General features: G+C 37.9%; 47 protein-coding genes (2 of these 47 cut by a window edge). 7 read left to right on the forward strand and 40 right to left on the reverse strand.

Features of this window, described 5'->3' with window-relative positions; all coding sequences use genetic code 11:
* From FC81_RS03980 to FC81_RS04060, 17 genes are all read right to left on the reverse strand, one after another.
* A protein-coding gene (locus tag FC81_RS03980; RefSeq protein ID WP_057743206.1) for a DUF2075 domain-containing protein crosses the window boundary here: on the reverse strand, positions 1–134 show its beginning. The gene continues 1,066 nt to the left of window position 1, outside the view; the window shows 134 of its 1,200 coding nt (coding positions 1–134); its start codon is at positions 132–134; its stop codon lies off the left edge, out of view.
* A gap of 260 nt (positions 135–394) precedes the next feature.
* Entirely contained in the window at positions 395–1,597 is a 1,203-nt protein-coding gene (locus tag FC81_RS03985) for a hypothetical protein (protein ID WP_057743207.1), read from the reverse strand.
* Between the two features lie 12 nt (positions 1,598–1,609).
* Positions 1,610–3,043 (reverse strand): oligosaccharide flippase family protein, encoded by a 1,434-nt coding sequence (locus FC81_RS03990; protein WP_057743209.1) that lies wholly within the window; start codon positions 3,041–3,043, stop codon positions 1,610–1,612.
* A 3-nt stretch (positions 3,044–3,046) separates the two neighbouring features.
* Positions 3,047–4,162: a UDP-galactopyranose mutase gene (glf, locus tag FC81_RS03995; RefSeq protein ID WP_057743210.1), complete on the reverse strand. Its 1,116-nt coding sequence runs from the start codon at positions 4,160–4,162 to the stop codon at positions 3,047–3,049.
* A 47-nt stretch (positions 4,163–4,209) separates the two neighbouring features.
* Positions 4,210–5,220, reverse strand: coding sequence for a glycosyltransferase (locus FC81_RS04000; protein WP_083478748.1), 1,011 nt, complete (start codon positions 5,218–5,220; stop codon positions 4,210–4,212).
* A 36-nt stretch (positions 5,221–5,256) separates the two neighbouring features.
* A complete protein-coding gene (locus FC81_RS04005; protein ID WP_235804630.1) occupies positions 5,257–6,027 on the reverse strand; it encodes a DUF4422 domain-containing protein in 771 nt (256 codons plus the stop codon).
* Positions 6,028–6,071: 44 nt separating this feature from the next.
* Positions 6,072–6,908, reverse strand: coding sequence for a dTDP-4-dehydrorhamnose reductase (rfbD, locus tag FC81_RS04010; RefSeq protein WP_057743214.1), 837 nt, complete (start codon positions 6,906–6,908; stop codon positions 6,072–6,074).
* Between the two features lie 19 nt (positions 6,909–6,927).
* On the reverse strand, positions 6,928–7,911 hold the full coding sequence (gene rfbB / locus FC81_RS04015) for a dTDP-glucose 4,6-dehydratase (protein ID WP_057743215.1): 984 nt from the start codon (positions 7,909–7,911) through the stop codon (positions 6,928–6,930).
* Between the two features lies 1 nt (position 7,912).
* Positions 7,913–8,482, reverse strand: a complete 570-nt coding sequence (gene rfbC / locus FC81_RS04020) for a dTDP-4-dehydrorhamnose 3,5-epimerase (RefSeq protein ID WP_057743217.1) — start codon at positions 8,480–8,482, stop codon at positions 7,913–7,915.
* A 27-nt stretch (positions 8,483–8,509) separates the two neighbouring features.
* On the reverse strand, positions 8,510–9,475 hold the full coding sequence (locus tag FC81_RS04025) for a glycosyltransferase family 2 protein (RefSeq protein ID WP_057743219.1): 966 nt from the start codon (positions 9,473–9,475) through the stop codon (positions 8,510–8,512).
* Positions 9,476–9,496: 21 nt separating this feature from the next.
* On the reverse strand, positions 9,497–10,363 hold the full coding sequence (rfbA, locus tag FC81_RS04030; protein WP_057743221.1) for a glucose-1-phosphate thymidylyltransferase RfbA: 867 nt from the start codon (positions 10,361–10,363) through the stop codon (positions 9,497–9,499).
* A gap of 43 nt (positions 10,364–10,406) precedes the next feature.
* The gene (locus FC81_RS04035) at positions 10,407–11,552 is read right to left on the reverse strand and encodes a glycosyltransferase (protein ID WP_057743223.1); all 1,146 of its coding nucleotides are present in this window, start codon (positions 11,550–11,552) and stop codon (positions 10,407–10,409) included.
* Positions 11,549–12,379 carry a LicD family protein gene (locus FC81_RS04040; RefSeq protein WP_057743224.1) on the reverse strand — a complete coding sequence of 277 codons (831 nt, stop codon included), beginning with the start codon at positions 12,377–12,379 and terminating at the stop codon, positions 11,549–11,551. The genes FC81_RS04035 and FC81_RS04040 overlap by 4 nt, the downstream gene beginning before the upstream one ends.
* The gene (locus FC81_RS04045) at positions 12,369–13,151 is read right to left on the reverse strand and encodes a DUF4422 domain-containing protein (RefSeq protein WP_083478749.1); all 783 of its coding nucleotides are present in this window, start codon (positions 13,149–13,151) and stop codon (positions 12,369–12,371) included. Before FC81_RS04045 ends, FC81_RS04040 begins: the two co-directional genes overlap by 11 nt.
* 36 nt (positions 13,152–13,187) lie before the next feature.
* Positions 13,188–13,835: a sugar transferase gene (locus FC81_RS04050; protein WP_057743226.1), complete on the reverse strand. Its 648-nt coding sequence runs from the start codon at positions 13,833–13,835 to the stop codon at positions 13,188–13,190.
* Positions 13,836–14,110: 275 nt separating this feature from the next.
* Positions 14,111–14,983, reverse strand: coding sequence for a homoserine kinase (gene thrB, locus FC81_RS04055; RefSeq protein WP_057743228.1), 873 nt, complete (start codon positions 14,981–14,983; stop codon positions 14,111–14,113).
* 21 nt (positions 14,984–15,004) lie between these two features.
* A complete protein-coding gene (locus tag FC81_RS04060; RefSeq protein ID WP_057743230.1) occupies positions 15,005–16,288 on the reverse strand; it encodes a homoserine dehydrogenase in 1,284 nt (427 codons plus the stop codon).
* A 234-nt stretch (positions 16,289–16,522) separates the two neighbouring features.
* Between FC81_RS04060 and thrC the strand changes: the two genes are divergently transcribed.
* Positions 16,523–18,019: a threonine synthase gene (gene thrC, locus FC81_RS04065; protein ID WP_057743233.1), complete on the forward strand. Its 1,497-nt coding sequence runs from the start codon at positions 16,523–16,525 to the stop codon at positions 18,017–18,019.
* 118 nt (positions 18,020–18,137) lie between these two features.
* On the opposite strand, the gene FC81_RS04070 is transcribed toward thrC, so the two are convergent.
* Positions 18,138–19,658, reverse strand: coding sequence for a glycosyltransferase family protein (locus FC81_RS04070; RefSeq protein ID WP_057743235.1), 1,521 nt, complete (start codon positions 19,656–19,658; stop codon positions 18,138–18,140).
* A gap of 299 nt (positions 19,659–19,957) precedes the next feature.
* Between FC81_RS04070 and FC81_RS04075 the strand changes: the two genes are divergently transcribed.
* Positions 19,958–20,410: an Lrp/AsnC family transcriptional regulator gene (locus tag FC81_RS04075; protein WP_057743236.1), complete on the forward strand. Its 453-nt coding sequence runs from the start codon at positions 19,958–19,960 to the stop codon at positions 20,408–20,410.
* A gap of 177 nt (positions 20,411–20,587) precedes the next feature.
* On the opposite strand, the gene FC81_RS04080 is transcribed toward FC81_RS04075, so the two are convergent.
* From FC81_RS04080 to FC81_RS04110, 7 genes are all read right to left on the reverse strand, one after another.
* A complete protein-coding gene (locus FC81_RS04080) occupies positions 20,588–22,360 on the reverse strand; it encodes a hypothetical protein (protein ID WP_057743238.1) in 1,773 nt (590 codons plus the stop codon).
* A 100-nt stretch (positions 22,361–22,460) separates the two neighbouring features.
* Positions 22,461–24,146, reverse strand: coding sequence for a hypothetical protein (locus FC81_RS04085; protein ID WP_057743240.1), 1,686 nt, complete (start codon positions 24,144–24,146; stop codon positions 22,461–22,463).
* Between the two features lie 187 nt (positions 24,147–24,333).
* Entirely contained in the window at positions 24,334–26,295 is a 1,962-nt protein-coding gene (locus FC81_RS04090; protein ID WP_057743242.1) for a PTS fructose transporter subunit IIABC, read from the reverse strand.
* 17 nt (positions 26,296–26,312) lie between these two features.
* The gene (pfkB, locus tag FC81_RS04095; protein ID WP_057743243.1) at positions 26,313–27,230 is read right to left on the reverse strand and encodes a 1-phosphofructokinase; all 918 of its coding nucleotides are present in this window, start codon (positions 27,228–27,230) and stop codon (positions 26,313–26,315) included.
* Positions 27,227–27,982, reverse strand: a complete 756-nt coding sequence (locus FC81_RS04100; protein WP_057743245.1) for a DeoR/GlpR family DNA-binding transcription regulator — start codon at positions 27,980–27,982, stop codon at positions 27,227–27,229. Before FC81_RS04100 ends, pfkB begins: the two co-directional genes overlap by 4 nt.
* 477 nt (positions 27,983–28,459) lie before the next feature.
* A complete protein-coding gene (locus FC81_RS04105) occupies positions 28,460–29,803 on the reverse strand; it encodes a PFL family protein (protein WP_057743247.1) in 1,344 nt (447 codons plus the stop codon).
* Between the two features lie 10 nt (positions 29,804–29,813).
* Entirely contained in the window at positions 29,814–30,083 is a 270-nt protein-coding gene (locus tag FC81_RS04110; RefSeq protein WP_057743248.1) for an ACT domain-containing protein, read from the reverse strand.
* 339 nt (positions 30,084–30,422) lie between these two features.
* Here FC81_RS04110 and FC81_RS04115 point away from each other — a divergent pair, with 339 nt between their 5' ends.
* Positions 30,423–31,778 carry an MFS transporter gene (locus FC81_RS04115; protein WP_057743249.1) on the forward strand — a complete coding sequence of 452 codons (1,356 nt, stop codon included), beginning with the start codon at positions 30,423–30,425 and terminating at the stop codon, positions 31,776–31,778.
* A gap of 160 nt (positions 31,779–31,938) precedes the next feature.
* Here FC81_RS04115 and FC81_RS04120 read toward each other — a convergent pair whose 3' ends face one another.
* The 9 genes from FC81_RS04120 to FC81_RS04160 form a co-directional block, all read right to left on the reverse strand.
* Complete coding sequence (locus tag FC81_RS04120) at positions 31,939–32,712, reverse strand: epoxyqueuosine reductase QueH (protein WP_057743251.1); 774 nt, start codon at positions 32,710–32,712, stop codon at positions 31,939–31,941.
* Between the two features lie 95 nt (positions 32,713–32,807).
* A complete protein-coding gene (locus tag FC81_RS04125; protein WP_057743360.1) occupies positions 32,808–33,824 on the reverse strand; it encodes a lipoate--protein ligase in 1,017 nt (338 codons plus the stop codon).
* A 41-nt stretch (positions 33,825–33,865) separates the two neighbouring features.
* Positions 33,866–34,999, reverse strand: a complete 1,134-nt coding sequence (locus tag FC81_RS04130) for an SGNH/GDSL hydrolase family protein (protein WP_057743253.1) — start codon at positions 34,997–34,999, stop codon at positions 33,866–33,868.
* A gap of 96 nt (positions 35,000–35,095) precedes the next feature.
* Positions 35,096–36,109, reverse strand: coding sequence for a lipoate--protein ligase (locus FC81_RS04135; protein WP_057743256.1), 1,014 nt, complete (start codon positions 36,107–36,109; stop codon positions 35,096–35,098).
* A 17-nt stretch (positions 36,110–36,126) separates the two neighbouring features.
* Entirely contained in the window at positions 36,127–37,533 is a 1,407-nt protein-coding gene (gene lpdA / locus FC81_RS04140) for a dihydrolipoyl dehydrogenase (protein ID WP_057743258.1), read from the reverse strand.
* A gap of 6 nt (positions 37,534–37,539) precedes the next feature.
* The gene (locus tag FC81_RS04145; RefSeq protein ID WP_057743260.1) at positions 37,540–38,898 is read right to left on the reverse strand and encodes a 2-oxo acid dehydrogenase subunit E2; all 1,359 of its coding nucleotides are present in this window, start codon (positions 38,896–38,898) and stop codon (positions 37,540–37,542) included.
* 11 nt (positions 38,899–38,909) lie between these two features.
* The gene (locus FC81_RS04150; protein WP_057743263.1) at positions 38,910–39,887 is read right to left on the reverse strand and encodes an alpha-ketoacid dehydrogenase subunit beta; all 978 of its coding nucleotides are present in this window, start codon (positions 39,885–39,887) and stop codon (positions 38,910–38,912) included.
* Between the two features lie 2 nt (positions 39,888–39,889).
* Complete coding sequence (pdhA, locus tag FC81_RS04155) at positions 39,890–40,993, reverse strand: pyruvate dehydrogenase (acetyl-transferring) E1 component subunit alpha (RefSeq protein WP_057743266.1); 1,104 nt, start codon at positions 40,991–40,993, stop codon at positions 39,890–39,892.
* A gap of 365 nt (positions 40,994–41,358) precedes the next feature.
* Positions 41,359–42,291 carry a glycosyltransferase family 2 protein gene (locus FC81_RS04160; RefSeq protein ID WP_057743268.1) on the reverse strand — a complete coding sequence of 311 codons (933 nt, stop codon included), beginning with the start codon at positions 42,289–42,291 and terminating at the stop codon, positions 41,359–41,361.
* 188 nt (positions 42,292–42,479) lie between these two features.
* Here FC81_RS04160 and FC81_RS04165 point away from each other — a divergent pair, with 188 nt between their 5' ends.
* Positions 42,480–42,710: a hypothetical protein gene (locus FC81_RS04165; RefSeq protein WP_057743271.1), complete on the forward strand. Its 231-nt coding sequence runs from the start codon at positions 42,480–42,482 to the stop codon at positions 42,708–42,710.
* 68 nt (positions 42,711–42,778) lie between these two features.
* Here the strand turns inward: FC81_RS04165 and mnmG are convergent, their stop codons facing one another.
* Both mnmG and mnmE read right to left on the reverse strand, forming a co-directional pair.
* Positions 42,779–44,683, reverse strand: a complete 1,905-nt coding sequence (mnmG, locus tag FC81_RS04170; RefSeq protein ID WP_057743274.1) for a tRNA uridine-5-carboxymethylaminomethyl(34) synthesis enzyme MnmG — start codon at positions 44,681–44,683, stop codon at positions 42,779–42,781.
* 39 nt (positions 44,684–44,722) lie between these two features.
* Positions 44,723–46,111 (reverse strand): tRNA uridine-5-carboxymethylaminomethyl(34) synthesis GTPase MnmE, encoded by a 1,389-nt coding sequence (gene mnmE, locus FC81_RS04175; RefSeq protein ID WP_057743277.1) that lies wholly within the window; start codon positions 46,109–46,111, stop codon positions 44,723–44,725.
* Between the two features lie 986 nt (positions 46,112–47,097).
* Here mnmE and FC81_RS04180 point away from each other — a divergent pair.
* From FC81_RS04180 to FC81_RS04190, 3 genes are read left to right on the forward strand one after another with little or no spacing between them, the layout of a single operon-like run.
* The gene (locus tag FC81_RS04180; RefSeq protein ID WP_057743362.1) at positions 47,098–48,135 is read left to right on the forward strand and encodes a branched-chain amino acid aminotransferase; all 1,038 of its coding nucleotides are present in this window, start codon (positions 47,098–47,100) and stop codon (positions 48,133–48,135) included.
* A gap of 30 nt (positions 48,136–48,165) precedes the next feature.
* Positions 48,166–49,248: a PTS sugar transporter subunit IIC gene (locus FC81_RS04185; protein WP_057743280.1), complete on the forward strand. Its 1,083-nt coding sequence runs from the start codon at positions 48,166–48,168 to the stop codon at positions 49,246–49,248.
* A 44-nt stretch (positions 49,249–49,292) separates the two neighbouring features.
* Complete coding sequence (locus tag FC81_RS04190) at positions 49,293–50,210, forward strand: L-lactate dehydrogenase (RefSeq protein ID WP_057743283.1); 918 nt, start codon at positions 49,293–49,295, stop codon at positions 50,208–50,210.
* 303 nt (positions 50,211–50,513) lie between these two features.
* On the opposite strand, the gene FC81_RS04195 is transcribed toward FC81_RS04190, so the two are convergent.
* The 4 genes from FC81_RS04195 to FC81_RS04210 all read right to left on the reverse strand — a co-directional run.
* Positions 50,514–51,938 carry a glutamate synthase subunit beta gene (locus tag FC81_RS04195; RefSeq protein ID WP_057743285.1) on the reverse strand — a complete coding sequence of 475 codons (1,425 nt, stop codon included), beginning with the start codon at positions 51,936–51,938 and terminating at the stop codon, positions 50,514–50,516.
* 16 nt (positions 51,939–51,954) lie between these two features.
* Entirely contained in the window at positions 51,955–56,424 is a 4,470-nt protein-coding gene (gene gltB, locus FC81_RS04200) for a glutamate synthase large subunit (RefSeq protein WP_057743287.1), read from the reverse strand.
* A gap of 301 nt (positions 56,425–56,725) precedes the next feature.
* On the reverse strand, positions 56,726–57,058 hold the full coding sequence (locus tag FC81_RS04205; protein ID WP_057743289.1) for an ArsR/SmtB family transcription factor: 333 nt from the start codon (positions 57,056–57,058) through the stop codon (positions 56,726–56,728).
* A gap of 101 nt (positions 57,059–57,159) precedes the next feature.
* Positions 57,160–57,671 carry the 3' portion of a cadmium resistance transporter gene (locus FC81_RS04210; RefSeq protein WP_057743292.1) on the reverse strand. It continues 52 nt past the right edge of the window, so 512 of the gene's 564 nt are visible here — the last part of the coding sequence; its start codon lies off the right edge, out of view; it ends in the stop codon at positions 57,160–57,162.

A 57,671-nucleotide genomic window follows, 5' to 3' on the forward strand; every position in this document is an offset into this window, starting at 1 on the left:
ATAAAGACTCCTCGTTCCTGTCTCACGAGAAGTTTTTGACAAAAGTTGAGGATCCTATCTTCCAAGTCCTGTTGTTCAGTTGTTGGAGTTACTGCCAACAACTTGCTAAGTGCTTCGTTGGCCAGCCTATTCATTTTCTCACTCCAATCTCTTAAACCTTTTTTCCATAATGTCAGCCTTAACTCTTTTTAAAGACTTTCTTCATAAATTCTTCAAACTTTAGTATTAGACTGTTCTTGTAACATAAATATTTAACCACCCTCATTTACTCCCCCTAATATAGTAAATGAATAACCTTTATCGTTAATGAATAACGAAATTCCCGCCTAGCTTAATTGCCTAGGCGGAATTTTTTTATATATCCTTTTTATTAACAATTATTAAATAGCACTTATTATTTTACTACCTTCAGATCAGTTTCAGATTCCTTATACTTATCAGAGATTTGTGCAAAAAGTCCCACAAAAATAATGTTAAATGATATTTCCCACATGTGCTGATCAATAACTGAGCTTAGGATCACTAATAATAGTGCAATCTCTAATATGAAATATTTCTTTGAAATAAACTTATACGACAGAAACATTATCAAAATCATTGTGAACAAAAAAGCCCAAATACCATGCATCATCAAAACACGGATAAATGAAGAATCTATAAAGAAATAATCATACGGGCCATGATGTAAACCACCATTTCCCATTTGAGGAACAAATTGTCCCAGCAAAGGAACATTATAACGCTTGAAAGCCATGTTACCATAAACTAGTCTTTGAGATAAGATCTTATTAATAATTTTAAAAATAGGGTTAGATGGGACAAATAGATATGCTAACACTATATTAAACATAATAAAAGCAACTATCATAATATTCATTATTTTTGCACTAACATAGCTAATAAACCTAACCACGTATTTGTAGAAAATAGCAACTAAGATCACTAACAACATCAACACTGTATCCAATCTCGTATCTGTCAGAACATACATTGCAACGGTCACCGCACCTAAGGAAATATACTCAGGCAAGCTTAATTTGAACTTTTTAAAAACTGTATAAAAGAGCATTAAATAGAAAACCCGTGCAGCAAAATCAGTTGGGTAGACTGCACCCAACGCATATCTTACGATTGGTGTTCCATGACGTCCAAAAGTAATATTATAAACTAGTCCTACTTGTGATGCTATGATGGTTAAAATCAGAGCTGCCCCAATCAAGATTAGATAGGTCTTAAGAATTTTTGAAAATTTAATCCCCTTGGCACCCAGAATAAGAATACCGTAATAATAAATGTCATAATCATAAGATACTCGACACGTAAATTCTATCAAAATTCCTAGTAGCAAAAAAATTGTTAAATCCTTTAACTCCCAGCTATCAAATAATAATATTTTTATGACCACAAAGATAGCTGAAACTTTCATAAAGTCGTACAGTACAGGTGAACTCAAATATTGCGTGAACATCGTACCTCGAAGATAATTAACTAATGCATACACTATAAAACCTATAAAATACAATTTTTCCGCTGGATTACTGATCTTCTTGTTAAAATAGTCTCGTATCTTATTTCGTTTGGCAACTATGCCCATCATAATTTTCTAACCTCACCTATGTTGTGACCTAAAATCACTAATAATTTTTTTAATCTTATCCAAGATAGTTGGACGTAATAGTAACAATACTCCCCCATATATAACTACTCCAAGCAGGATCTGCCAAATCAATGAGACAACATAAAAATGAACAGTGTTATTTATTTTAAAAACTATCGCAAACATAACTAATCCTGCTAGAAGATATTTAGGAATATTCACAAACAACTCCCTCAATCTAACAACTTTTCTTATCTTCCATATCTGGTATGAAGTAACAGAAAGCTCCGAAAGAATTGTCGCTGCCATCGCACCATATAAACCTCCAAAATAGATAAATGGTACATTACAAATAATATTTATAACTGCTCCCAAGATAACAGAGCTCGAGTACGCTTTAATTTTATTAGTGGGTAAGAGAAACTGCTGTCCGATAACATTGCTCCATGCTATAAATATAATAATAATAGATTCGAGTAGTATTGCTCGTCCAACTGGGATAAATTCAGTTCCATAAAAAAACGGTCCTAACTTAATAGATATCCCCGCCAACCCACATGCCATAGGAATTGAGATAAAGGATACAAAGTCAAAAGACTCCACTAAATAGTGTTTTACTCGCTTACTATCTCCTTTTGAGAAAGCATTGGTTACATGTGGCAACATCACTGTCCCTGTGGCCGTTGCTAACGACAATATCAATTTAACGATCGTATCTGCTCTATCATAAAAACCAGATGAAGAGACTGGTCCCAGAAGCCCCAACATACTCTTATTTAGAATAAGATATACTTGAACTGCCACTTGAGGTACAAAAAAAGTAATTGATGGTCTAAAATGACGCCAAATATTTAACTCTGAAAAATCAACTTTAACCAACGTTTTTCGCAAATATGGCCATAAAGTTACATTACCTAAAAGAATTGAGCCTGCAAGAATCAAGATATAAATCCATAAGTCGCTCCGTTCCTTAACGAATATAAAAATTAAAATAATCGATAAAACTTTGACAAACGTATTACGCAAAACAGTTTTCTTAAAATCTTCTATTCCCATATAAAGCCAAGAAATATCTACTCCTGCAGCAATTATGTATAACGACTGAATAAGCATATAAAATTGGTACCTATGAAGCACCATTAAAATTCCAAGGAAAAGGATATACGTCGCACTGATAGTAATTGTTTTCAACAATTGAATTTCCCAAAAGGTTTTACTCATTTTATACTTATCATCACGTATAGCAGCAATTTCACGGTTGCCATACAGCGCAATTCCGATACTTCCAAATAGAACAAAATATTGAATATTCGCATTTGTAGTCGCATTAATACCTATGTTAGTAGCACCCAATACACGCGTAACATATGGTGCCGTTACTAAAGGCAACAGCATTGCCAATAGCTGATAGCCTGCATTGTAGAAGTAATTCTTGAAAATCTTCATTTATTATTCCTCAAATTCATTTTTAACAGTTGTTAAAGCTGCACTAATCACTTGATCCATATTGTAATAGCGATATTGTCCCAAACGGCCACCAAAAATAACTTTTTTAGCTTCTTTGTCAGCCAGTAATCTATATTGTTTATAAAGTGTATTATTCTCTGAATTGTTAACTGGGTAATACGGTTCATCACCACGATGCCATGTCTTAGGATATTCACGTGTAATAACAGTCTTGCCTTTATCTCCCTTGCCAAAATCAAAATGTTTATGTTCGATAATTCGTGTAAAGGGAGTCTCAGCATCAGTATAGTTAACAACTGCATTACCTTGATAGTTATCCTTATCCAATTCTTCTGTCTTAAATTCCAAACTACGATATTCTAGTTCACCCAGTTGATAATCAAAGTATTCATCAATCATACCAGTAAAGACTACTCGATCATATTGCTTTAAATATTCAGCACGATTAGCAAAGAAATCAACACCTGTCTCAACCGAGATCAAGTCATTTGCTAACATTTTTTCAACAATTTGAGTATACCCACCAATTGGAATACCTTGATACGAGTCATTAAAATAATTATTATCATACGTTAACCTAACCGGTAAACGTCGAATAATAAATGCCGGCAAGTCTTTAGTTGAATGTCCCCATTGCTTTTCAGTATAACCTTTAATCAATTTTTCGTAAATATCTGTCCCTACTAGAGAAATAGCCTGTTCTTCTAGGTTTTCTGGCTTTTTACCCTTCAAAACAGCTCGTTGTTCATTAATTTTGGCCTGTGCTTCTTCAGGTGTAACTACTCCCCATAACTTGTTGAACGTGTTCATATTAAACGGTAGATTATAAATCTCCCCTTTATAATTAGCTATGGGGCTATTTGTATAACGATTGAATTCGGCAAAATGATTTACATAATCCCAGATATTCTTGTTTGAAGTATGAAAAATATGTGCTCCATATTGATGAACTTGAATGCCATCAATATCTTTAGTATAGATGTTTCCGGCGATATGATTGCGCTTTTCAATAATCTTAACTTTATGACCTCTCTTAGCAGCTTCGTGTGCAAATGTTGCTCCAAAGAGACCTGCACCTACAACTAAATAACTTTTCATTTTTATCCTCCACTCTTACATTAACCATCTAGTTATAATACCTTAATTTAATCTTTAGTTATTTTCTCTATAGCCTGCTTAATATAATAACCTGAACGCATTTTTTTGCCAACTTTAATTGCATTATTCTTCATAATGTTAAAATCTGCCTCTGAAATTCCTGCTAATACCGTATCTAATCTGCTAAGATCAGTAATAGCAATTCCAACTTTGTTTTTTACTACAAAATCTGCTATCGCTGCTTTTTTCCACACAATAACAGGAATCCCCGAACTTAAATATAATGATGTCTTGTGTGGTGCATTATAGCGCAAATACTCCCCAAACGTTCCATCACAATTTTCAAGATTAGTTCCATCCCATACTAAGCCATAATTTTGTTTCAAATACTTTGGAAGTTCATCAGGAGTATACTGTCCACCATATTGGATACATTCTGGTAGATGTAAGTTATTATTTGGTCCAAAGACCCAAAAAGCATTTTTAACAACTAATTTTTCAAGGAACTTAGCTTTAGCTAAGTTTCCTGCAAAACATACCGAACGATCATAGGTTCTAGTAAGCTGAAAGGGCTGTGGGTTGTCATAATCAAAAATACGTAGTTCTGACTTTTTTGTCGTAACTCCCTTAGCTTCAAGCCAACCTTCCATTGCCTTATTATGAACAATTAAACCCGTAATTTCAGGCATATTAAAAATACGCAGTTCTTTTTCAATAAAATAATCATCATCATTAAATAACCTTAACGACTCAATATCATGAATTACCATAATAAGCTTGGCCCCGGTATATTTTTTAATAGCCTTGATTATCTTCTCGGTTAAAAATAAAGAATAGATAGGATATTGAAAAACTATCACATCCATACTCTGCCCTTTAAATAATTTTGGAAGCCTCTTGAAAATATAAATAATTTTTTCAAGTTTATTTTTCGGCAAACTTGTCTTAAGAATCTGATAGCCATTTTGACTTAAAAAGTTAATTATATCACACTGTGCTTTGGGTCCGGCATCATTATCTGTTCTCTCAATCGTTGACATCACGAAATACTTAGTCATTTTATCTCCTAGTCCAACACTTCACATACGTTCCGCTTACTTAAAAATTTTCTTTTTTATAAAACCTCTGTTCATCTCGGCGGTATTAAATATATTCAAATATTTAATCTTGAAACGTTTCTGCTGATGTTCTATCCAAACATTCAGCAGACGTTCTGAGAGGAAACCATATATTCTACTTTGATATTCATCATAGTTACTAATATCAATACTTTTTTCAACTTTAAACAGTATTGTAAACAACCATTTACTATATTCATTAATGTATTCTTTACGCGTATAGAACATATTACAAATAATAAGCTGATGCCCATTCATAACTTTATCAAAATCACCAAGATATTCTGGATACAGCTCGCCGAGTACTTTCCTAGTTGTCTCTAAATCACTTGTAGTCCCATGAGATGCTGCAAACTGCTGCAACACCGTTCGCTTTTTAAAAAACTTTGTTTCTGGTGTTGGTAAGATCCAGTCATAATCTTCTAGGTACTTATTTAATCTTGGAACAGAGATCGGCCTGAGTTTCCCCAGAAGTAATGTTGCCGCAACCTCACCCAAAAAGCCTAACGGATATCCACTAAAATATCTTCTATAGTGTGATAATCCTACTATGTCATCTTGACCGTGTTTCCAAATCCAGTATAAACCAGTTAATTCACAGAAATTCTTATTTTTTGAAGAAATATTATCTCCCTTATCGTCACTTAGATAACCGTTAAGCTTATCTTTGCTCACTGCCCCTACTAATAACGGAACATAGTTTTCTGGCAGATAATAATCGAACTTCTTATGTGTTATTACATACATCGTCAAAAAAATCACCACAATTATTATTTGAGTTTTTCACATCATTACAATTTATCAACCATAAACGATGCTAAGGCTGTTTTCCAATTAACAAAAGATGAGAAACCCGTTTCCTTTGATAATTTCAACACGCTTCGTTTAGGTCTATAGGCTACTGTAGGATATTCCGCAGATGTTACAGGTTTAACTTTGACATCTGTATCTTTCAGTATTTCACATGCAAATTCATACCATGAACAATAACCATCGTTACAACAATGGTAAATACCATAATTAACTTTATCATCCACTAAATAAGTAATAAATTCTGCTAACGTTCTTGTCCAAGTTGGACGCCCGATCTGATCATTGACAACCGTTAAATTATCATGTGTCTGGGCAAGCTTTAACATGGTGTACACGAAATTATGCCCATATTTTCCAAAAACCCATGATGTTCGAACAATGTAATACTTATTACAGTATTTTTGAACTACCTGTTCACCTAAAAGTTTTGTTCTTCCATACTCATTCTGTGGGTTTGTTGGATCACTGGGTAAATATTCACCGGCTTTTTCCCCATCAAAAACATAATCTGTACTAATATAGATAAGTTTTGCATGATACTTTTGGCAGGCCTTCGCAATAATTTTAGTACCCGCTACATTAACTGCATAGTTTCGTTCCTTACCTTCATTCTCAGCCTTATCAACTGCCGTATAAGCTGCACAATGATAAACAATATCAGGTTTGTTACTAGCAAAACGTGCTTCAACAGCTGCCTCGTCAGTAATATCTAAATCATGGGAACCATACGCACAAAAGCTTTGTCCACACTCAGTTAACAAATTTGTTAGCTCTTGCCCAAGTTGACCTTTAGCTCCAGTTATTAAAATCGACATCTATATAAAATCCTCCGATCTATTTTAAAACTGCACGAGCCTTCAATGGACGCCACCAATCCTCATTATGTAGATACCAGTTAACTGTTTCCTTAATTCCAGTATCAAATGTATATTTTGGTTTCCATCCTAGCTGTGTTTCAATCTTAGTTGGATCAATAGCATAACGCCGATCATGTCCTAAACGATCTTTAACATATTCAATTGAATCTTCATTCAACCCTAATTGTTCAACTATTAAATGCACAATCTCATTATTAGTCTGTTCATTATGACCACCAACATTATAAATTTCACCCTTGATACCCTTATGCAAAACTAGATCAATTGCTTGACAATGATCTGACACATGCAACCAATCACGGATATTCTTACCATCACCATAAATCGGTAGCTTTTTGCCATCCATTCCATTAGATGTCATCAATGGAATTAACTTTTCAGGGAATTGGTAGGGTCCATAATTATTTGAACACCGTGTAATATTGACATTTAACCCATATGTTTCATAATACGCCCGTACTAGTAAATCAGCTGAAGCTTTACTTGCCGAATACGGTGAATTAGGTGCCAACGGTGTTGTCTCTGCAAAATAGCCTTCTTTTCCCAGTGTTCCGTAAACCTCATCAGTTGAAACTTGTAGGTATTTACGAATATTTAACTTTTTAGCAGCATCTAACAACGCTAAGGTTCCTTGCACATTAGTTTCAACAAAGACTTCTGGGTGTAAAATAGACCGATCAACATGGCTTTCAGCGGCAAAATTAACAATTGTATCAATCTTATATTCTTGGATAAGGTGCTTTAATAATTCACGATTAGTAATATTTCCCTGCACAAATGTATACCGTGGATCTTCCTCCACATCTTCAAGACTATGAATATTACCAGCATAAGTTAAAAGATCTAAATTGACTACGACACACTTGGGATACTTAGCTAAAAAATAATGGATAAAGTTGCTTCCAATAAAACCTGCTCCACCGGTTACGAGTAAATTCATTTTACTTATCCTCCTCATAGACAAAATTCAAGTCAGCATCTTTAAGCTGCGGATGTTTTGTATCTTTATCGGATAAAATTAAATGATTCAATGGCATCGGCCACTGAATTCCAATATCGGGATCGTCATAGGCAATTCCACCATCTGCTTCTGGTGCATAGTAGCCATCTACTTTGTAAGCAACATTAACATTTGGTGTTAAAGTTACAAATCCATGTGCAAAACCCTTAGGAACAAGTAACTGTCGGTGATTATATTCACTAAGCAAATAGCCTTCCCACTTACCGTATGTAGGTGAGCCTTTTCGAACATCAACTAATACATCATAGATGACACCCGTAACCGCACGCAACAATTTAGTCTGCGCGTAAGGTGCCCTTTGATAATGCATCCCTCGTAATACCCCTGGTTCAACGGATAAAGATTGATTATCTTGAATAAAGTCAACATCAATACCAGCTTCATGAAACTTATTTTGAGTATAGGTTTCTGTGAAAAAGCCACGATGATCTCCAAAAACATCTGTTTCAATAATTTTAACATCTTTTAGTTTAGTATCAATAATCTTCATAACTGTACTCCCCTCTAATAAGTATCTTTACTTAGTAATAAGCACAATGTACATTACCCATTTTACTTCTTTATTTCGACTCTGTGGCTTCAAACTTCTAATCAACGTTAGCCCTGCAACTGGACCGCCCGTTATTCCTTTATACAATACACCAAGTTCTTTTTCCTTATCTACTGTAAGTAGCTTAGCGTAGTATTCCTGAAAATAATGTACCTGTTGAGCAGTCATCGAACCATGCCTAAGTTCTTTTCGGTAGTATCGCATATTTTTCTTAATACCTCTTAGGATCCTGCCCACCTTTGATCCTGAACCAGAATCTGCTAACCCCGTATTAGCTCCAACAACATTTCCTTCATGTTGGCGATACAGAATCGTTACTTGTGGTAGGTATTCTACTATCCCAAAACAACTTGCTATCAAGCCAAACCACCAGTCATGCATGCCTACTTCCTCTGCATTAACATTACCAATCATCTGTTTAAGTGTATCGTTAATCATCATCGTGCAACCAGTGATACTGTTATTTATTGCTAAACTAGATAGATCAGTATAATCTTTAAAAGAAGCGGGCGGTGTTCTAAGTTCATTCAATTTACTATCCACAATACGATAATTTGTGTGTACCAAAACAGGAATATCGTTTGAACCTTTTCTTTCAGCGGACTTCATTAATTTCAAAGTCGCTGAAACCTTTTGTGGTAACCAAAAATCATCTTGATCACTAAACATATAATATTTTGCATTCACAACTCGTGTCAGCTCTAAAAAAGATTTTTTTGCACCTAAATTAGTATTATTATTTTCTACAATGTGAATATTAGTGTACTTTTTTTCATAGTCTCTCAAAATACTAATAGTATCATCGCTAGACACATCGTCCCGTATATATAAATCCCATTCTTTATAATCTTGAGCTAAAATGGAGTTAATTTGGTCTTTTAGATACTTTAAACCGTTATAGGTTGACATTAATATAGCAACTTCAGCTTTCACCGCAAAACTTCCTCCTTGCTATTACCTCTTAGCGATATCTAAAAGATATTTTCCATAATTATTTTTCTTCATTGGCTGGGCTAGTTCCCATAATTTATCTGCAGTAATATACCCCATTCGAAAAGCAATTTCTTCAAGACAAGCAACTTTTAAATTCTGCCTTTTTTGAATTGTTGCAATAAAACTTGAAGCTTCAAGCATTGAATCATGTGTTCCCGTATCTAACCAAGCATATCCTCTTCCCATAAGCTGAACATCGAGGTTTCCCTGTTCCAGATATACCTTATTAACGTCAGTTATCTCCAACTCACCACGCGGCGACGGCTTAAGATCTTTTGCAATATCGATAACCCTATTGTCATAGAAATAAAGACCTGTAACAGCATAATTACTTTTAGGTGCGGCTGGTTTCTCTTCAATTGATAAGGCATGCATGTTCTCATCAAAATCAACCACCCCAAAGCGTTCAGGATCATTAACATGATAACCAAAAACAGTGGCTCCTTCACTTTTTTTAGCAGTTTTTTGCAGCATCTGTGAAAGACCACTTCCATAATAAATATTATCTCCAAGAATCAAACATACAGTATCATTACCAATAAAATCTGCTCCAATGATAAATGCTTCAGCTAATCCATTCGGTTCATCTTGAACAGCATAAGACAAATTAACTCCAAAGTCGGCCCCTGTCCCCAGAAGTTCCTTAAAACGAGGAGTATCTCGTGGAGTCGAGATAATTAATATATCCCTTATTCCTGCTAACATCAGTGTAGACAAAGGATAATAAATCATTGGTTTATCATAAACAGGTATAAGTTGCTTAGATATTCCTCTAGTTATAGGATACAGTCTTGTCCCGCTTCCACCAGCTAAAATGATTCCCTTCATAAAGCTTCACTCCTTTTAAGATATAATCCGACAAACCACCACATTAATTCTCATATATTTTTCTCAGAGATGCAACTGTCGTCTCTTTATCGAACCCTTTGGTTCTCAGAATCTTAATATTTTTTTGGCTATTTATTTCTTTTGAACTTTTATGAGCTAACAAACCATCGAAAGATAACATTTTTTCTGCCCACTTGTTTGCTGATATCTTAGTTGAAATCGGCATTTTATGTGCTGTAGGTGCCAGAAAGGATTCCGGCGATTGATTCTCAGATATTAAACATTCTGTGCCGTTAGCTAGATTCTCTACCAACGATAATGATAATCCTTCATACAGGGATGGAAATGCAAAAATATCAAAAGCATTCTGAATCTCTGCTACATTATCAATATATCCTAAGAAGCGGACATTGTTTTGTAACCCCAAACTTGCTACCATCTGCTGAATTCTTTCAAAATGTTCTCCGTTTCCAACAAGGATCAAAATAGAATGTGGATATTTATCATGAAAAATTTTAAATGTTTTTATTAGGAACGGATGATTTTTTTGACGTGCAAAACGACCACAGTGCCCTATCACGACACTACTTTCTGGTATTTTTAATTTTTTTCTAACAAGGAGGCTTTTTTCCCTATTATATTTAAAAGAGTCAAGTTCCACTCCGTTAATAATAATTTTAAATGTTGATCTTTGTTGGACCTTATGACTATAAAAAAAATCAGCAGCATTTTGGGAACAAGCCAGATAATCCGTGGCTAACATGCCGGTTATACACATTCCCAACCTGTGTGCTGTTGTTTTTAATAACGAATATTGCCCCCTTTGGTCCGAATGTGCATGAATAATTATTCGTTTGAAACCTACTATCTTAGCCAAGACGAGGGGGATAAAATTATGCAACGAATCTAAATGCATATGAATGGTAGTGCTCCGCTGACAAGCATCTTTTAAAGCTTGCTTCAAGCCATTAATATGCTTTAATAAGCCCAGTTTAAGTTGGACGACCTGAATATAGTCGCCAAGTTCCGCAAGCTCAGTTGCTGGAGCAGAGTTAGCAATATTAATAAATTCAAATTTAAATCCGTCTTTTTTTAAAGAAGCATAATTATTTTTTACAAAAGTCGTGATCCCATTATTTGTATTGAAACTTCCCAACACAATAATCGTTTTACTCTCACTGTTTCTCATCGTACAACCTCTGTAAAATGTTTATTCTTCATTTGTTCAGAAGGTGGCTCCATATAGTTAGATCCATATAATTGTGAAAGGATTACATCGTAATCTCGAGCGCCACGCAAACTAAGGTTCTCAAATGTATAATCCCGGGTGTCATCATAAAGGCGCTTTGGGAACATCTCACGTAGTTTATATGCACCCATGAAGTTAACTACATACTCAGAAGACTCATACGGATATTTTTGAAGTGCTTGATCTAACTTATTTAAACATTTTCTAGTATTCAACCATTTTTCTGGTTGAATAATTTTGCCAACTTTGATTAAAGACTTTTCTATAAACGAACGTTCTGTATAGTTTACGCTAACTTTATTAAACTCTGAATACTTGAGCATCAGCCGCAAGCGCAATAAGTTAAAACTGTGCACCTTCCGCGCAAAGTTATTGTTAGGCATCCCATCGAGAGCAAAGATATCCATCCAAGAGCTTCTTTCTTCTGCATCAACGGCTGAGCGATCAATAATCCTTGTCTTGGGGTTTTCTAAGCGAGCAACGTATTCAGATGTATCTGAGTTCTTAAAAGTCTTAAAGGGAAAACTATCTATTTTATTATCATTTCTTGCAATTAAAGAACACATCTTCTCATAATCAGCCCTTGGCATTCCAACATCAATATCGTCATCCCATGGAATAAAGCCTTGATGTCTGACAGCACCTAAAAAAGTACCCCCCATTAAAAAGTACTCTAAATTATTTAAATCGCAGAACCGACTAAAACTTTCAACTAATTTCAATTCTGAAGAGTGCAGCAATTTTCTATCATCAAAATCAATTTTCAAGTTTTTTACCTCCAAACTTTCTAAAAAGAAAAGCAGCGATTTTTTTCATCCAGTGCTGTTTTTCCATAAACATTACAGGCAGTTCAACATAATCAATCTTGTTTTTTTCAACCCATACATCAACTAAAATCTCACTAACAAAACCTAAAATACGTTTTTCATAGTCCGAATAATCTGAAATATCTACCCTTTTTTCAACTTCAGTTAGAACGGAGAATAGCCATGTAGTGTATTCATCAAAAATTGGTGCGCGTGCAACTAGCATATTAAACATATGTACTTCTTTTCTATTAACTACTTCATCAAAGACTGATACATACTCGGGATACTGCTCAACTAGTACCGCACGTGCAGCTTCAAGGCCTTCGATATGGTGTGCATGTTTATAATGTGACCACGAGGTCTCGATATAGTAATTACGTTTCCGTGGAAGTATCATCTCATGTTTAGTAATCAGGTCCTTAAGTGTCTCTCTGTTCATTATATCATTAAATTTAGCTTGTTTACTTTTAAAAAAATTAGTCTTCCCATTTGAAAAAAAACGTCGATAATGAACTAACCCTTTTACATCAACGTTTCTGTTTTTCCATCCCCAGTATTGTGCTGTAAGTTCACAATAGTTCTTATTTTTTGAAGAAATATTTTCGCCCGTATTATCACGGTGAAACCCCTTAAAGTTTTCTTCGTTACTACCTACTTGTACTGGCACATAGATACTATCCTTAGGCATTTTAGCTAATTTGTGACTTACTACGTATACTTCAGCGTTCAAAAAATTCACTTCCTTAATTTATTAATCCATTATATGTTAAAATGCACCATTTCCCTTGAAGATGGCTTTAATATTCTTAAATAAAATTTTTACATCAAAAAATAAGGACGCATGATCCACGTAGTATAACTCGTAATTACATCTTTCCGGATATTCAATATTACTTCTGCCAGAAGCTTGCCAGTATCCCATAGCTCCAGGAGTCACTGATAAAAACTTATCTACCCTATCACCGTATTCGCTTAACTCTTCTTCAATAATTGGCCTTGGTCCAATTAAAGACATATCTCCTTTGAAAATATTAATAAACTGTGGCAGCTCATCAATGGAAGATTTACGTAAAAAGCGCCCTAACTTAGTTATCCGTGGATCAATATCTGCTGGAAGCTTATAACTGTTATCAACATACAGTTTGTAAAGTCCCCTGTCATTTTTTAATTTCTCTTCTGCACCGACTACCATTGATCTGAATTTATAAATATAAAACTTGCGTCCATTCTTACCAACTCTTTGTTGCTTATAAAAAAGAGGACCCTTATTCTGACCAACATGGCAGACAATAAACATTATTATAAATATAGGTATCATAAAAATCAAAGCTACAACAGATATTATAATGTCTGCTAGTCGTTTAATACCCAAATATACAGAACTTGGACCTTTCTTTTTGATATTTTGAGCCATTATATTTCTCCTCTAAATGCTACCCTCCGTAGATCTAACTGTTACATACAATATGTTACCAATCTTCCCCAATTTTGTAGGATAAGCATATAATAAAAAAACCTATGAATACACATTTTCTATTTTACTAATAAAAACATTAATGTAAAGCACAAAGATAAACCCTTAATTATAAAATAACCTTTTTTAACAAAAAAACGTGTGAACTGCTTTCAGTCACACATCTTTTCTAAAATATTCTCTTATATAACTCTGACTATTAAATAACCGTTAGTTTACTTTTTAACAGTAACACCTTGCCGATCAACTTCTAAATTAACCAATTTACCTGATAGGCCAGTTTGTTTCACTGCATCTGTAAATGCATCGAGCTTTTGTTCTGAAATAATAGTCATCACTGTTGGACCAGCACCACTTAAATAAGTAGCAACTGCATGATGCAAGTGTCCGATTTTTCGGAGCTGCGCTAAATGGGGAACAAGTTTCTGACGATAGCGCTCATGGTAGAGATCAGCCTCCATCAACTGGCCTGCTTGTTCTAGTTGATTGGTCATTAAAGCCGCGACTAACGTATTACCAATGCTCCCTGCATGTGTTGCTTCCATAAATGGCAACTGTTTTGGCAAAACATTGCGGCTCTCCGTCGTTAATAATTCCTGTTCAGGGATATAAGCCACTAACCGCGTTTCTGGAAAGTATCCCTTAATACTTATGTTTTTGCCATCTACAAAAGACGAAACGACAAAATCCCCTAAAATAGCTGGTGCGACATTGTCAGGATGGCCTTCCAATTCAGCTGCCTGCTGAACTTTTTCAGTCTTTGTTAAACTCACTTTGCCTAATTGAACCGCAAGCTCAATGCCTGCAACAATTGCTGAAGAGCTACTACCTAATCCACGTGCCAGTGGAATATCTGATTCAACCTTAATTCTGTGTGCCGGTAAAGATGGACAGAGTCTTAAAGCAGTTTTAATAATCATATTAGTCTCATTATGTGGAATACCCTTCCCCATATCATGCTCTACGATCCAGTTTGAATTCTCTTCAAGAACTGTTACTGTCAAATATAGTGTGATTGCAATCCCTAATGAATCAAATCCTGGACCCAAGTTAGCACTAGTTGCAGGAACCCTAATTTGTACCTTCATCTTACGAATTCATCTCCATTATCACGCTGACAGCAGTTTATACGAAGCGATAACATCAATTCCATCTAGTTCCTTAATTGCTGCAAGGATCGCTTTTAACTGTGCTTCCGACATCTGATGAGTCGTCATCACTACCCGTGCGTAATTATCATCCAATTCGGTCTGTAAAATCAAATGGAAACTAGCCTTAACACTTGTCATTACTTCTGTAATCTTCAACATCTGACCCGGTTGGTCTTTAACTCGTAGTGAAATATAGTAAGGATACACTACTTCGCTAGGTAATGCCTGTTTTCCTTCGCGTGAAAAATCATTGAAGCGGCTGCCTGTTGTTCCTAAGACAATATCCTTCGTCACTGCAATAATGTCGCTTAAAACACTATTAGCTGTGGGTAGCTCGCCTGCACCTGGTCCATAAAACATCGTCTCGCCAACTGCCGCTCCAGTAACAAGGACTGCATTGTTTTCATTCTGAACAGCTGCTAAAGGTTGGTCCTCTGGAATCAACACCGGTCCAACCGAAACCTTGATGCGATCGTTAATCAATTTAGCGATCCCCACTAACTTAATATTATAACCTAATTCCTTAGCTTGCTTAATATCCTCTAGGTCGACCCCACTGATCCCCTTTATTTCAATATCATCAAGCGCAACGTTCATTCCAAAAGCAAAGCGAGTCAAAATAATCATCTTATACGCCGCATCGATACCTTCCACATCGTTAGTTGGATCAGCTTCAGCAAAACCTAGCTCTTGTGCTGATTGCAATGCTTCTTGATATTCAACATGATTTTGGCTCATTTGCGTCATGATATAATTGGTTGTTCCGTTAACAATTCCCTTAACCTCAACTATTCGGTCGGCTGCAAAGGAGTTGACGATCGTTCTTAAAATTGGAATTCCACCAGCAACACTTGCTTCATAAAATAAGTCACAATTATTTTTACCTGCCAGTTCAGCTAGTTCTGAACCATAAGTTGCAATCAGATCCTTGTTAGCAGTAATCACATGTTTACCTGCTTTCAGTAAACGTTCAATGTATTCTTTAGCTGTCGTTACTGTTCCCATCACTTCAACAACAATCTGAATCTCTTCATCGTTAAGCAAAGCATCAATTTGATCAGTTACATTCACACCCGTCAAATCAATATTCCGTTTCTTTTTAAGATCATGAACGACCACTGTCTTAATAACCAATTTTCGTCCAGTAATGCTAGATATTTTATTTTGATGGTCGTGCAAAATCCTTACCACACCACTGCCGACAGTTCCAAGGCCTAAAACCCCAATGTTAATGACTTGCATGTCGCATCCTCCAATTCCTATATTGAAACCATTCTATCATATAAATCTAATTTTTAAACCATAAAATGGAAATAGTTTAATTTTTACAAAAACTTAGTATTAGTATTTTTTTACTCAAAAAACAACCTTATTCAGATCAGGATTATCTGTTATCCTTCCTAGAATTATGTTATCCTTTTTATAAAATACGCAGCTTAATGAGAGAAGTATCAAGAGCCTAAGGAGGAAACCCTTATGAACATCCTTTACAAGAGTACACGTGACAAAAATGGGCAGACAGTAACTGCATCCCAAGCAATTCTACAAGGGCTTAGCCCTGATGGTGGCTTGTATGTTCCTGATGCCATCCCCAAATTCAAATTACCTTTATCTTCATTAAAGCAGCTGTCTTATCAAGAATTAGCCTATCATATTTTACAACCTTTTTTCAGTGACTTTAGTGAACAAGAGCTTAAAAAATGTCTCGCTAACGCTTATGACTCAACCTTTACCACTCCACAAATCGCACCGCTAACTTATCATGCGGGCAATGCTTATCTTGAACTATTTCATGGTCCAACGATTGCATTTAAAGATGTTGCTCTACAATTACTGCCGCAGCTTATGACTACCGCAGCCCGCAAAAATAAGCTGCAAGAAGAAATCGTTATCCTAACAGCTACTTCTGGCGATACCGGTAAAGCCGCGATGGCTGGTTTTGCTGATGTTCCTAATACGAAAATAATTGTTTTCTACCCCAAAGACGGCGTTAGTCCTATTCAAGAACGACAGATGCTGACCCAGCAGGGAGATAATACTTTTGTTGTTGGGATCAAAGGTAACTTTGATGATGCACAAACAAAAGTTAAGCAGATCTTCAGCGACTCTGATCTTAACACTGCTCTCAAACAAGCTGGCTACCGTTTTTCATCTGCAAATTCAATTAATATCGGACGACTCTTCCCACAAATCGTTTATTATTTCTATGCTTACGGTCAGCTGCTTGCTGCTGGAAAAATAAAAGAAGGTGAGACAGTTAATTTTAGTGTTCCGACTGGTAACTTTGGCAATATTCTTGCAGGTTATTTTGCCAAAAAGATGGGCTTGCCTATCAATAAACTACTTTGTGCTTCCAACCGTAATAATGTCTTAACTGATTTTTTCAATGAAGGAATTTATAATAAAAACCGCCCCTTCTATGTTACTTCATCACCTTCAATGGATATCTTAGTCTCTAGTAATCTTGAACGCTTATTATTCTATATTAGCGGCGAAGATCCGGTTAAAACGGCGTCCTTAATGGCTAAGCTAACTAGTACAGGCAAGTATCAAATTGACTCTATGATGCGTTCACAGTTAACTGATTTTTATGCAGCCTCTGCAACTGAAAAGCAAACGGAACAAGAGATTAAACGACTCTTCACAACTGATCAAACTACAATTGATCCTCATACCGCTGTTGCTTCTTATGTTGCCCAAAAATACCATCATGAGGAACGTATAGATCAGCGACAAACAATTATTGTTTCAACAGCAAGCCCATATAAGTTCCCCCACTTCGTTTTAAGTGCTCTGCAACTTAAGTATGATTCTCAAAAACCTTTTGGTGTAATTAATGCCTTGCATTCCAACACCAAAATACCCTTACCACAAGCTATTGAAGAACTTATGCATCTCCCACTTAAGCACCACTGCGAAGTTGCCCCCGCAGAAATGAAGAATGCTGTTAAAGAAATTCTAAACCTATTTTAACTATTATTTAAAGGTATAAACTGAAGACAGTACACAAAAGTACTGAGCCAGAGTATAATTTGGCCCAGTACTTTTTAAGTATCATTACATGCTCTAGAATAAGTCAACTAGCTCATTTTTATCTTAAAGCAATTATTATCCCCTTTAGTCTCTGCACAGCATTCTCAAATACTAACGTAGCTAATATTAAATAAACCGGTAAAAATTGAATTAAATATCTACTACGCCCACCTTCAAAAATAAGTAAGAATAAAAAGCCACCCAGTATACTTAAGCGTAGCATTTGAGCATACTTTGTTTTATAGTCATATCCCAAGACGATTATCATTAATAAAACTGACCAGCTTAACTGTGCAAACCAGTAGAAATCGCCTAAATGTTTACCTGTTGGATATATAAATGACTGCAAAAAACCTCGGTTTCCCTTTTCAACTGGAGCTGTTATAAATCCACCTTCTACATTCCAACCAAAGGTTCCGTCAGAAGTATTATTAAAGTTTTTAAAGAGAAGAAACTTAATATATCCAAGCGGTCCTAGTTGGCGTAAACGTGTTTTTATAACTTTCTTTGAGTACTCTTTCTTTGCATCTGGACCCTTAAGCGAACGGGTTTTAGCAACGTTTTCCCGGTTATAACTGCCATTACCAAGCATGCCCATACTAATAAAATGAATCGGTGGTAGAGCCTTCCCTTTTGAAATACGTACATAGTCTTGTTCCTCAGTAAAATGATTAAACGCGTTAATACTTATACCAGCAAATAATAAAACACTGCAAATTGGAATAACGCCTCTCAGTATTATCCGCCTAAAGTTTATTTTTCTCTCTATCATTACAGTACTTGCATATAGTCCATAAACTACTGCAATAGCAATAAGAGGGATAATCGCAGAGGGTTTCATAAGATATGTACCTGCTGCACTAAATCCTAAAAAAATTGAAGCAACAACTACGACCGATATCCTATTTTTAAAATAAACTATACATGAAAATGCCAATAAACAGGCTGAAACAAAAGGCAAAACCATTGTATCTGAATAAGGGACTATGATCATCGGAAAAAGCAATAGAAAAATTCCGTGGAGATAGATAGCCAAGTCGACTTTTTTCTTATTTATAACTTTTATCGTTAGAATGTTCAAGAGAACTGCAATGTCTGTACATATCAATGAAAGATAACCTGTATTCAACCAAGTTAACTTCATATTAAAAAAATTTAGTAAATATTTCTGGAAGAAAAGTAAAAAAAGGTTATTCGGATAAATCTCAAGATAGGAAACATCTCCGCTAGGATCCTTCAAAAAATTATGAATAATACCTGCATCAAAACCAATCTTTGTGTGTGTCTGTTTCAAAAAGATCAACTGCCATATAAAAACTAACAGTAGGAATAGAGGTGCTGTTATATAAGCGTATTTAATAAAAATCGTACTTAATTTCTGGTAAGCCCAAGGTAATTTAAAAACTATTATAATTAGTAGAACTGCCAGTAACAGCAAGGCAATAGTTATTGCCGAAACATTTTCAATAAAAAAATGGTTATTTTGGATTGCCCCAATTAGAGTTATCCCTACCCAAATAGTAAAAATCGTGATCAAAAGTCGGTTAAATAATGAAAAAAATTGATTTCTAGTTATCATTTCTATACTCCATTTTTATTCTTATTTTTAGTTATGCTTTGTAAAGTACGCAAGATTTTATTGTCAATAACTCTATATTCTGGACTGCCCTACATTATAAAGATGGACTTATGTTAATAAATAGTTACCATATTTGAATTGTAACATATCGTTGACTGCCCCTTGATTATCCATCACAAAATCAACTTTTTCATTAATTTACCTAACTTCTCTTATTATTCTCTCTTATGGTGCAGTTTTACCTTGTTAGTTAACTATGTTATATTATATTACATAAAGATATACTTGGAGGAATTAAGATGGATGAAATTGATTTGAAAATTGTCTCGACTTTACAAAAAGACGCACGTATCTCTCTCAAGAAACTAGCAGATATCTGTTTTATTTCTGCGCCAGCCGTTTCAACCAGATTAGCCCATCTCCGAGAACGAGGCATAATAACCGGTTATCATACTGCTATTAACTATAAAGTCCTAAGTTTTCCTATTAAAGCTTATGTCAGTCTACGTTTATCCCCCAAAGATAAAGAGGATTTTTATCCTTATATAAAATCAGTTGGGAATGTCGTTTCCTGTGACTGTGTTACAGGCAGCTACTCACAAATTATCGTTTGTTATTTCAAAAGCACCAAATCACTCGATAACTTTATCAATGATATCCAACGCTTTGGAGAAACTAAAACACAAATCGTTTTCTCAACTAGTATTGAGCAACGTCCATTAGAATTAAATCCAGGAAAGAACTATTTTTAGTTATCGTAAATACTCTACAGTTACTAATTGAATAACCATTTATAAAAGGATTATTGGCAAGCTATTACTTAGTCATAATTCTTTTTTTAGGTCTTACACTCTATCTAATAAAAAAAACTTCGTCAAAATTTACTTTTAACTCAGTTTTCTCATTTTATAATATTAATTTTAACAGTATCAATGCCTTTTCCTCTGGTCGACATCTTCCCATCCAGGTTCTTCTATGTCTAACAACCTCGTCGTATTTTTTATAACCAAAAAAGTCACTAAAGTAATCCAACTAAGTCCGGCTAATACAACAGAGCAATAATATAATTTACTTTGATTGTAACCTACAGTAATCGTATGGTTCCCCTTCGGTAAGTTAATCTGAACGGTCCCCCGCTTACTAATATTAAAAGTATATCTTTTACTATTAACATATACATATGTTCGTGCATAAGCTACTGCGGGGACATCAACTACAGCATGTTTAACTAACTTAACCTTATAAGTCAATGCATTTGGACTAGATATAGGCGCTACTTTTTGCGCTCTTCCATTGACCATCATTAGATTATTAATAATAGAACCTGAACTCTTTTGAGCTTTTTCTGGATAGTAATCTGTTTCTCCATAAATTGCTAAATAACTAAATTGATATTTATAATTATCCTTATCTAATTGAGCTGGTTGTGGAATGTTTTGCAATGTCACCGCTGCAGGTTTCAAATATGTATTCTGATTAAACTTTGAAACCAATTGACTAGAATCCGCAGTAGCGCTGAAATAACTAAACATACTTATAGTCGCAACACCTAGTATAAAAATAATTGGTGCACCCTTACGGAGTCTCCTAAAAACTTTAGTTTGATAGATTTGATAAATACCGTCGGATGCAACAATTGCCAAAAATAAATTAGCGTAACTAAGATATCGCCAAGGTAGCTGAATAACTGCTAAAGGCGATTCTCTAAAACTACCCCAAGGGAAAACCGATGTGGATATTATAGTTAAAAACACACCTAGAATGTAAGAAAAAAGACCTATAGGCTTGTTCTTAACCCAATACCACCCCAAAAAAAGTGTTGCGAGGAGAAGAAGTCCTATACTTGAATTTTTAGCAACATTTGATATAGAGCTTTGGAACAAGGTAAATCCGTCTATTGTAACATTAACACCTGGCTTTGCTGATGTTACATTATGATTAATAAAATCAGTTATAAACGGAATAACAACTGGCATAATCATCAAAAAGATTAAGCTAGCGCTCATAAGAATATAAAAAAATCTTTTTCTTAATAAATTATGTCCTAAAAATAACCCAGTTAATACGCAAATTATTAGCACCTCAATAGTCATAACAACACTAAGAACATGACTATATATTAATAATGACATACCCACACTGAAAATATACCATTTTTTCCCATTTCTAAAAAATAGTTCATAGAAACCTAGAAATACAAGCGGCAAAAATGTAACTGCAATAAACTCTCCAAATACAAAATTACCAAGATATAATCGATACGCTGCTAAAACATAAATAAATGCAAAAACTATACTGCGTATTTTACTTTTAGAAAAACTCAGCATACAAAAATAGCTTATTAAATAAGTAGCAAAGGTTATTAACCCATACCAAATATAGAAAGCACTAACCGGATTAAAATAAAACCTTAATAAAGCCCACGGATATAAAAAAACCGTCGGATAAAACAAAAAAGACCCTACTCCAGTTTTTTGAAAAGTTGCCGTTGCAATAAAAGTAAACCATTTCCCATGCTGCAAATTTCGGTATATTTCTTCAACACGTGAAACATGAAATAACCAATCTGAAAAAGCCGAAAGACGCTGAGTCTCAAAAAAAGGCTTAACCATAATAATAGTTGCTGTTAAAAAAAGAATAATTACTAGTAACGATTGCACTATTTTTATATATTTATTTTTACTAATTATATTTTGTTTCATATTAACGTCAACTCATCCTCACAAAAACAAATTTGTAGTGCTAATATAGATATATTTTCTACTTACTTTACCTAGTCTTTATTAATTGTACTATTAAAAACTAGAATCTTTGCTTTCTACTTTTAATAAATATTCCATAAACAATTAAAGTACCCCATGTTAGCAGACTTATTATAATCCCTAATTTATCTAGTTTTGAAAAGATATATTTAACAGTTACCGGCCCTTTAACAGCAGATATTACTTTTACAGTCCCACGAGTACTCTTTTTTGCTACGATCTGTTTTCCGTTTCTATATACTTGTAAATTCTTATAATAAAATATAGGCAAATCAATACTTGATGCTCGTTTTATAATACTATCATTAAAAGTCAGCGTATTGGGAGCAGAAAAAATCTTTTTTATCTGTACCTTTTTACCATTAATGATCGCAATATGATTCTTAACATCATTTAAACTAGGAAGTCCTTTGGCTGGTGTATATTGATCTAAATATAAATTCTGTTCTTCTGCCAACTTAGTAGTTGTATCTGGAGTGTAAATGTGTGTGTTAGCCGTCTTTCCTTGTGTAAACTTATACATACTTGCCAAATAAGGCAATGCTCCTAACAGTAGAAAAGTAAGTAGAACTATTATTGATCGTTTTCTAACATCACCCGCCACTCCTCCGTAATTATCTGCTACCAATAAAATTATTTTTGATGCAACTATAGATAATAAAAAAGTCGGGATAATCAAAAGCCTGAACGGAAACTGAATGATATTCAGAGCTGAGTTCTGAACAAGATTCCAGGGAAATAGATTAGAAGTTACTAAAAAAGAACCGACACCTACTAAATAAATTAATCGATACTTTACGTCGAATTTATTAAACACGACTACGCCCAGTAAGACAGAGCATATTAGTAGAAACCCAATATTATAATGATTTCCATCCAACACACGGTTTAAATTATTAGAAAACGAAGCAGAAAGCATATTATTAAAATCATCTGGTACAAGAGGTTGCGGTGATGGCTGCTTAAATTTCTGAAAAAGTTCCTGTTCAAGGAAAGGCAAGATGAAAATAGATGAACCTAAAAAAGCAACTATGCCTGAAAAAGCCAATGTTAACGTCCGCTTTAATCGATTATCGACCCAATATAAGCTAATGATCCACACAAACAGTAAAAAAGTTACAATAATTATGGCACTTAAAACATGCGACAGTACTACCATCATTCCGCCAACAGCTAAAAAGGGCCAATCTCTTCTATCTCCATACATAATAGCGTAAAAGCCATAAAAACATAGTGGCACAAATGACATTGCTAGATATTCACCTAAAGCGAATCTAGTAAAAGCATCAGTCACATGATACGCTGAAAAGACATAGATCCCTGCCATGATAGCCGCTTGAAGGCGACTATTACTGAAGCGTTTACCCACAATATAAGTGATCCACAAAGTTACAAATGTGTAAAAGAAGAAACCTGCATATATCGCTGTTACCTGGTTACTTATTAAAACACGAAAAACTCCAAAGGGCAGTAAAGTTACCCAGGGATAGAATAGATTGACCGGATAGCCAATCTGTTTAAATGTATATGTATTAATAGCTGGGAATAAGTTTCCGTGCTGAATATTCTGTGCAAGCTCATTGATCCGTAATACATGATAATATAAATCATCGCCATTATATATTATTCCCTGCCGACTTAATGGGAAAATAAAAATAAAACTTAATAATATAAAAAAGATACCAATAAGGCCCGTATTCCGATAACGTGACCATAATATTTTCATAGTGTAACCCCCAATAATAAATCCATCCTTACAAATAATTAGATTTTTTAACATACAATTATAGCAATAACATTTCTATTATAGATTAAGAAAACCGTTTTGTCATATTAAAATACAGTAAAAAAAATCCCGCAATCACAGCCAAACATAGCTGCCAATTGCGGGACTTAGTTAATTATTTATTCACTTATTTACTAGTTGTCTTTTCTTTTTTCCATAAACCTAAGATAACCCCAGCAATAACTGTTCCGATAACAACCGCGAGAATATAACCTAAGGGGTTGTTTGCTAATGGTGTTACCCAGAAACCACCATGAGGTGCAGGAACCGAAACATGTAAGAATTGTGTTAAGCCACCGGCAATTGCGGCCCCAATAACACCAGAAGTAATTACACGTAATGGATCAGCTGTTGCAAATGGAATAGCACCTTCAGTAATGAATGAGAAACCTAAGACCCAGTTTGTAATCCCAGCTTTACGTTCATCATCCGTGAACTTCTTAGGCCAGATAGCTGTTGCAAGCGCAATTGCGAATGGTGGAACCATCCCACCAGCCATAACTGCAGCCATCAAATCACCATTTTTAGTTGCTGTAAATGCACCAACTGCGAAAACATAAGCAGCTTTATTGAAAGGACCACCCATATCGATCGACATCATACCACCTAAGATAATACCTAAGACAACTGCATTACCTGTTCCCATATGTTGCAAGAAAGTTGTAACAACTTCATTGATAACAGAGAAGATCGGGTTAACGATGAAGAACATTAAGAGCGCCATAATCAATAAACCGAAGATTGGGTAAAGTAGCATTGGTTTCATACCTTCAAGTGATTTTGGAAGGTGTGAGAAAAGTTTCCGTAAGAGGATCGTAACATAACCAGCTAAGAAACCAGCTGCGATACCGCCTAAGAAACCGGCAGAACTTTGTGCATGTGTCATCACGTTAGCCGTGTAGGCACCACCAAATGAACCACTATAAACAGTTGCCATGAACCCACCAACAAAACCAGGCATTAACGCTGGACGATCACCAATTGATTCAGCGATAAAACCGGCTAATACAGGAATCATGAATGCGAAAGCCATACTACCAGCATTATTTAAGAAAATAAATTCAATTGACTTTGGCCCGCCAAAATATTGTTCAATGACGAAAGACAAAGCCATTAAAATACCACCACCAACAACGAATGGTAACATGTGTGAAATACCATTCATTAGGTCTTTGTAGATACGGCTACCGACTGAACCACTTGCAGTTTCTCCTTCATCTTCTGAACTGCTTTGGGAAGCGTGATAAATTGGAGCATTACCACTTTGAGCTTCAGTAATAAGTTCTTCTGACTTTTTAATACCATCAACTACAGGACGGTTAACTAGTGGCTTGCCATCAAAACGATTCATCGCAACTTTTTTATCAGCTGCAACAATAACACCAGCTGCACGTTTAATCTCATCAGCTGTTAAAAGATGTTTAACACCTTCAGAGCCGTTTGTTTCAACTTTAATGTCGACACCCATTGCTTCAGCTTGCTTGATCAATGCTTCTTCAGCCATGTAAGTATGTGCGATCCCAGTTGGACAAGCAGTTACCGCAACAACGAAAGGACGATCGCTCTTATCGGCAGCAGAAGTCTTAGCCTTTGCAGCAGCTGCTTTTTCCTTAGCTGCTTCTTTAGCTTCTTTCTCAGCTTCAGCATCAGCAAATAATTGCTGTACTTCATCAGGTGTCTGCGCTTTCTTCAACTTAGCAACTAAATCTGGGTTGATCAATAAACCTGATAAGGCTGCTAAAGCTTGTAAATGCGTATCATTAGCACCTTCAGGAGCAGCAATCATGAAGAAGAGATGAACAGGATTACCATCTAATGCATCATAATTAACACCGCCATTACTCTTAGCAAACAAGACAGTTGCTCGTTGCACTGCTTTGTTCTTAGCATGTGGCATTGCAATTCCATCGCCGATCCCTGTCGTTGATTGTTCCTCACGTGCGATAATTGCTTTTTTGTAAAAGTCTTCATCATTGATAACGCCGTTAACGTAGTATTTATGAACCATCTCATCAATAGCTTCTTTTTTAGTTGAAGCCTTGAGGTCCATGATCATAACGTCTTTTAATAACAAATCACGAATATCCACTAAAAACACTTCCTCATTTATTTAGAATATTTTTCAATTTTAATTGCAGGCAAGATCTCATCGATCTTAGCCCGATCAGCCAAGTCTTCTGAAAATGCAGTTGCACTCCCACAAGCAAGACCGTAACGGAAACTCTCAACTGGATCTTTAGTTGCTGCGAAGGTTCCAACAAACCCACCAATCATTGAGTCTCCAGCTCCAACAGAGTTAATAACTGTTCCCTTAGGTGCTGCACTATAATAAACTTCGTCAGGTGTAATCAGTAAACCACCGTCCCCAGCCATTGAGATCAGCACATGTTGTGCACCTAATGTCAGTAATTTCTTACCATAAGTGACGATATCATCAAGCCCATTAAGTTCAACTCCGAATAAATCAGCCAATTCATGATGGTTAGGCTTAACAACTAATGGATTTTCTTTCAAAGTCTTCATCAAACTTTCACCAGTTGTGTCAATCACAAATTGTGCACCTTTCGAACGAATTAATTTAATTAAGTCAAAATAAAAGTCTTGGCTTAAGCTGGGAACTAAACTTCCTGATAAAATAACTGCATCGTCGCTCGTTAAGTTGTCTAACTGTTTTTTGAAAGCTGCAACTTCTTCGGCTGTTACTTGCGGTCCTTTACCATTAATTTCAGATTCATTTTGTGCCTTGATCTTGACATTGATTCTCGTATCATCAGCCACATGCGTGAAACTAGTTTTAAGGTCTTTTTCCTTAAGTGTGTCTTCAACAAATTTGCCTGTAAAGCCCCCTAAAAAGCCTAGTGCAATATTGTCTTGTCCAAGCTCCTTTAAAATACGTGAAACATTGATTCCCTTACCACCAGGTAATTTAGCATCATGGTCCATTCGATTTACTTCACCTAATGTAAGCTTTTCTAATTGGACGATATAATCGATCGAAGGATTAACCGTTACCGTATAAATCATATTGAAACCTCCTGCATTATTGTTTGACTACTGTATTGATCGAGAACTGTTTTGGGTAACTTATTTGTAATAATAATTGCTTTAGCAAGTTCAGCCACTTTGACGAATGAAACTTGATCAACCTTAGATTCATCAGCTAAAACATAGCTTCTTTCACTCTGATCAATTGCAGTCTTTTTAACTGCTGCTTCATCCGGGTCAGGAGTTGTATAACCAAATTGCGGATGAACCCCATTCATACCCAAGAAAGCTTTATTAAAGCGATAATGATGTAATGAATTAACTGTTTCAAGTCCCACAATCGCTTTTGTTGTAGCTTTCAACTCACCACCAACCAGAATCGTGCGGATATTTCGATCCGCCAGAGCTGATGCGTGCATTACGCCATTTGTAACGGCAGTTAAATGCTGTCCAGAATGTAAAAACTGGATCATCGCAAGCGTTGAAGTCCCTGCATCTAGATAAATAACATCTTCATCTTGAATCTGTTCAGCAGCAAACCTCGCAATCGTTGTTTTCTGTTGGACATTTCGCAAAGACTTCCCAGTCATATCAAGTTCACGCTGCAACGAATGTTTAACTTTCGCTCCCCCGTGAACTCGAATTAATAAACCTTTTTCTTCTAATAATTGCAAATCACGCCGTACGGACGACTCAGAACACTTTACTTCCTTACAAATATCCTGCAACTTAACAACATTACTTGTTTTAAGCATGGATAAGATCACTTGTTGCCGTTCCTCTGCAAGCACTTACATTACCCCCAGAAAATATATTACCACCTAATAAACTAAAAAGCAATCACAAAAACGCAAAAAAATTCATTTTTAGCCATATAATTAAGTATATTTGACTGTTTCTGAAAGGTCAGTTCTCAAAGTGGCCATTATTTTTTATAAAACTTTTATTTTGATTTTCTTTTAATGTACAAAAATAGGACTGAGCCAAAAGTTATTTTGGATCTCAATCCTTTATTAAACTTATCTTGCGTACCTTAGCATATTACATTAGCTATATATCTCCACTAAATTATATACTACAGATGAGTACAACTCATTATCCTTTGAAAACTATAGTTAACGCTCAAAAACAGCCATTTATTAATATTTTTTACCACTATTTTTAATAAAAAAACCAGTAAAAAGATTTTTTTTAGATTATTATACTTATTTATAAGTAAAAATCGTTTGTCTTTAAGTTTTCATGCTCAAAACTATTATGCTGTCCCTCTAATTCTTAAAACTATGGATTGGGGCTGGAATCAAGCCGCCCCGCTGAATCATTGCTGCAGATGAGGCTGCATTGACCGCCATTACTGGTGCATGGCCAAGTAAGCCTCCAAATTCAACCGTATCACCAACATCTTTACCTTGAATTGGCAGAACTCTGACTGCGGTTGTTTTATTGTTGATCATTCCAATCGCAGCTTCGTCAGCGATCATTGCTGCAATTGTTTCTGCTGGTGTCTTGCCTGGAACAGCGATCATATCAAGACCGACTGAACAAACAGCCGTCATGGCCTCGAGCTTCTCGATATTCAATGAACCGCTATTCACGCCTGCGATCATTCCCGCATCTTCAGAAACCGGAATGAAAGCTCCCGAAAGTCCGCCAACTTGACTACAAGCCATGATGCCGCCTTTTTTAACTGCATCATTTAATAATGCCAGCGCTGCCGTTGTTCCATGTGTTCCCACTTGTTCTAGACCGATCTCTTCTAATATTTGTGCAACTGAATCACCGACCGCTGGAGTTGGTGCAAGTGATAAATCGACAATTCCAAAAGGTACACCAAGTCGCTCAGCCGCAATCGTTCCAACTAACTGGCCCATTCTAGTTACCTTAAAGGCTGTCTTCTTAATCGTCTCCGCAACAACATCGATTGGCTCACCTTTAACTTCTTCAAGTGCATGTTTAACAACACCTGGTCCACTGACACCAACATTGATGACAGTATCGCGTTCACCTACACCATGGAATGCTCCTGCCATAAAAGGATTATCTTCCACAGCGTTGCAAAAGACGACCATCTTAGTATTGGTCATAAATGATCGTTCTGAAGCCTGCTTGATAATTTTTCCCATCTCAGCAACAGCATCCATATTGATCCCACTTCGTGTTGAACCAATGTTGACCGACGCGCAGACCAGATCAGTTTCAGCCAAGACGCGCGGCAATGAACGAATAAGTTTTAAATCACCTGTTTGGTAACCCTTTTGAACTAGTGCTGAGAATCCGCCGATAAAGTTAACTCCTAAGTTTTTAGCTGCTTTATCCAACGTTTTTGCATATTTAAAATAGTCTTTGTCGCTTGAGGCCGCTGCAATAATCGCGATTGGAGTAACTGAGATGCGTTTATTAATAATTGGAATCCCATACTCCACTTCAATTTGGCGTCCAACTTCAACTAAATGCTTAGCCTTAGTCGTTATCTTCTGATAAATTTTTTCACAAGCCACTGTACTATCACTATCAATACAATCTAATAAAGAGATCCCCATTGTAATTGTCCGGACATCCAGGTTTTCATCAGAAATCATATGGATCGTTTCTTTGATTTTCTCTGTTTCCATTTAGTCCCTCCTACAGCTGATGCATTGCATCATATATTTCTTCACGTCTAATTTTGATTTCAACCCCCAGTTGTTTCCCCAATTCATCTAGCTGGCGTGTTAAAGTCGTAAACTCAGTCTGTTCCTCTTGAATCTCAACCATCATCATCATTGTAAAATAACCGTTCATAATCGTTTGTGATACATCTGAAATATTAATTTTCTTTTCTGCAAGGAAATGGCTTACTCCTGCAATAATCCCAACTTGATCTTTGCCGATCGTTGTCAAAATAGCTTTCACGTGGGTCACCTCATTTTTAATTTTTTACGCTCGCAACTTATGTTAAAGTATAGCTGTTCCCGAACAAAACCGCAATTACGTCTAAGGCCTTTATTTAAAATTTAAATATTATAAAACCTATTATAACAAGAAGAGAACTTCTTTTATACTATTAATTTTTCTTTCTTTATATCCGTATATTAAGTTCATATTTTAAAAGTATTTAGCCAATTAACCGAATTATATTATTAATCACCTCATCAGCTTAGAGTAATGCTTGAATTTAGTGTGGAATACATATAACATGAATAGGCATTGATACTTATTTATTTCTACCTACGTTAATGAAAGGAACTGAACATGCCTTCAGAGATGAGCACTCATAAAAGAACTATTGTTACAGCCTTAGTTTTGATTTCAACCTTTTTCAACTTGGCTAGTCAAACAATGATGGTCACAGCCTTACCTGTTATCCAACACACCTTACACGTTTCATTAACCAGCGCACAATGGCTAACAACTGGATATATGCTACTAATCGGGATCGTTACACCGTTATCGTCTAACCTTTATGATAAATACACTAACCGGCAAGTTTTCTTAACCACAACTGCGGTCTTTATTCTAGGAACTCTCCTAGGGAGTTTCGCAACTAATTTTGGAATGTTATTAACAGCACGGTTATTACAAGCCTGTGCTGGCGGTATTTTGATGTCGTTTCAAATGACCACGATGGTAACCATCTATCCAGCTGAAAAACGTGGCACTGTTTTAGGAATGTCTGGTTTAGTAATTGCTTCGGGGCCAGCGATTGGTCCAACCATCGCCGGACTGATTCTAAATTACTTTGACTGGCATTACCTGTTTACTCTGATCCTTCCCTTTATTATCTTAATCTGGCTTATTGCCTACTTTGTTTTTCCTAATTATTCTAAAAGACGAGCTGTTAGAATTGATTTACTTTCCGTTCTACTTTCACTGGCTGGTTCAAGTCTGACCTTGGCTAGCTTGACCGTTTTTCAGCAATCTTTTATGTTTGGTCTAATAATGTTAATTGCAGGGCTTGGATTCCTAACGATTTTTACACGTCGGCAATTTAGCCTTACCGAACCAATGCTGCGAGTCAGCCTACTAAAATTAAGATCTTTTAGAATGCTAACCTTTATCGGTGTTTTTGCATTTATGGTTCTGATCGGTACTGAGCAGATCATCCCTATTTTTGTTGAAAATATTGCTGGGTTAAGTAGTATGCATGCGGGTTTAATTCTTCTACCTGGTGCTGTCGCTAATGCTCTTTTTGCTGCTTTAGCTGGACGTTACTATGATACTCACGGCCCTAAGGTGCTTATCAGTACTGGTATTTTTTTGATGTTATTGGCAACTATTCCCTTCATAACTATCAGTGTCCAAACTCCCATTTGGCTGATTACTTGTGCCTATATGCTTCGGATGATTGGTAACGCACTCGTCTTCTCACCTGCCATGTCCGAAGCTTTTAAAGATGTTGCCTTACCTCATATCAGTCATGCTACGGCTCTGAACAATACTTTCAGACAAGTTGCCGCATCTGTCTCTGTCACACTTATGATTGTCATAGCTGATAGCCCATCATCTTTTGTGACTGGGACACGCCTTGCAATCTGGTTTACTGTTTTGATTTTAATTATAATGGGCACACTATTTCATTCTTACTTGAAATATCCGGCTAAGAAATAACTATCCGCCCGTAATTAGACGGTCTAAAAAAGACTATTCCCAGTTAATTTTTGTATCCCCCAGATCAGCTTAATTATTGCTGTGGGTACATACAATTGGGCATAGTCTATTATTTTTAAGTTATTCGTTGATTCTTGTCTTTGCCAATTACATGGAAAGCTCAATCATCTTGCTGTTTCGTATGATAAGTGAACTTAATATCTGGAAACTCTTTTCCAGCATCCTTTCCTTGCATAAAAGTTTTAGCTTCCTGACGAATTTGCGATAAATCAATCCCTTGAGCTTTCGCCGCAAAAAGGCAGCCACAATAACATTGACGATAAACATCGTATTCCTTGCACATCTCGACAGAACGCCGGTAACCATTATTCTTCTTAAAATCACTAGGCAGATATTTCGTTGTGTAAAAGTTCTGAACATCTATCCCCACTCGGTTAACTACCTGTGAATTTTTATGTGGACTAATTGTTAATGCACTGCCAAAATAATCAAAACCTAATTCAACTGCTTTAGCTGCTACTAAATCTAAGCGATAATTGAAACAAGCTTCACATCGTTCCCCGCCCTCGGGTTCTTTCTCAAGTCCTCTAACGGCTTCAAAATATTGTTGTGGTTCGTAGGGAGCAGCAATAAACTGAACATTATTATTAGTTTTTTGATTAAAATCAGTGATAAATTTTTGCTGGACATATTCACGTCGTTGGTATTCAGCACGCGGATGAATATTGGAATTAGCATAATAAATAGTAACATCCGCGTATTTCGTTAAATATTCTAGTGTATATGTACTGCAGGGAGCGCAGCAGCTGTGCAGTAAAATCCGTGGCCGTATTTTTTGATCTTGCCAATTTTTGATCATCTTCTGCAATATTTTATCATAATTAATCTTCTGACTCTGGTTCATTCGATCTAGGATTTCATGTAGATCAATCATTCTTTCACCTTCATACTAGAAAAACACCTTTTTGCAAACTAGTATAGCATATTCGACTAATATTCACTTAGTCTTATACGCATTTGCCTAAAGCCCTAATCATCAAACAAGAGCTCGACTAATTGATCCAGCCTTATTCCTTGAAAGTAGTTGTCAACCAACTGTGTTGTCAATACAGACTTAATGTCCTCTTTTTTAAAAGGTATTCCTATTAAAAGCTTTTCCAGGTCAGTAACATCAGCTGTTCCAAAGTAGTCACCTAGAAATCTAATTTTCTTGATCTGGCCGTTGGCAACTAGAATTCGTGCATCAATCGTCCCGTTTGTAAAATGCCGTCTCCGCTGAAGTGTAAATTGTGGTGACTGTCCGTATACCCAATCCCAATTACGATAATACTTCTGCTCCAACTCTGCAATTTCAGCCTGATCTTCAATAGTTAATTGATAACTATTTTTCTTAGCCATTGCCATTGAATCAACATTCAAAACACTTTGAATAATAAAATCACGAAACTCTTCTGTCGTAATATTACGGTATTTTTCCGCTAAGTAAGGACGAAGATTAGTAACCCGACCACGTACCGACTTAATTCCTTTCGATTGAATCTTATCTTGTGGAACACTTAAAGCTTGGGCAACCTCCTGCATATCGACATCCAACATTAATGTCCCATGGGAGAAAGTCCTGCCTGCTTTCGTATACATCGCATTACCGGAGAATTTTTTACCCGCGACCACAATGTCATTTCGGCCTGTTACTTTCGCTTCAGTCACCCCTAATTTATGCAGGGCGGTCACAATTGGGGCAACCATCGTTTTAAAATCTCCGAAACGCCGACGGTCAGCAGGGACAATAAAACTAAAACTCAGATTTCCCAGATCATCATACATCGCGCCACCGCCCGATAAACGGCGGGTAACCACGATCTGCTTTGCTTGGCAATATGCCTGATCTATCTCCTCAAGTGTATTTTGATTACGTCCGATAATAATACAGGGACGTTGAATATAAAATAAAACTAACGGTAATTCAATGTTCTTTTTAGTCATTAAGTATTGCTCTGTTGCTAAATTAGTTCTAATATCATATGTCTTCATTGCTAAGTAATTCATCATTACACATTCTTTCCACCAAAGACTACTTTTTAAGCTTATTAAAATATTTTTTCTTCCTGTATTCGGTCCCAAATAGCAGTTGCAATTTTTTGACCACCTCGCTTATTTAAGTGAAGATGATCGCCAAAATCATAGCGCGATTGTAAGCGTTGCTTATCATCTTCAACGAGCTGGCTGCTGTCAAACGTTTCTGGTAAGCGGCGTAAATAACGGTTGATTTCTTGCCGCTTATTTAACGTTTGCGTATAAATATTACTATGTGGTACAGACCCATGTCCTAAACTAAACGGTAGCAGTGTTCCTAACAGTAACCGACTGTGATTCCTTTGCAAAACCTTTTTAAGTTGTATAATTCCATCCGCAAAATCATTTATATCTATCTGCTGTTGTAAAGCTTCTTTACTAACCAAAGGCATTATCAAGTCATTAGACCCAATAAATGCAATCGTCAGTACTGGCATTAGCTTTTGAGCCTCTGTTGCCGCTCTTCGTAGCAAGCTTGGCCCAAAAGTCTGATAAAGAGGTTCATCTTGTGGTGCATCATGCAGAAGTCTCCCCCCTGAGATCCCCGTGTTGGCAAAAACTATTTTCCCCGGTCTTTTTTGATAAACGATTTCTGCCAAACTAGTTGATATTTGCCCCATCTCAACCAAGGAATCACCCGTTATATTTACAACTGCTGGCTGAGAATCTGTTAGGACCTCGATTTCATTTAAACAAAACCAACCGCGGCGTGCATCCATTGAATGATGCAGATGTGGTGTACTAGCATATCGGCGAACAAAATTAGCGTTAGTTAACGTCGTATCATAAGTGCAACAGAAATCAGCATATGTTTGAACAGACTTGCTGCTGAGCTTGAGATAAAGTTTCATCCCCGCTTTCACTTGTAAATGCACTGGATCACTTTTGAGGGTTGTTCCCTTAATAACCGTAGCCTGCTCTATCCCCGCAAAAGTTACTTTCTGTTTCACGTGAAACTTTTCATCTGTAGCAGCTTCAACCTTCTGGAAAATAAGATCTTTTTCACCATACAAATTAGATAGACCTAAGCGGATACCATCTCCATTTAAATTAAGCGTAGCTTGAACAACTTCCGTTAGCTCCGGAAAAGTAAATGGCAGTGCCCGATAGTCATCACAATTATGGTACCAACCTAGTTTCCATTCCAATGTTTTTTCCTCCATCCGACCAGCTATTTTTTAAAATAAAAAGACTGGTTTTTTCTCCAGTCCTTTATTTATTACTTTTTAATTATTATTGCGTATCTAATCTGCTAACAAATCAATAATGTCCTGTCGCGGAATACCTTGAAAGTACTGATTTAAGTCAACATCTTTCAAAGCTTCTTCTATTTTGTCTTTTTCAAATAAACAACCAAGTAATTTTTCACTTAGTTCAGTAACTATGTGCGTTCCAAAAAAGTCCCCAAAGAAAGTAATGTTTTTGATCTTCCCTTTTTCGACTAAAATCCGGGCATCAACTGTTCCATTAGTAAAATGCTGTCTTTTCTTGACCGTGAATTCAGGAGATTGACCATAGACCCAATCCCAGTTAGCATAGATCTTATCCTCAAGTTGGGTAATTTGTTTCTCGTCCTCTTCAGTCAGCTTATATTCAAACTGCTTGATCTCCTGTGGGTTAGCTATCTCCAATACATTTTGGATAAGTAAATCACGAAACTCTTCAGTTGTAATATTTTTATATTTCGCAGACAAGTATGGTCGCAGGTTGGTTACCCGACTGCGAACAGATTTGATCCCCTTTGATTTAATCTTATCCAGCGGAACATTCAATGTTTTAGTAACCTCATCGGTATCAACATCCAGCATCAACGTTCCATGCGAGAAGGTCTTCCCCCCACGTGTGTACATTGCATTACCGGAAAATTTCTTACCATCGACGACAATATCATTTCGTCCCGTTACTTCAGCCCCTGTTACACCCATTTTATGCAATGCATCTACAATAGGTGCAACCATTGTTTTGAAGTCACCAAATTCACGACTACCGGCATCGACAATAAAACTAAAACAGAGATTCCCTAAGTCCTGGTACATTGCCCCACCGCCTGATAGGCGTCGTGTTACCGTAACGTCATTCTCCCGGCAGTATTTTTGGTTGATCTCCTCTATTGTATTCTGATTACGACCAACGATTACACATGGCTTTTCAATATAAAAAAGCATTAACGGTAACTCTAATTGATCATTATTCATCAAATATTGTTCTGTTGCTAAGTTTCTCCTAATATCAGCTGTTGGCATCACTACATACTGCATACTCCTACACTTCCTCGTCAAATATTAATGGGTAGACCCAAACCTAAATCAGCAACATCCATGATAGCTTCACTAACACTTGGATGCGGGTGAATCGTCAAAGCAACATCTTCAATAGTTGCTCCACTTTCAATTGCTAATGTCAGTTCTGTAATCATGTCGCTAGCATTAGGTCCAACGATTTGTGCGCCAACGATTGCTTGACTCTGTTTTTCAAAAACGATTCGAACAAAACCATCTGTACTATTCATTGAGATCGCACGCCCATTCGCGGCAAATGGGAACTGTGCTTTTTTAACATCCAATCCCTGGGCTTTAGCTTCCTTTACAGTCAACCCAGTGGTTGCAATTTCACTATCTGTATAGCAGACAGCTGGCATTGCATGATAGTCAACTGTTGCCTTCGAACCAGAAATGGCTTCAGCAGCGATCTTCCCCTCATAGCTGGCTTTGTGCGCAAGTGCAGCTCCGGCAACAACATCACCAACTGCGTAAATACTAGGTACACTAGTCCGACCTTGTGCATCAACATCAATCAAACCACGTTTATCAATTTTTATACCAAGATGTTCTAAGCCCATGTCGGCCGTATTGGCACGTCGTCCAACACAAACAACACAGTAATCTGCTTGCAACTGCTTTTCCTTACCATCAACTTCAAATGTAACTGTCACACCTTGGTCGCTTTGTTCAGCCTTTTTGGCCATTGCCTTGGTATAGATATCTACATGCTGTGAACTAAAATGGTGTTCAACTACTGAAACAAGATCGCGCTCATAGTTCGCCAATATTCCATCAGCACCTTCTAGAATTGAAACATGCGCACCCAAGTTAGCATAAGCAGATGCCAGCTCACAACCTATATAACCACCGCCAACAACGATTAATTCTTTAGGAACTTCTTGCAGAGCTAATGCTCCAGTTGAATCGAGGACTCTTCCTGCAAATTTGAAATTAGGGATCTCAATCGGATGGCTGCCAGTCGCAACGATCAAATTCTTAAAAGTATACGTTTGTGCGTGGTCATCATTAATAACGCGCAAGCTGTGTTCATCTTTTAGAAAAGCACTGCCCCAGACAACATCAATATGGTGTTTCTTAAATAAGCTAGCTACCCCGCCTGTCAGCTTATCGACTACACCTTCCTTTTTCCACTTTTGTGTTTGTTTAAAATCTAAGGTCGCTGCAGTAACTCGCAGACCCATATCTTGCGAACCCATTGCTGCTTGATACCGGTGAGCTGCTTCAATAAGGGCTTTGGATGGAATACACCCAACGTTCAGACATACTCCACCAATAAACTCACGTTCAATAACAGTAACCTTTTGACCCTTTTCAGCGGCTCTGATGGCCGCTACATAACCACCAGGTCCTGCACCAACAACAACTGTCTCTAATTCAATTTCAAAATCTCCTACTACCATGCGGCGTCATCCTTCCATTAATAAAAGTTCTGGATTACTTAATAATTCGTTTAAGCGATTGAGTGCCCGTTGAGCAGTTGCCCCATCAATCACACGATGATCAAAGGATAACGATAGTTTCATAACATATGCTGCTTTAACTTCATCATCCACAACAAGCGGTTCTTTTTGAATCCGACCGACACCCAAAATAGCAACCTCAGGCCAATTAATAATTGGTGTGAAGAAACCCCCCCCAATTGAACCAATGTTTGTAATCGACATACTACTATGCTTCATATCGTCTCCGCTTAACTTACCATCCTTAGCTTTTTGTGTATTCTTACTAATTTGACGTGCAATTGCAAACAAACTCTTTTCATCAGCATGTTTAACATTAGGAACAAGCAAACCACGGTCCGTGTCTGTTGCGATCCCTACATTAATATAGTTACGATAGATGATCTCTTGATTATCCATATCAACCTTAGCATTAAAGATTGGGTATTCACGCAAAATCACTGCCAATGCCTTGACGATGTAGGCCATAAAGGTTAAGTGAACATCCTTTTCAGCCGCCATTCCTTTGTATTTCTTACGATGATCCCACAATTTATCAACTACCACATCGTCAAAGACGATAACGTGTGGAATCTCACTCTTACTGCGAACCATTGCTTTAGCAGTTGCCTTACGAATCCCTGACATTTTTTCTCTTGTTTCAGGCCATTCATCACCAGCCACAACTGGCGCAGTCTGTTCGCTTGAATGTTTTCCCGCAGCTACTGGAGTAGTAGTTGCTGGCCCGTTTTTAAGGAAGGCTTCAACATCAGCGCGAATTACGTGTCCATGTTTACCAGTCCCCTTAACTTGCTTTAAATCAACACCTTGCTGCCGGGCATATACCCTCACTGCCGGCATTGCTAGCACTGGTAAACTGCGATCAGCTGTTGCTGGAGCTGCTGCAGTATTTTCCGAGGCTGCTGGCTCTGGTGCAGCTTTTTGCTCAGTTGCTGCTTCATCAGTCCTTTTGGGTGCTGTCGTAGAAGCCGGAGCTGCCGGGGTCTGTTCTGTTGTTTTCTCCGGAGCTGCTTGACTATTCTCTGGCGCCGCTTGTTCCGCCTGTGCTCCTGCAGGAAGGTCTCCTTCTACTTCAAACTCAACTAATCCTTGACCAACTTCTGCAGTTTCACCCTCATTAACTAAAATTTGTTTAATTGTTCCTGAAACTGGTGCTGGAATTTCTTCAACTGATTTATCATTTTCAATTTCTAGTAAGTCATCGTCTTCTTTTAAGGTATCACCGGGCTTAACATACCATTTAGCAACCGTTCCTTCGGAGATTCCTTCACCAATATCAGGTAATTTGAATTGGTATACACTCATGTTTTTGCCTCCTAAAAGTTCATGTTTTCTTTAACCTTATCAATAATATTTTGTTTATTTGGAAGCCAGTCGCTCTCGGCTTCACTGAAAGGATATGGTGTGTTTGGCGCAGCGACCCGACCAACAGGGGCCTCAAGATAAAGAATCCCTTCTTCTGCAATCAACGCTGCTACTTGTGCGCCAATGCCAGCTTGCTTTTGAGCCTCCTGAACAATTACTGCTCGACCTGTTTTCTTAACTGAGGTCAAAATTGTTTCTTCATCTAAAGGTGAGACTGTTCGTAGATCGACAACTTCTGCCTTAATACCGTCCTTAGCAAGTTCCTCTGCAGCCTTCAGGCTTTCGCGCACCATTGCTCCATAGGTAATGATGCTGATATCTGTTCCCTCTAAAGCAACTTTAGCCTTATCAAGTGGCACAGTATAGGCTTCATCAGGCACCTCTTCTTTAAAGGACCGATACAGTTTCATATGTTCCAAGAAAACAACTGGATCTTCGGAACGGATAGCAGAGATCAGTAATCCCTTTGCGTCGTACGGATTACTTGGAATTACCACCCGTAAACCAGGCATCTGTGCAACTAAGCCTTCCAGACTATCTGCATGCAGTTCTGGTGTATGTACCCCACCACCAAAAGGTGCGCGGAAAGTTACTGGCATTTTACGTGTTCCACCTGAACGAAAATGCATTCGTGAAATATGCCCTGCGATCTCATCCATTGCTTCATAAACAAATCCAAAGAACTGAATTTCCGGAACAGCATGAAAACCTTGCAGTGCCAGACCAGCAGCCAGCCCACCAATTCCAGATTCAGCTAATGGCGTATCAAATACCCGGTCGTTACCGTACTTATCATGAAGTCCCTCTGTTGCACGAAAAACTCCACCATTTTTTCCAACATCTTCCCCAAAAACTAAGACTTTTTCATCTCGTGCTAATTCTTCATCCAAGGCATCTGTAATGGCCTTAATCATTGTCATTTTAGCCATAGCTATTTGGCCTCCTTTGTTTCATAGTACTTAGCTGCTGCTTGAATGCTAGCAGGCATCTCACTAAAGGTGTTAGCTAAGTACTCACTAATTTTTTGTTTTGGCATGTTTTCAACTTTAGCTATTGCTTCATTGATTTCTGCTTTAACCTCTTCAACGTACTGCTCTTCTTTTTCTTCTGACCATATCCCTTTCGCTGTCAGGAATTTGCGCATTCTAACAAGCGGATCTTTCTTAAGCCAGAAATCATCTGATTCTTTAGTCCGATAACGTTTTGGATCATCACCTGACAGAGTGTGCGGTCCATAACGATAAGTCAACGTCTCAATTAAAACTGGTCCGTTACCGTTTAGCGCAAATTCACGTGCAGCACGTGTAACTTCATATACTGCCAATGCATCCATCCCATCAACTTGAACACCAGGGATCCCAGCCGCGACAGCTTTCTGTGCTAAAGTCTCAGCAGCCGTCTGTTTTTCACGCGGAACTGAAATAGCAAATCCATTATTTTGCACAACAAAAACAGCTGGTGCTTGAAATGCTCCTGCAAAATTGATTCCTTCATAAAAATCGCCTTGTGACGTTCCACCATCACCTGTGTACGTATAGGCTACATTCTTTTGACCCTTGAGTTTGAAACCAAGAGCAACACCTGCGGCTTGAACATATTGTGCGCCAATAATAATTTGCGGTGGCAAAGCGTTAAAATCCGCTGGATACTTATTCCCCTCTACATGGCCACGTGACCAGAGAAAAGCTTTATAAAGCGGTAACCCGTGTTGCACTAACTGGGGTACATCACGGTATGCTGGGAGAATAAAATCTTCTTTTTCCATAGCAAAGTTAGATGCGATCTGACTCGCCTCTTCACCCGCAGTCGGGGCATAAAAACCTAACCTTCCTTGACGATTTAATTTAGTTGAACGTGTATCTAATGTCCGAGACCAGATCATTTGTTTAAAAAGCGCCACTAGTTCATCATCGCTCAAATCTGGTTGCCATTTAGGATCAATTGTTTTACCTTCTTCTGATAGTAGTTTAACAGTTTTAAATTCATTACATTGTTCTTTTTTTAACTGTTCAAAATCAAATAATTTTTTGGACATTTTTGAAGCCTCCTTAGTAAAAATTCACTTTATAACTAACTATTAGATAACACATCCTTCTTGTTAATAAAAGTAATTAGAATTTTGTATTCCTAATCAGCGTTATGTGAACCGCTTACAATAAGATTGTAACCCCTTTTAGTTCAAAATTAAACATTGTTGTTTTTTTAACATGCACTCTCCTTGGTTTTTAACTGTTTTATTTACTTTCATGTTAGTAATTTTATTTTTTTTATTATCCTTGTGATAAATAAAACAATATTTTACACAACTAAAAAAGCTGTACCCAAAATTAATTTTAGGTACAGCCACGCTTACTATTATAACGGTAGTCTGTTATGCTCTATTTAAATTTTGTTTACTAACTATTTCTTTTCCCGAACGATATAAACTGGGCGGTGTTTGGCTTCAAGATAGATATTAGCAATATATTTACCAACGATCCCTAAACAGAATAGCTGCATTCCACCCACCAGTAAGATGATCGTAACTAGCGAAGCCCAGCCATCTACACTTCCACCGTAGAATAGTTTACGCATTATAATGAAGATCATCGCAACACCTGAGCCCGCAAAGGAGAAAAAACCTACAAATGAGGCAATCGATAATGGTGTATCCGAGAAATTAACGATCCCATCCAAGGAATAGCCAAATAATTTCCAAAATGACCATGAAGTATTACCAGCTACCCGATCACGATTTTGATATTCCAAATACTTAGTCTTAAAACCCACCCAACTAAAAAGTCCTTTAGAAAAGCGGTTATACTCACTTAATTTTAAAATAGCATCCACTACTTGCCGTGTCATTAAACGATAGTCTCGCACGCCATCAAGAATAGGCGTATTCGAAATCTTATTGATAATTTTATAAAACATATTGGAGAAGAACGAGCGTATCGGCGGTTCACCACTCCGGTCCATCCGGCGGGTCCCTACAACATCGTAACCCTCATCCTCAATTCCCGCTAACATTTCAGCCAACTGTTCTGGCGGATCCTGCAGATCCACATCCATGACAGACACATAGTCACCCGTTGCGTAAGTCAGACCTGCATATAAAGCTGACTCCTTCCCAAAATTTCTTGAAAAAGAAACATAATGAACATGCTGAGGATCTCGTTGCTGTAATGCCTTTAGCTCTTTTAAGGTAGCATCTTTTGATCCATCATCAATAAAAATATATTCAAGCTCGTTCCCTCTAAGCTGTCCCTTAACTTTTTCAAGTGCTTTATAGAAAAGCGGTACTGTCTCCTGCTCATTGTAGCAGGGTACAACAAGTGAAATTAATTTATTCATTTAACAAATGTCCCCTCGCTAGTCTAAGTCCAATGATAGCTATTTTTCGACTCTAATTGCTTCTTTGATTATACAGCCTTTTATACCATTTATTAACCCAAATAAGTTTTTTTATTGTCATTTATAAATACAAAGAAATTTTAAGAAGGTATAATATAGTATAAAACGGTCAGATAGGAAGATGTCCCTTGGAGAAAATTAAAACTAAACTGCAGCTAGCATTTGCATTATTAAGTATCTTTTTTATTCCCTTACTCATCGCAACAATTTGGGCTATTTCAACTGCAAATAAATGGATCATCCTAGGGATTCTTTTGCTGGATTTCTTTTATCTAACGATCGAATCAACATTCTTTTTTGTTTTACTTTTTAATCGTTTTAAAAAGAAACCCGCAGAAAAATCAAATGAATCCAAATAAAAAACACATTGCTTAGCTGTCCATTTTTAAGAACTTATCCCGTGACAGGCAAAACAGTGTGTTTTTTATTAGATTTTAGCAATTCGTCCTTGTTCAATATAGATAGCCAAAATAGAAAGATCGGCTGGGTTAACACCACTGATTCGGCTAGCTTGTGCCAATGTTGCTGGCTGGATCTTCTTAAGTTTTTGCTGAGCCTCAGTTGCTAAGCCTTCGATCGCATCATAATCGATTCGTTCCGGTATCTTCTTAGCTTCCATTCGTTTTAACTTTTCAATTTTCTGGTATGCTTTCTTAATATACCCTGCATATTTAATTTGGATTTCAACCTGCTCAATTATTCGATGATCCAATGGTTGTTCAGGTGCTGGGATAAACTGCAACAATTCAGTATAACTAACTTCCGGTCGGCGTAAAAAATCACGTGCCAACACGCCATCTTTGAGCGGTGTATCACCTTTTGATGCTAAGAAAGCATTAACCTCATCATTAGGCTTGATCCGAATTTCTTTGAGTCGTTTTTCTTCTGCGGCCACAGCTGCTTTTTTGGCTTCAAAAGCTTCAAAACGTTCATCTGAGATCAAACCTAACTGGTGCCCTAGCTCTGTTAACCGTAAATCCGCATTGTCATGCCGCAAGATTAAACGGTACTCTGCCCGTGATGTCAGTAACCGATAAGGCTCGTTAGTTCCCTTAGTAACTAGATCATCTACCATAACACCAATATAAGCATCACTGCGTTTTAAAATAACTTCTTCCTTACCTAATGCATGGCAACCGGCGTTAATACCCGCTAGCATTCCTTGCCCAGCTGCTTCTTCATACCCTGAAGTCCCATTAGTCTGACCAGCTGTATATAAACCACTAATGAGCTTAGTTTCCAATGTTGGCCGCAATTGATATGGTGAAACAATATCATATTCAATGGCATAGCCAGGACGCATCATCTCAGCCTGTTCTAATCCTTTGATTGAATGAACCATTTTCTGCTGAATTTCTTCTGGCATCGAAGTCGAGAGCCCTTGCAGATAGTACTCATCTGTATTGCGTCCCTCTGGCTCAATAAAGAGCTGATGACGTGGCTTATCTGCAAAACGAACGATCTTATCTTCAATTGAAGGGCAGTAACGCGGACCCACACCTTCAATAACCCCAGAAAACATTGGTGCACGGTCAAGATTAGCCCGAATTATTTTATGCGTCATCTCGTTAGTATATGTCAGCCAACAAGATAGTTGCTCTTTGACCGCAAGATATGCTTCATCACTTGACTCAAAACTGAAATGATTAGGTTCCTCATCGCCCTTTTGTTCTTCAGTCAGTGCATAATCAATGGTATTTCCATCTACTCGTGGCGGTGTTCCTGTTTTAAACCGTTTTAACTCAAAACCAAGTTTCTCCAAATTACCTGATAACTTCATTGAAGGTTGCGAATTATTTGGACCAGATGAATACATCAGTTCTCCAATAATAATCTTTCCCCGTGCTGCCGTCCCAGTCGTTAAAACAACACTTTTAGCCCCATAACGAGCTCCGGTATTAGTAATAACACCCTTGACTACATTATCTTCAACGATTAGATCATCAACGATCCCTTGCCGTAGTGTCAAGTTAGGCTCACGCTCGATCGTATGCTTCATTTCAATTGAATAAGCTCGCTTATCAGCTTGGGCCCGCAACGCACGTACAGCCGGTCCCTTACCCGTATTGAGCATCCGCATCTGGACGTAGGTCTTATCAATATTACGCCCCATTTCACCACCTAATGCATCCACTTCACGTACCACGATCCCCTTAGCTGGGCCACCAATCGAAGGATTGCATGGCATAAAAGCAACCATCTCTAGGTTAATTGTGACTAAAAGTGTTTTATTCCCCATTCGTGCTGCTGCCAAAGCTGCCTCACAACCGGCATGTCCAGCACCAACAACAATTACATCATATGTTTTACTTACATACTGCTTTACTTCCATTTTAATCTCCTACCATATATAAAAGGTTATTATTTACTGTTACTTGCCTAAACAGAATTGACTGAAAAGCTGATTCAAAAGTTCATCTTGATAGCTATCACCCGTTATTTCCCCTAAGAGATCCCAGCAATTTGTCATATCAATTTGTACCAAGTCAACTGGCATATTCGCCTTGATCCCATCTAATACATTGTCCAGTGCATCTTCAGCCTGATTAAGCAAGGCTATATGACGTGCATTCGTCACCATAACAGTTGTTTGGCTGTCCTCGATTCCACCAAAAAACAGCTTCGCGATTCTTTCTTCCAGCTGATCAAGTCCTGCATTCTTCAGGACAGAAGTTGTTAGCAACTCATCTGTACCAGTTAGTTTCTTCAACTCTGGCAATTCAATCTGTTGTGCTAGATCAACTTTGTTTAATAAAATAATCCGTTTCTTTTTAGAAGTCAATTCAACCAGGGCGCGGTCTTGTTCAGTTAGTTTTTGACTACTATCAAGGACCAGCATCACCAGATCAGCCTGATCAATTGCTTTTCTAGATCGCTCAACCCCAATTTTTTCAACTTTATCCGCTGTTTCACGAATTCCAGCCGTATCAACTAATTTCAGAGGAACACCATGGACATTCACATATTCTTCGATAACGTCTCTAGTCGTCCCAGCAACATCAGTCACAATCGCTTTATCTTCGTGTAATAACCGATTGAGCAAGCTTGATTTTCCAACATTAGGACGACCAACAATAGCCGTTGCTAATCCTTCCCGTAAAACCTTGCCTTGTTTAGCAGTCTGCAACAACTGCTGTATTCTTTTTTTCACATCAAGTGCTTTTTCTTTAAGAAGTCGAGTCGTCATTTCCTCAACTGCATCATATTCAGGATAGTCGATATTGACCTCGACTTGTGCTAAAACATCCAATATATCCTGCCGTAGGCTTTTAACAAGGTGGGCAAGATTTCCGTCTAGTTGATCTAAGGCAACCTTCATTGAGCGGTCAGTTTTAGCTCGAATAAGGTCCATCACAGCTTCGGCTTGCGATAGATCAATCCTTCCGTGGAGAAAAGCACGCTTTGTAAATTCCCCTGGTTCAGCTAAACGTGCCCCATTACTTAACAGCAGCTGTAAAATGCGATTTGTTGCTACTATCCCTCCATGGCAGTTGATCTCAATGGTATCTTCACGTGTAAAGGTTTTAGGTGCCCGCATAACGGAAACCATTACCTCGTCTATTTCCTGCTTTGTTTTAGGATCAAGAATATGTCCATAATTAATTGTATGACTCGCAACTTGTGCAAGATCTTTCCCTGCAAAAACTTTTTCTGCAATAAGGATTGCTTCTTCCCCGCTTAGCCGCACGATAGATATCGCTCCTTCGCCAGGTGGAGTGGAAATAGCAGCAATCGTATCAAATTCTGTTGTTGTCACCAAGTCTTCCTCCTTTTTAGACAATAAAAAAAGTGCCACTCCACGCCAAAAAAACGTGGACAAAGCACTTTGACTACTTTATCAATTAAGATAAGAATGATTGCTTATAATATACTTTTAAACATCCTAATTGTCAATAAGTACCCTTAAATTCTATACTTACTGTAAGGACCTGACCATACATAGCAAAACAACAGCCAGACTGAATCCACTATTAGTGAACTCGTTTTTCTGCTGTGATGGATGAAGCTGCTACATGTGATAACCAAACCACACTTAAAAACCTCACCGATCCAGCATAGTCTAACTGCTGTTTGTAAAGGATTTATAACCAAGGGTATCTTACCCGCTGTATCTAAGAAACAACAAATCTACTAATACCTCTCAGATTACAATCCTCTACTTCTTTGATTGTAATCGTTTATTATAGTAAGTTCAATCATTATAAAATATTTTTTACAATCTTTTCCAACTATAAATAGCGCAGGAAATATCCACCACCATAATCAATAATTCAAATCAGCCAAAATTACGCAACTTATAGAATTTCTTTATCCCTGCTCAAAGGAGAGTTGCGTTGCTCTCCAATTTTTCCTTGAGTTTTATTGAAAATGAAATTTTAATTAAAAAAACACTTGCAATTCTAATTGTTTTAGTTATAATTAGTTTTATCAATTACAAATACTGCTATTAACAGCAGAAGGGAGTTAAATAGTATGTTGCAATCTTGTAGAACCATTTTAACCAAAAGTCCTACTACAACTGAATACCTAGTGAGCCTAGTCATTATTAACATGCGCGATATGCTGTTTAATGTCTCGGCTGCTTGATTACGAGAACATTAACGCTATCGCGCTAAGAAGACTTAGGCGATGGCGTTTTTTTGGCACCTGTCATCGCTTAGTCTCAGCGAAGCAGGTGTCTTTTTTCATCATTATTTAATGAAATAGCGTCTTTGTAACAATTTAAAGGAGGAACTTTATATGACAATGTCAGGAAAAAAAGCAGTTCAACCACAGGAGATCGATTGGAATAATCTTGGCTTTAACTACATGAATCTACCTTATCGCTATCGTGCTTATTGGCGTGATGGTGAATGGCAAGAGACAGGTTTAACTGAAGATGCCAATGTTACTATCAGCGAAGGGTCAACTTGTCTGCATTATGGTCAAGAAGTCTTCGAAGGGCTGAAAGCCTATCGTTGTAAAGACGGCAGTATTAACCTCTTTCGTCCGGATCAAAATGCAGCCCGCATGCAAAAAAGTTGCGAACGTTTGATGATGCCTAAGGTTCCAACCGAAATGTTTGTTGCTGCTCTTAAAGAAGTTGTACATGCAAATGAAGCTTATATTCCTCCTTACGGTACAGGTGGCACACTTTACTTACGTCCTTACCTTATTGGTGTTGGTGATAACATTGGTGTCCATCCCGCTCAAGAATATATTTTCTCCATCTTTGCAATGCCTGTTGGTAATTACTTTAAAGGCGGTTTGACCCCTACCAACTTTGTTGCCTCTGAATACGACCGTGCTGCACATAAGGGTACCGGTGCCAGCAAAGTTGGCGGTAACTATGCTGCCAGTCTCTTTCCCGGCCAACTCGCACATGACGCTGGCTTCTCAGATTGTATCTATCTTGATCCAATTGAACACCGCAAAATTGAAGAAGTTGGTTCAGCTAACTTCTTCGGTATTACAAAGGACGGCAAATTTGTGACACCTAAATCCCCATCGATTCTGCCTAGTGTAACTAAATATTCTCTGCTTTACTTAGCAGAACATCGACTAGGCATGCAAACTGAACAAGGTGATATCTATATCGACCAACTAGATCACTTTGCAGAAGCCGGTGCTTGCGGAACTGCCGCGGTGATCTCACCCATTGGTGGTTTCAAGTACGGTGATAACTTCCACGTCTTTTACAGTGAGACTGAAGTTGGCCCTGTAACCCGTAAATTATATGATGAATTAACCGGCATCCAATTTGGAGATGTTGATGCACCTGCAGGCTGGATCGAAAAGGTTTAACTATTTAAAAACTTCGAAGGAGTGTTAATTATGGAAAATGCTGAGGCACAGAAAAATCTTACCGTTAAAGACTATGCATACCGGATTACCGCCGCAATTGCTAATGCTATTTTAGTGACATTAGGAATTGGGCTCCTACTACAAACATTTGCGTCCTTTGTCCACTGGAATGCACTTTCCCAAGTCGGCTTGATTGCAAATAGTCTTCTTGCCCCAGCACTAGGAGTTGCAGTTGCTTCTCAGCTAGGGACCAACTCCCTTGTTATGTTCAGTGCAATGATTTCGTCAACCATCGGTGCCAATGCCGTTCACTTTACGACTGGTGCTGTTAATGGTACTACAGCTACCGGTGCTAACCTGATGCAAGCTGCTGGTTCAATCACACTTTCAACTGGACAACCGATCAGCGCTGTTTTAGCTGGCTTAATTGCAGCTTTAGTTGGTAAATATTTAACTGGCAAAACACCGCTAGATATGATGCTTGTTCCGCTTGCAGCAACCTTTATTGGGGGCGTTGCCGGTTTAGGTCTGGCAGCTGTTACGACTCCACTCTTACTAGGAGTCAGTGCTTATATTGCAGAAACAATGCAGGTCAACCCATTAATTGGTTCAATCTGTGTCTCTGTTGTCTGGGCATTATTCTTAATGACACCCGCTTCTTCTGCAGCATTAGCGATCGCCTTGACACTTGATCCTATTTCTTCTGCTGCAGCCTTGATCGGAACGACCTCGCAGTTCGTTGCTTTCACTGTTATGTCTTTCCGACAAAATAATCTAGGCGCAAACATTGCACAGGGAATTATTACCCCTAAGGTCCAATTCCCCAACCTGCTGCTTAATCCGTATCTGTTACTGCCTTCTATGCTCTCTGCAATTGTCTGTGCACCAATTGCGACAATTTTCTTCGGGTTCCGATCAACCTATAAACTAGCTGGTTTGGGGCTTAACTCATTCATTGCACCATTAGCTTACGCAGCACAGGGATGGGGAGACCTTGCAGTCTATCTGTTCACAGGAGTTGTTTTACCTGCTGCTATCTCACTTGTCGCTTATAGTATGATGAAAAAGGCTGGTTTTATCCGAAATAATCAGTTGCACTTAGAAATCGTATAATAATTGATATACAAGTTATTAACTTAAGAGAGGAATTTACTTTTATGGGAAGAAAATACGCAATTGTCGGTGTTGGTCATGTAGGTGCAACCATTGCTTTTGCCCTTGTTACCAAAGGTGACGCAGATCAATTAGTTTTAATTGATAAAAACGAGAAAAAAGCTCGTGCTGAACAGCTTGATTTACAAGATGCAACAGCACGTCTTGAAACACGTCCTAAAATTAAGATTCAGGATTATGCTGAACTAGCTGATACAGATATTTTATTTATTACTGCTGGAAACATTCATGCACTTGACAACGCCAGCGGTAATCGTTGGGCAGAATTTGAATATACACGTGAAATTGTTAAAGATATCGCCCCTAAAATCAAGAAAAGCGGTTTTCATGGTATTCTAATCGATACAATGAACCCTTGTGATGCAATTTCACAATATCTTCAAAAAGAGATTGGTCTGCCAGGCTCCCAAGTTCTTGGAACAGGGACTTTCCTTGATACTGCACGGATGCAACGTGTTGTCGCAGAACAGTTTAATGTTGATCCCAAAAACGTTGCTGGTTTTGTCTACGGCGAGCACGGTGAATCGCAATTTGTCGCTTGGTCAACGGTGAAAGTTAATGGTCTTGACGTTTTACCACTTGCACAAGCTCATAATCTTGATCTCACTGAGCTTGAATCGCAAGCAAGATCCGGTGGCTGGGCAATCCACTCTGGTAAAGGCTATACAAGCTACGCTATCGCGACATGTGCAGTAAAATTAAGCCGCGCCGTTTTGGATGATGCTCACCTTATGTGCCCATGCTCTTCTTACAATAAAAAATACGACTCTTATGTCGGACAACCAGGAATTATTGGTAAGAATGGTGTGGAAGAGTTAATTGATATTCCATTATCTAATACCGAAGAAACTAAGTTGGCTAACTCTGCTGCAACTATTCGTGAAAAATTTGCAACGATGTAATTCTAAAACAGATGCTGGTTTAATCATATACGTTCTAAAAAAACATCTGAAAAGGGTTCGGGACGAAAGTCTCGAACTCTTTTTTTGTGTTTTGTGGTTTCGAATATCCAGTACTTAAACATGTACCAAAAAGACGGGAAATTGATGCTTACCGTAAATCAGATAATCCGTTCACGGGATTATCTCTGCCTTGTACTTGCACTATTAATGTTCTCCAACTAAACACCTTTTAGCCACTCTCTTTTTCTTAATATGGTTACTGTACTCCTAAAAAAACTATATTATTCTAGTCATGAATTAAATTCAAACATGAACCCGACATGAATTATCAACTGCTTTCGCAACCATTCTACCTTCATGAATCCCCCAGATAACAAGACTTGGTCCACGACGGGCATCCCCTGCTACATAAACTTGTTCCTGGTCCGTTGTATAGTCATCATCGATCTGTGTAATATCAAAGGAATCCAAAACATGTTGTTGTGCTCCTGTAAAGCCCATCGCTAACAAAACAAGATCAACTGGCTTTGCTTGCTTTGTCCCAGCAATCGGTTTAAACAAACGAACCTTACTTGTAGTCATGCTAGTTACAGCACCTTTTTCTCCTGCAAAATCGACTGCTGTCATTTCATACGACGTTACGACCTTACCAAAAAGCGTTTGAGCTTCCTTTTGTCCATAACCCAATTTAGAAACTAGCGGCCATTGCGGCCAAGGATTACTTGCCAAACGTTTTTGCGGTGCTTGGCGGGTAATCTCAAGCTGTTGAACATCTGCCGCTCCTTGCCGCACAGCTGTTGCAATACAATCATTTCCTGTATCACCACCGCCGATAACAACTACTCGCTTACCGGCTAAAGTCGTCGTGGCCTTGGTGCCGTTTTTGATAAGCTGTTTTGTTGCCAAAGTCAGATAATCAACTGCCTGCATTATTCCCTTCAACTGTCGTCCTGGAACATCAAGTTCACGCGGAGCACGTGCCCCAATAGTTAAAATAATTCGCTGAAACTCTTTTTTCAGCGCAGCCGCTGATACTGTTACACCAACTTCTGTATTTACTTTAAACTTGATTCCCAGCTCTTCCATCAGTTTGATACGGCGGCGGACAATTTCTTTGGGTAGCTTCATATTGGGAATTCCATACATCACTAGACCGCCAGGATAATCGTCTCTTTCAAAAACGGTTACTTCATACCCCTGTTTATTTAGTTCCCAGGCTGCTGTCAAACCAGCTGGTCCACTGCCGACGATCGCTATTTTAATACCATTTCTTCGTAAGGGCTTACCGCTATCTTTAACCCAGCCAAACTCAAATGCTCGTTCAATAATAAACTTTTCATTGTCTTTAATTGTAACTCCTTGACCATGTAAAGCTTCATTACATGCCACTTCACATGGTGCTGGGCAAACACGGCCTGTGAATTCAGGCAGCGGGTTTGTTTTAGTCAGACGCTCAAAAGCACGTTTATCTTCACTGCGATAAAGCAAATCGTTCCATTCAGGGATCAAATTATCATTAGGGCAACCACTAACAGCACGACCACCATCATAAAAGAAACCCGCATGGCAATGAGGAACCCCACAATTCATGCAGCGGGCTGCTTGTTCACGTCTTTCTTTCGCGTCTAGAGCCCCATTCATTTCTTCAAAGTCTTTGATTCTATCTTGAACTGGCCTGCTAGGATTATTGATACGTGTGTATTTCATAAAACCGAATGGATCTGCCATCTAGTTTCCTCCTCTCTTATTTCATTACCGTTGGTTGTGAGCCTGCAACAGCGTCAAAGGCCTTTTGCTCTAACTGTTCTGGCGCCACGCCCTCACCAGCAAAACGAGCCATAATTTCATTAATATGTCTGTATTCCTTGGGATAAACTTTAACAAAATTAGTTTGTTCTCTATCCCAGTGTTTCAAAATATACTTAGCTTTCTCTGAACCAGTATATTTAAAATGCTGCCGCAGTAACTTCAAAACGATATCGTCATCGGCTTTTTCATTCAACTTAAACAACTCGATCATTTCTAAATTACATTTTTGCTTAAAATTACCTGCAGTATCATATACATAAGCTAGACCACCTGACATCCCGGCGCCAAAATTACGACCGACTGAGCCTAAAATTACTGCAATTCCATCTGTCATATATTCACAACCGTGGTCACCAATACCCTCAGCTACCACTTGAGCCCCCGAGTTACGTACACAGAAACGTTCACCTGCACGGCCATTAAAATATGCTTCTCCACCTGTTGCCCCAAAACAAGCAACATTCCCGACGATGGGAGCATTACTATACAATTCTTGAGCAGTAGCAGGTGCTTTAACAATAAGCCGTCCACCACTTAGACCCTTACCAACATAGTCATTTGCTTCCCCGATCAATTCAAGCGCGAGACCTTGTGTAATGAAAGCTCCAAAACTTTGACCTGCTACACCCGTATAATTATATTTCAAAAGTCCAGCTGGCAATGTTGTGTCCCCAAAACGCTGCGCCAACCAGCCGCCCATCCTCGCACCAACAGCACGCATTCTGTTATTAACCTTACCTTTGATAACGACTTCTTGCTTATTAGCAATCATCGTTTCGGCAAAAGCATTCAAATCCGGCCATTGGTATTTTGGTAAGAACGGATTGGTTGATTTACGTTTGATCCCTAGTGGTGTACTTAAAATCCTCGAGAAATCTAATGATTTAGCTTTGCCCTTGGCAATAAACCGTGGTCGCAGATTCTCTGTATGACCGACTAGTTCATCAATCGTCCGATAACCTAACGCCGCCATTTCTTCACGTAAATCTTCGGCAATAAATTTCATCCCATTTTCGACATGTGCCGGCTTCCCAGTAAAGAACTGACGTAAACCTGGGTTCTGGGTTGCTATTCCCGTTGGACAAGTATTTTTACTGCAAACACGCATCATAATACAGCCAATCGACACAAGTACCAGCGAAGCAAAACTATACTCCTCAGCTCCCAGCATCGTTGCAATTAACACATCTCTACCCGTCATCAACTTACCATCTGTTTCTAACGTTGTTCTTTGGCGCAAATTATTTAACGCCAACGTCTGGTGTGCCTCTGCTAATCCCATTTCCCAAGGCAGCCCTGCATCACGAACTGAATTACGTGGCGCAGCTCCAGTACCGCCATCGTAACCGCTAATAACAACTTTATCTGCCCCAGATTTAACTACTCCAGCTGCAATCGTCCCTACTCCGGTGCTCGAAACCAGTTTAACCGTGATCTTGGCAAAGGGATTAACTTGCTTTAAGTCATAGATCAGCTGCTTCAAGTCTTCAATCGAGTAGATATCATGGTGCGGCGGCGGTGAGATCAAACGCACTCCTGGTACGGATCCGCGAATCTCAGCGACCCATGGGAAATTCTTAGAACCTGGTAATTGCCCACCTTCACCTGGTTTAGCCCCCTGAGCAACCTTAATCTGAATTTCTTCTGCACTCATCAGATATTCAGCGTTAACGCCAAAACGCCCTGAGGCAACCTGTTTAATCTTACTATTCAGATTACGACCATCCTTTTGTTTTTTGAAACGCAGTCGGTTTTCGCCACCCTCACCGCTATTGCTTTTAGCCCCTAAGTTATTCATTGCTTCTGCAATACATTCATGAGCTTCTTGTGATAACGACCCAAAGCTCATTGCACCCGCTTTAAAACGTTTAACGATTTGACTAACAGGCTCAACTTCACTTAAAGAAATACTCTCTTTGTTCTTCTCAAGCTCCCATAATGAGCGCAAGGTTGTTGGCGCCGTTACTTCTTCAGCGTGTATTTCTTTAACATATTCCTTATAGACTTCGTAATCTCCCGTACGCACTGCATGTTGAAACTTATACATCGTCAACGGATTGTACAGATGATGCTCACCTTCATGTCTGAATTTGAAACTGCCACCAGATGGAAGATCCTCAATCGCCTTAGGACCAAATGCTCGTTTATAACGAGCAAGATATTCCGCTTCAATCTGCTTTAGCGACAAACCGCCAATTCGACTTTCAGTTCCCGTAAAGTACTCATTAACTACTGCTTGTGAAAGACCAACCGCTTCAAATAATTGTGCGCCTTGATAACCAACGATCGTCGAGATTCCCATTCGGCTCATGATCTTAACAATTCCCTTTTCAGCAGCCTTACGATAATTCTCTAATTTATCACCAAGTTTATTGGCTAACAGGGTCGCATAGACCCCATAAGGATGAATTGCGGATGCACCGTAACCTAGCAAGGTTGCATAATGATGGATTTCGCATGCCTCACCAGTATCGACAATTATCGAAGCCAATTCACGCTTCCCTTTACGGACGAGATAGTTATTCAACCCGGAAACGGCTAATAAAACAGGAATGATCAGCTGCTCTTGTGTTGCGCCTCTATCAGTTAAAATAACTAAACTAGCCCCATTGTCAATTTCACTCTCTGCATCTTTAAACATATCATCGAGCGCTTGTTCTAAACGATTTGAACGCTGCGCTTTATCGTAACATAGCGAAACTACTGCAGTTTTAAAACCATTTTTACCGTTAAGGTGCCTTAACCGTTCGTATGAAACTGAATCTAAAATAGGTGATACAAGCTTAATTTTTTTAGCATTTAGTGGGCAGTCACTAGTAATATCCCCATCAGACCCCAAAAACATTTCCGTCCCAATTACCAATTGTTCACGAATTGCATCGATCGGTGGATTAGTAACTTGCGCAAATTGCTGTTTAAAGTAAGTAAATAAAGACTGGGGTTTCTTACTTAAAACAGCCAGCGGGGAATCATAACCCATTGAAATAACGGGCTCTTCCCCATTCTGTGCCATCGGAATAATTGCATCACGGATAATGTCTTCAGTGTACCCATGACGACGCCACAAGGTCTGTAAAGCTTTAGCTGACAGGTTTTCATCGACATCAGCTGTTGGTAGATCAGTCAGCGTTAACTGGCCCTCATCCAACCACTTACTGTAGGGATGCTGTCTTGCATAGTGTGCCTTAATCTCAGCTGTCCGATAAAACTTCTTTTTAGAAGTATCAACTAAAATCATGTCAGCTGGTCCGAGAATTCCCTTTTCAATAATATCAGCTGGTTCTACATCATAGACCCCTGATTCTGAAGCGACGATCAAGAAGTTACCTTTAATAAGGTTATAGCGCGCAGGTCGCAAACCATTCCGATCTAACATCGCCCCTACTTGAACTCCATCAGTAAAGCAGAGTGCTGCTGGCCCGTCCCACGGAGCAATAAAACTTGCGTTATACTCGTCAAAAGCCGCCTGTTCAGCTGATAAATGTGCTGCTTTACCCCAAGCTTCAGGAACCATCATTAATAAGGCCTGCGGAATATCACGTCCATTACGGTAAAGATATTCTAGACAGTTTTCTAATTTTGCAGAATCTGAATCGTTTTTGTTATAGATTTCGATGTTATGACTAACCATCCAATTTTCTGCACGTTTCAACGTGTTGATCTCACCATTATGTGCAATAAACCTAAAAGGCTGCGCTCGTTCCCAACTCGGAAAGGTATTGGTCGAAAAACGCGAATGGATCAAGGCGATCGCCGTTTGCATTTGAGGATGATGCAAATCAGGATAAAATTCACCGACTTGATATGCGTGCAGCATTCCTTTGTAACAAATCGTTTGGCTAGAGAAACTAACCACTGCAAACTCTGCTGCAGAGAATGTCTTCTCCAAGTGCCGACGTAAATGATATAATGCATCTTCAAATGCTCTTCCAGAATTAACATCAGCCGGTTTTTCCACAAGTACTTGGACAAACCCTGGCATTGCTTTTTGCGCCGTTGGACCACAATTCTCATAAACATACGGTACATCCCGCGTCCCGATCACATGAAATCCATACTGTGATATTTCTCCAGTTACAGCCATAAGCATCGTTTCTTTTTCATGTTTTTCTTGTGGTAAAAAGAACATTCCCACCGCATATGCACCTAAAGCTGGTAATTTCAATGCTTTGGCTTCAGCGTAAGTTCTAAAAAAAGCATCCGGCATTGATAATAGGATTCCTGCACCATCACCAGTATCAGGTTCTGCCCCAGTTCCACCACGATGATTCATTCGCTTTAACATAACTAATGCACGTTCAACTAATTCATGACTAGTCTTGCCATCAATTTGTGTAATAAATCCCATTCCACAAGCGTCATGTTCAAAGGTTGGGGTATACATTGTTTTCTCTTCTTCAATCATTTCCATTCCCACCTTACTCTAATGAGTTGGTTCACTAAATAACAAGCTTACTTTTCACAAAAAAATTATTTCATTCTAATTATCTCTAATGTTCTTCTAATTTTAATAAGGTTTGCTGCAAAAAACAAGTATATTATGATAATTTTTCGTAAATAAAGAAAAAAGGTCTTTAAAAGTTTATTATTGTACGTAAAAAAAAGAGCCCTCTTCTAAGCCCTTTTTGAACCGCCACCTAGAAGTTAGACCCAAAATCTAATTCTAGGGTTCAATTTATTTGTCTCCTTTTTAAGGATTCAAACTATTATTCTCCATGTTTTTTCCCTCTAATAACATGATCAGCATGTTCCAACACCTCATTTATAACATCCAGAATATGTGGATCATCCAGACTGTAATAGTTTGACTTACCTTCTTTTTCTGAACTGACTAACTGATGCTTTTTTAATATCGCCAACTGATGAGATACAACCGATTGCTCCAAGCTTAAAATTTCAACAATTTGATTTACATTAAGCCGCCTATCCTCCAAAATTTTTAGCATTTGCAGGCGATTAGGATTACTTAGTAATTTAAAGATCCGCTTTGATTCGGTTAGATGCTGCTCATCGATCAGTTCAATTTTTCTGCGCTTCATTTTCTTCTCCTTAAACTAGCTCTAAGTCAAAACACTCTGTTTTTTTTATTCTTTAGTAACCAGTATACCGCCGTTCCGTACTTTTAGAAATCAAGATTAGCTTACAAAACCGTCAGAATCTGTGTGATTAATCCACTATCCCAAAATACATATAGTCCGACTAAGATATAGCAGCCCTTCATTAGTTTTTCACCATGAGTTGTCATTATTTTAGCAACTATCGGAATAGTTCCTATTAAGTTAATCAAGCAAACAATTACTACTGTTAATAACCCCAGAAAAAGGACTGTAATTACAAAACTTGTTAGCGTTTCACCAGCTAATATCGGTAAAAATAACGACAAATTGCAACCTGCACAAACCGCTAGATAAGTCAGTAGGACATTTAAAATCTGGGAATGATGGACTGCCGTTATCTTTTCATCATCATCATTATGAAATGCCATATAAAGTGGCAATATACCAAGAATTCCCAAGATCCACTCAGGAAAAAAGACAGCCAAAGCTTTTCCCACTAAATAACTTGCTGTCAATAGAACAATATTTCCCATAAGATATCCTAGTATCACCTTAGATAAAGTATATTTTTTGAGCAGAAAAAGCAGTATAAAGA

Source organism: Liquorilactobacillus capillatus DSM 19910, assembly GCF_001434915.1.
Lineage (GTDB): Bacteria > Bacillota > Bacilli > Lactobacillales > Lactobacillaceae > Liquorilactobacillus > Liquorilactobacillus capillatus.

Bases quoted from the DNA above. Each gene is read 5' to 3' on its own strand.
- FC81_RS03990 (WP_057743209.1), bottom strand. From the start codon at position 3,043: ATGAAGATTTTCAAGAATTACTTCTACAATGCAGGCTATCAGCTATTG.
- thrB (WP_057743228.1), bottom strand. From the start codon at position 14,983: ATGAAGGTACAAATTAGGGTTCCTGCAACTAGTGCTAACTTGGGTCCA.
- rfbD (WP_057743214.1), bottom strand. From the start codon at position 6,908: ATGTCGATTTTAATAACTGGAGCTAAAGGTCAACTTGGGCAAGAGCTA.
- glf (WP_057743210.1), bottom strand. From the start codon at position 4,162: ATGAAAAGTTATTTAGTTGTAGGTGCAGGTCTCTTTGGAGCAACATTT.
- FC81_RS04080 (WP_057743238.1), bottom strand. From the start codon at position 22,360: ATGAAACAAAATATAATTAGTAAAAATAAATATATAAAAATAGTGCAA.
- FC81_RS04060 (WP_057743230.1), bottom strand. From the start codon at position 16,288: ATGCAAGTCATTAACATTGGGGTTTTAGGCCTTGGAACTGTCGGCAGT.
- FC81_RS04005 (WP_235804630.1), bottom strand. From the start codon at position 6,027: ATGTATGTAATAACACATAAGAAGTTCGATTATTATCTGCCAGAAAAC.
- FC81_RS04050 (WP_057743226.1), bottom strand. From the start codon at position 13,835: ATGGCTCAAAATATCAAAAAGAAAGGTCCAAGTTCTGTATATTTGGGT.
- pdhA (WP_057743266.1), bottom strand. From the start codon at position 40,993: ATGTCCAAAAAATTATTTGATTTTGAACAGTTAAAAAAAGAACAATGT.
- FC81_RS04035 (WP_057743223.1), bottom strand. From the start codon at position 11,552: ATGAGAAACAGTGAGAGTAAAACGATTATTGTGTTGGGAAGTTTCAAT.
- rfbB (WP_057743215.1), bottom strand. From the start codon at position 7,911: ATGAATTTACTCGTAACCGGTGGAGCAGGTTTTATTGGAAGCAACTTT.
- gltB (WP_057743287.1), bottom strand. From the start codon at position 56,424: ATGATTGAAGAAGAGAAAACAATGTATACCCCAACCTTTGAACATGAC.
- FC81_RS03985 (WP_057743207.1), bottom strand. From the start codon at position 1,597: ATGATGGGCATAGTTGCCAAACGAAATAAGATACGAGACTATTTTAAC.
- FC81_RS04135 (WP_057743256.1), bottom strand. From the start codon at position 36,109: ATGCAGTATGTAGTGATGCCAACAGCTGATATTAGGAGAAACTTAGCA.
- FC81_RS04075 (WP_057743236.1), top strand. From the start codon at position 19,958: ATGGATGAAATTGATTTGAAAATTGTCTCGACTTTACAAAAAGACGCA.
- FC81_RS04085 (WP_057743240.1), bottom strand. From the start codon at position 24,146: ATGAAAATATTATGGTCACGTTATCGGAATACGGGCCTTATTGGTATC.
- FC81_RS04115 (WP_057743249.1), top strand. From the start codon at position 30,423: ATGCCTTCAGAGATGAGCACTCATAAAAGAACTATTGTTACAGCCTTA.
- FC81_RS04195 (WP_057743285.1), bottom strand. From the start codon at position 51,938: ATGGCAGATCCATTCGGTTTTATGAAATACACACGTATCAATAATCCT.
- FC81_RS04160 (WP_057743268.1), bottom strand. From the start codon at position 42,291: ATGAATAAATTAATTTCACTTGTTGTACCCTGCTACAATGAGCAGGAG.
- FC81_RS04205 (WP_057743289.1), bottom strand. From the start codon at position 57,058: ATGAAGCGCAGAAAAATTGAACTGATCGATGAGCAGCATCTAACCGAA.
- pfkB (WP_057743243.1), bottom strand. From the start codon at position 27,230: ATGATTTATACGGTAACGGTTAATCCTTCGATCGATTATATCGTCCAA.
- mnmG (WP_057743274.1), bottom strand. From the start codon at position 44,683: ATGGAAGTAAAGCAGTATGTAAGTAAAACATATGATGTAATTGTTGTT.
- FC81_RS04105 (WP_057743247.1), bottom strand. From the start codon at position 29,803: ATGGAAACAGAGAAAATCAAAGAAACGATCCATATGATTTCTGATGAA.
- FC81_RS04000 (WP_083478748.1), bottom strand. From the start codon at position 5,220: ATGACTAAGTATTTCGTGATGTCAACGATTGAGAGAACAGATAATGAT.
- rfbA (WP_057743221.1), bottom strand. From the start codon at position 10,363: ATGAAGGGAATCATTTTAGCTGGTGGAAGCGGGACAAGACTGTATCCT.
- thrC (WP_057743233.1), top strand. From the start codon at position 16,523: ATGAACATCCTTTACAAGAGTACACGTGACAAAAATGGGCAGACAGTA.
- lpdA (WP_057743258.1), bottom strand. From the start codon at position 37,533: ATGGTAGTAGGAGATTTTGAAATTGAATTAGAGACAGTTGTTGTTGGT.
- FC81_RS04120 (WP_057743251.1), bottom strand. From the start codon at position 32,712: ATGATTGATCTACATGAAATCCTAGATCGAATGAACCAGAGTCAGAAG.
- rfbC (WP_057743217.1), bottom strand. From the start codon at position 8,482: ATGAAGATTATTGATACTAAACTAAAAGATGTTAAAATTATTGAAACA.
- FC81_RS04145 (WP_057743260.1), bottom strand. From the start codon at position 38,898: ATGAGTGTATACCAATTCAAATTACCTGATATTGGTGAAGGAATCTCC.
- FC81_RS04070 (WP_057743235.1), bottom strand. From the start codon at position 19,658: ATGATAACTAGAAATCAATTTTTTTCATTATTTAACCGACTTTTGATC.
- FC81_RS04185 (WP_057743280.1), top strand. From the start codon at position 48,166: ATGGAAAATGCTGAGGCACAGAAAAATCTTACCGTTAAAGACTATGCA.
- FC81_RS04180 (WP_057743362.1), top strand. From the start codon at position 47,098: ATGTCAGGAAAAAAAGCAGTTCAACCACAGGAGATCGATTGGAATAAT.
- FC81_RS04190 (WP_057743283.1), top strand. From the start codon at position 49,293: ATGGGAAGAAAATACGCAATTGTCGGTGTTGGTCATGTAGGTGCAACC.
- FC81_RS04150 (WP_057743263.1), bottom strand. From the start codon at position 39,887: ATGGCTAAAATGACAATGATTAAGGCCATTACAGATGCCTTGGATGAA.
- FC81_RS04125 (WP_057743360.1), bottom strand. From the start codon at position 33,824: ATGAATTACTTAGCAATGAAGACATATGATATTAGAACTAATTTAGCA.